The 56,488-nt window shown below is 38.1% G+C and carries 59 protein-coding genes (1 of these 59 cut by a window edge); 22 read left to right on the top strand and 37 right to left on the bottom strand.

The window, feature by feature from the left end:
- From dbpA to ABYK18_RS08545, 3 genes are all read left to right on the top strand, one after another.
- A protein-coding gene (gene dbpA / locus ABYK18_RS08555) for an ATP-dependent RNA helicase DbpA (protein ID WP_373036249.1) crosses the window boundary here: on the top strand, positions 1–1,075 show its 3' portion. 287 nt of this gene lie to the left of the window's left edge; the window shows 1,075 of its 1,362 coding nt (coding positions 288–1,362); its start codon lies off the left edge, out of view; the stop codon is at positions 1,073–1,075.
- Between the two features lie 4 nt (positions 1,076–1,079).
- Positions 1,080–1,592 (top strand): YgjP-like metallopeptidase domain-containing protein, encoded by a 513-nt coding sequence (locus tag ABYK18_RS08550; RefSeq protein WP_373036248.1) that lies wholly within the window; start codon positions 1,080–1,082, stop codon positions 1,590–1,592.
- A gap of 84 nt (positions 1,593–1,676) precedes the next feature.
- Entirely contained in the window at positions 1,677–1,934 is a 258-nt protein-coding gene (locus ABYK18_RS08545; RefSeq protein WP_373036247.1) for a high-potential iron-sulfur protein, read from the top strand.
- On the opposite strand, the gene ABYK18_RS08540 is transcribed toward ABYK18_RS08545, so the two are convergent.
- From ABYK18_RS08540 to ABYK18_RS08510, 7 genes are all read right to left on the bottom strand, one after another.
- Positions 1,931–3,766, bottom strand: coding sequence for an ABC-F family ATP-binding cassette domain-containing protein (locus ABYK18_RS08540; RefSeq protein ID WP_373036246.1), 1,836 nt, complete (start codon positions 3,764–3,766; stop codon positions 1,931–1,933). The two genes, ABYK18_RS08545 and ABYK18_RS08540, sit on opposite strands and share 4 nt — an antisense overlap.
- Positions 3,766–4,074 carry a sulfite:cytochrome C oxidoreductase subunit B gene (locus ABYK18_RS08535; protein ID WP_373036245.1) on the bottom strand — a complete coding sequence of 103 codons (309 nt, stop codon included), beginning with the start codon at positions 4,072–4,074 and terminating at the stop codon, positions 3,766–3,768. Before ABYK18_RS08535 ends, ABYK18_RS08540 begins: the two co-directional genes overlap by 1 nt.
- Positions 4,075–4,083: 9 nt before the next feature.
- Positions 4,084–5,280, bottom strand: a complete 1,197-nt coding sequence (locus ABYK18_RS08530) for a molybdopterin-dependent oxidoreductase (protein ID WP_373036244.1) — start codon at positions 5,278–5,280, stop codon at positions 4,084–4,086.
- 70 nt (positions 5,281–5,350) lie between these two features.
- Complete coding sequence (locus ABYK18_RS08525; RefSeq protein WP_373036243.1) at positions 5,351–7,453, bottom strand: helix-hairpin-helix domain-containing protein; 2,103 nt, start codon at positions 7,451–7,453, stop codon at positions 5,351–5,353.
- Between the two features lie 53 nt (positions 7,454–7,506).
- Positions 7,507–7,875 (bottom strand): nitrous oxide-stimulated promoter family protein, encoded by a 369-nt coding sequence (locus ABYK18_RS08520; protein WP_373036242.1) that lies wholly within the window; start codon positions 7,873–7,875, stop codon positions 7,507–7,509.
- Positions 7,876–7,941: 66 nt separating this feature from the next.
- On the bottom strand, positions 7,942–8,790 hold the full coding sequence (locus tag ABYK18_RS08515; protein WP_373036241.1) for a prephenate dehydratase: 849 nt from the start codon (positions 8,788–8,790) through the stop codon (positions 7,942–7,944).
- Between the two features lie 4 nt (positions 8,791–8,794).
- On the bottom strand, positions 8,795–9,709 hold the full coding sequence (locus tag ABYK18_RS08510; protein ID WP_373036240.1) for a DUF234 domain-containing protein: 915 nt from the start codon (positions 9,707–9,709) through the stop codon (positions 8,795–8,797).
- Between the two features lie 117 nt (positions 9,710–9,826).
- Between ABYK18_RS08510 and ABYK18_RS08505 the strand changes: the two genes are divergently transcribed.
- Together ABYK18_RS08505 and ABYK18_RS08500 are read left to right on the top strand one after the other, a co-directional pair.
- Positions 9,827–10,258, top strand: coding sequence for a DUF1566 domain-containing protein (locus ABYK18_RS08505; RefSeq protein ID WP_373036239.1), 432 nt, complete (start codon positions 9,827–9,829; stop codon positions 10,256–10,258).
- Positions 10,259–10,270: 12 nt separating this feature from the next.
- The gene (locus ABYK18_RS08500; RefSeq protein WP_373036238.1) at positions 10,271–10,495 is read left to right on the top strand and encodes a ribbon-helix-helix domain-containing protein; all 225 of its coding nucleotides are present in this window, start codon (positions 10,271–10,273) and stop codon (positions 10,493–10,495) included.
- Between the two features lie 4 nt (positions 10,496–10,499).
- Here the strand turns inward: ABYK18_RS08500 and ABYK18_RS08495 are convergent, their stop codons facing one another.
- Genes ABYK18_RS08495 through ABYK18_RS08475 form a run of 5 tightly spaced genes read right to left on the bottom strand, consistent with a single transcriptional unit; the run spans position 10,500 to position 13,117 of the window.
- A complete protein-coding gene (locus tag ABYK18_RS08495) occupies positions 10,500–11,483 on the bottom strand; it encodes a hypothetical protein (protein WP_373036237.1) in 984 nt (327 codons plus the stop codon).
- Between the two features lie 54 nt (positions 11,484–11,537).
- Positions 11,538–12,092, bottom strand: a complete 555-nt coding sequence (locus ABYK18_RS08490; RefSeq protein WP_373036236.1) for a GNAT family N-acetyltransferase — start codon at positions 12,090–12,092, stop codon at positions 11,538–11,540.
- Positions 12,085–12,309 (bottom strand): hypothetical protein, encoded by a 225-nt coding sequence (locus ABYK18_RS08485; RefSeq protein ID WP_373036235.1) that lies wholly within the window; start codon positions 12,307–12,309, stop codon positions 12,085–12,087. Before ABYK18_RS08485 ends, ABYK18_RS08490 begins: the two co-directional genes overlap by 8 nt.
- A 46-nt stretch (positions 12,310–12,355) precedes the next feature.
- Positions 12,356–12,556, bottom strand: coding sequence for a hypothetical protein (locus tag ABYK18_RS08480; RefSeq protein WP_373036234.1), 201 nt, complete (start codon positions 12,554–12,556; stop codon positions 12,356–12,358).
- Positions 12,557–12,580: 24 nt separating this feature from the next.
- A complete protein-coding gene (locus tag ABYK18_RS08475; RefSeq protein WP_373036233.1) occupies positions 12,581–13,117 on the bottom strand; it encodes an RBBP9/YdeN family alpha/beta hydrolase in 537 nt (178 codons plus the stop codon).
- Positions 13,118–13,263: 146 nt separating this feature from the next.
- Here ABYK18_RS08475 and ABYK18_RS08470 point away from each other — a divergent pair, with 146 nt between their 5' ends.
- Positions 13,264–15,288 carry an EAL domain-containing protein gene (locus tag ABYK18_RS08470; protein WP_373036232.1) on the top strand — a complete coding sequence of 675 codons (2,025 nt, stop codon included), beginning with the start codon at positions 13,264–13,266 and terminating at the stop codon, positions 15,286–15,288.
- A gap of 95 nt (positions 15,289–15,383) precedes the next feature.
- A complete protein-coding gene (locus tag ABYK18_RS08465) occupies positions 15,384–15,740 on the top strand; it encodes a hypothetical protein (RefSeq protein WP_373036231.1) in 357 nt (118 codons plus the stop codon).
- Between the two features lie 51 nt (positions 15,741–15,791).
- On the opposite strand, the gene nrtS is transcribed toward ABYK18_RS08465, so the two are convergent.
- Positions 15,792–16,151: a nitrate/nitrite transporter NrtS gene (nrtS, locus tag ABYK18_RS08460; protein WP_373036230.1), complete on the bottom strand. Its 360-nt coding sequence runs from the start codon at positions 16,149–16,151 to the stop codon at positions 15,792–15,794.
- Positions 16,152–16,284: 133 nt separating this feature from the next.
- Between nrtS and ABYK18_RS08455 the strand changes: the two genes are divergently transcribed.
- From ABYK18_RS08455 to ABYK18_RS08445, 3 genes are all read left to right on the top strand, one after another.
- Entirely contained in the window at positions 16,285–16,725 is a 441-nt protein-coding gene (locus ABYK18_RS08455) for a DoxX family protein (protein ID WP_373036229.1), read from the top strand.
- Positions 16,726–16,821: 96 nt separating this feature from the next.
- Positions 16,822–17,859, top strand: coding sequence for a hypothetical protein (locus tag ABYK18_RS08450; RefSeq protein WP_373036228.1), 1,038 nt, complete (start codon positions 16,822–16,824; stop codon positions 17,857–17,859).
- A 99-nt stretch (positions 17,860–17,958) separates the two neighbouring features.
- The gene (locus tag ABYK18_RS08445) at positions 17,959–19,377 is read left to right on the top strand and encodes an HD-GYP domain-containing protein (protein ID WP_373036227.1); all 1,419 of its coding nucleotides are present in this window, start codon (positions 17,959–17,961) and stop codon (positions 19,375–19,377) included.
- On the opposite strand, the gene ABYK18_RS08440 is transcribed toward ABYK18_RS08445, so the two are convergent.
- From ABYK18_RS08440 to ABYK18_RS08395, 10 genes are all read right to left on the bottom strand, one after another.
- Positions 19,374–19,946 carry a transglutaminase family protein gene (locus ABYK18_RS08440; RefSeq protein ID WP_373036226.1) on the bottom strand — a complete coding sequence of 191 codons (573 nt, stop codon included), beginning with the start codon at positions 19,944–19,946 and terminating at the stop codon, positions 19,374–19,376. The two genes, ABYK18_RS08445 and ABYK18_RS08440, sit on opposite strands and share 4 nt — an antisense overlap.
- Positions 19,946–20,476: a hypothetical protein gene (locus tag ABYK18_RS08435; protein ID WP_373036225.1), complete on the bottom strand. Its 531-nt coding sequence runs from the start codon at positions 20,474–20,476 to the stop codon at positions 19,946–19,948. The genes ABYK18_RS08440 and ABYK18_RS08435 overlap by 1 nt, the downstream gene beginning before the upstream one ends.
- Before the next feature lie 13 nt (positions 20,477–20,489).
- Positions 20,490–23,609, bottom strand: coding sequence for an efflux RND transporter permease subunit (locus ABYK18_RS08430; RefSeq protein WP_373036224.1), 3,120 nt, complete (start codon positions 23,607–23,609; stop codon positions 20,490–20,492).
- A 128-nt stretch (positions 23,610–23,737) separates the two neighbouring features.
- Positions 23,738–24,733 carry an efflux RND transporter periplasmic adaptor subunit gene (locus tag ABYK18_RS08425; protein WP_373036223.1) on the bottom strand — a complete coding sequence of 332 codons (996 nt, stop codon included), beginning with the start codon at positions 24,731–24,733 and terminating at the stop codon, positions 23,738–23,740.
- Positions 24,730–25,923: a TolC family protein gene (locus ABYK18_RS08420; protein WP_373036222.1), complete on the bottom strand. Its 1,194-nt coding sequence runs from the start codon at positions 25,921–25,923 to the stop codon at positions 24,730–24,732. Before ABYK18_RS08420 ends, ABYK18_RS08425 begins: the two co-directional genes overlap by 4 nt.
- A gap of 9 nt (positions 25,924–25,932) precedes the next feature.
- The gene (locus ABYK18_RS08415) at positions 25,933–26,313 is read right to left on the bottom strand and encodes a FixH family protein (protein ID WP_373036221.1); all 381 of its coding nucleotides are present in this window, start codon (positions 26,311–26,313) and stop codon (positions 25,933–25,935) included.
- Positions 26,314–26,380: 67 nt separating this feature from the next.
- On the bottom strand, positions 26,381–28,510 hold the full coding sequence (locus ABYK18_RS08410; RefSeq protein WP_373036220.1) for a copper-translocating P-type ATPase: 2,130 nt from the start codon (positions 28,508–28,510) through the stop codon (positions 26,381–26,383).
- Positions 28,511–28,580: 70 nt separating this feature from the next.
- Complete coding sequence (locus ABYK18_RS08405) at positions 28,581–28,766, bottom strand: SHOCT domain-containing protein (protein WP_373036219.1); 186 nt, start codon at positions 28,764–28,766, stop codon at positions 28,581–28,583.
- A gap of 29 nt (positions 28,767–28,795) precedes the next feature.
- On the bottom strand, positions 28,796–29,479 hold the full coding sequence (locus ABYK18_RS08400) for a copper resistance protein B (protein WP_373036218.1): 684 nt from the start codon (positions 29,477–29,479) through the stop codon (positions 28,796–28,798).
- Between the two features lie 13 nt (positions 29,480–29,492).
- On the bottom strand, positions 29,493–31,259 hold the full coding sequence (locus tag ABYK18_RS08395; RefSeq protein WP_373036217.1) for a copper resistance system multicopper oxidase: 1,767 nt from the start codon (positions 31,257–31,259) through the stop codon (positions 29,493–29,495).
- A gap of 97 nt (positions 31,260–31,356) precedes the next feature.
- Between ABYK18_RS08395 and ABYK18_RS08390 the strand changes: the two genes are divergently transcribed.
- Together ABYK18_RS08390 and ABYK18_RS08385 are read left to right on the top strand one after the other, a co-directional pair.
- Positions 31,357–32,004, top strand: coding sequence for a response regulator transcription factor (locus ABYK18_RS08390; protein ID WP_373036216.1), 648 nt, complete (start codon positions 31,357–31,359; stop codon positions 32,002–32,004).
- Positions 31,997–33,112, top strand: a complete 1,116-nt coding sequence (locus tag ABYK18_RS08385) for a sensor histidine kinase (RefSeq protein WP_373036215.1) — start codon at positions 31,997–31,999, stop codon at positions 33,110–33,112. Before ABYK18_RS08390 ends, ABYK18_RS08385 begins: the two co-directional genes overlap by 8 nt.
- A 26-nt stretch (positions 33,113–33,138) precedes the next feature.
- On the opposite strand, the gene ABYK18_RS08380 is transcribed toward ABYK18_RS08385, so the two are convergent.
- The 11 genes from ABYK18_RS08380 to gltX form a co-directional block, all read right to left on the bottom strand.
- Positions 33,139–33,702 carry an Hsp20/alpha crystallin family protein gene (locus ABYK18_RS08380; RefSeq protein ID WP_373036214.1) on the bottom strand — a complete coding sequence of 188 codons (564 nt, stop codon included), beginning with the start codon at positions 33,700–33,702 and terminating at the stop codon, positions 33,139–33,141.
- 9 nt (positions 33,703–33,711) lie between these two features.
- Complete coding sequence (locus ABYK18_RS08375; protein WP_373036213.1) at positions 33,712–34,155, bottom strand: Hsp20/alpha crystallin family protein; 444 nt, start codon at positions 34,153–34,155, stop codon at positions 33,712–33,714.
- Positions 34,156–34,286: 131 nt separating this feature from the next.
- Entirely contained in the window at positions 34,287–34,589 is a 303-nt protein-coding gene (locus tag ABYK18_RS08370; protein ID WP_373036212.1) for a monooxygenase, read from the bottom strand.
- 70 nt (positions 34,590–34,659) lie between these two features.
- Positions 34,660–37,713 (bottom strand): efflux RND transporter permease subunit, encoded by a 3,054-nt coding sequence (locus ABYK18_RS08365; RefSeq protein WP_373036211.1) that lies wholly within the window; start codon positions 37,711–37,713, stop codon positions 34,660–34,662.
- A 9-nt stretch (positions 37,714–37,722) separates the two neighbouring features.
- Entirely contained in the window at positions 37,723–38,805 is a 1,083-nt protein-coding gene (locus ABYK18_RS08360) for an efflux RND transporter periplasmic adaptor subunit (protein ID WP_373036210.1), read from the bottom strand.
- Entirely contained in the window at positions 38,795–39,967 is a 1,173-nt protein-coding gene (locus ABYK18_RS08355) for a TolC family protein (RefSeq protein ID WP_373036209.1), read from the bottom strand. Before ABYK18_RS08355 ends, ABYK18_RS08360 begins: the two co-directional genes overlap by 11 nt.
- A gap of 48 nt (positions 39,968–40,015) precedes the next feature.
- Complete coding sequence (locus ABYK18_RS08350; protein ID WP_373036208.1) at positions 40,016–40,321, bottom strand: hypothetical protein; 306 nt, start codon at positions 40,319–40,321, stop codon at positions 40,016–40,018.
- A gap of 36 nt (positions 40,322–40,357) precedes the next feature.
- On the bottom strand, positions 40,358–41,005 hold the full coding sequence (locus ABYK18_RS08345) for an HAD family hydrolase (RefSeq protein ID WP_373036207.1): 648 nt from the start codon (positions 41,003–41,005) through the stop codon (positions 40,358–40,360).
- Positions 41,005–42,774: an ABC transporter ATP-binding protein gene (locus tag ABYK18_RS08340; protein WP_373036206.1), complete on the bottom strand. Its 1,770-nt coding sequence runs from the start codon at positions 42,772–42,774 to the stop codon at positions 41,005–41,007. Before ABYK18_RS08340 ends, ABYK18_RS08345 begins: the two co-directional genes overlap by 1 nt.
- Position 42,775: 1 nt before the next feature.
- Entirely contained in the window at positions 42,776–43,813 is a 1,038-nt protein-coding gene (locus ABYK18_RS08335) for an SO_0444 family Cu/Zn efflux transporter (RefSeq protein WP_373036205.1), read from the bottom strand.
- 79 nt (positions 43,814–43,892) lie between these two features.
- Complete coding sequence (gene gltX / locus ABYK18_RS08330) at positions 43,893–45,284, bottom strand: glutamate--tRNA ligase (protein WP_373036204.1); 1,392 nt, start codon at positions 45,282–45,284, stop codon at positions 43,893–43,895.
- Between the two features lie 90 nt (positions 45,285–45,374).
- On the opposite strand from gltX, the gene ABYK18_RS08325 reads away from it, so the two are divergent.
- Genes ABYK18_RS08325 through ABYK18_RS08315 form a run of 3 tightly spaced genes read left to right on the top strand, consistent with a single transcriptional unit; the run spans position 45,375 to position 47,214 of the window.
- Positions 45,375–46,211 carry a peptidyl-prolyl cis-trans isomerase gene (locus ABYK18_RS08325; protein WP_373036203.1) on the top strand — a complete coding sequence of 279 codons (837 nt, stop codon included), beginning with the start codon at positions 45,375–45,377 and terminating at the stop codon, positions 46,209–46,211.
- Positions 46,201–46,644: a cytidine/deoxycytidylate deaminase family protein gene (locus ABYK18_RS08320; RefSeq protein WP_373036202.1), complete on the top strand. Its 444-nt coding sequence runs from the start codon at positions 46,201–46,203 to the stop codon at positions 46,642–46,644. Before ABYK18_RS08325 ends, ABYK18_RS08320 begins: the two co-directional genes overlap by 11 nt.
- A gap of 9 nt (positions 46,645–46,653) precedes the next feature.
- On the top strand, positions 46,654–47,214 hold the full coding sequence (locus ABYK18_RS08315) for an iron-sulfur cluster assembly scaffold protein (protein WP_373036201.1): 561 nt from the start codon (positions 46,654–46,656) through the stop codon (positions 47,212–47,214).
- Positions 47,215–47,218: 4 nt separating this feature from the next.
- On the opposite strand, the gene arsC is transcribed toward ABYK18_RS08315, so the two are convergent.
- Positions 47,219–47,572 carry an arsenate reductase (glutaredoxin) gene (arsC, locus tag ABYK18_RS08310; protein WP_373036200.1) on the bottom strand — a complete coding sequence of 118 codons (354 nt, stop codon included), beginning with the start codon at positions 47,570–47,572 and terminating at the stop codon, positions 47,219–47,221.
- A 62-nt stretch (positions 47,573–47,634) separates the two neighbouring features.
- Between arsC and ABYK18_RS08305 the strand changes: the two genes are divergently transcribed.
- The 7 genes from ABYK18_RS08305 to ABYK18_RS08275 all read left to right on the top strand — a co-directional run bounded on the left by ABYK18_RS08305 (position 47,635) and on the right by ABYK18_RS08275 (position 53,116).
- Positions 47,635–48,156 carry a GAF domain-containing protein gene (locus ABYK18_RS08305; protein ID WP_373036199.1) on the top strand — a complete coding sequence of 174 codons (522 nt, stop codon included), beginning with the start codon at positions 47,635–47,637 and terminating at the stop codon, positions 48,154–48,156.
- A complete protein-coding gene (locus tag ABYK18_RS08300; RefSeq protein WP_373036198.1) occupies positions 48,156–48,644 on the top strand; it encodes a GAF domain-containing protein in 489 nt (162 codons plus the stop codon). Before ABYK18_RS08305 ends, ABYK18_RS08300 begins: the two co-directional genes overlap by 1 nt.
- Positions 48,645–48,694: 50 nt before the next feature.
- Positions 48,695–49,285, top strand: coding sequence for a hypothetical protein (locus tag ABYK18_RS08295; RefSeq protein WP_373036197.1), 591 nt, complete (start codon positions 48,695–48,697; stop codon positions 49,283–49,285).
- Positions 49,286–49,326: 41 nt separating this feature from the next.
- Positions 49,327–50,352 (top strand): AmmeMemoRadiSam system radical SAM enzyme, encoded by a 1,026-nt coding sequence (amrS, locus tag ABYK18_RS08290; protein WP_373036196.1) that lies wholly within the window; start codon positions 49,327–49,329, stop codon positions 50,350–50,352.
- Complete coding sequence (pcm, locus tag ABYK18_RS08285; protein WP_373036195.1) at positions 50,353–50,964, top strand: protein-L-isoaspartate O-methyltransferase; 612 nt, start codon at positions 50,353–50,355, stop codon at positions 50,962–50,964.
- Between the two features lie 91 nt (positions 50,965–51,055).
- Positions 51,056–52,351, top strand: a complete 1,296-nt coding sequence (locus tag ABYK18_RS08280) for a nodulation protein NfeD (protein WP_373036194.1) — start codon at positions 51,056–51,058, stop codon at positions 52,349–52,351.
- A 3-nt stretch (positions 52,352–52,354) separates the two neighbouring features.
- Complete coding sequence (locus ABYK18_RS08275) at positions 52,355–53,116, top strand: slipin family protein (protein WP_373036193.1); 762 nt, start codon at positions 52,355–52,357, stop codon at positions 53,114–53,116.
- Positions 53,117–53,123: 7 nt separating this feature from the next.
- Here the strand turns inward: ABYK18_RS08275 and ABYK18_RS08270 are convergent, their stop codons facing one another.
- Together ABYK18_RS08270 and ABYK18_RS08265 are read right to left on the bottom strand one after the other, a co-directional pair.
- Positions 53,124–55,520 carry a Lon protease family protein gene (locus tag ABYK18_RS08270; protein WP_373036192.1) on the bottom strand — a complete coding sequence of 799 codons (2,397 nt, stop codon included), beginning with the start codon at positions 55,518–55,520 and terminating at the stop codon, positions 53,124–53,126.
- Positions 55,521–55,650: 130 nt separating this feature from the next.
- Positions 55,651–56,488: HD domain-containing phosphohydrolase (locus ABYK18_RS08265; protein ID WP_373036191.1), on the bottom strand; the 838-nt coding region annotated here is incomplete at its 5' end.

The raw sequence follows: 56,488 nt of genomic DNA, 5'->3' as shown, positions 1-56,488 counted from the left end.
GCACAATGTTAAAATCCTTACTCTCTGTGGAGGCGCTGCTTTTGGTCCACAGCTGGGTTCTCTTCGTCATGGTGCGCATATTATAGTCGGGACACCCGGGCGTATTTTAAAGCATCTAAAAAAAGAGACGCTCTCTTTGGAAGACTTGGAGATTCTGGTTCTTGATGAAGCGGACAGAATGCTCGATATGGGATTTAGCGAAGAGATAAACGAGGTCTTGTCATACACTAAAAAAAGAAAGCAGACACTCCTTTTCTCAGCTACATATACGGACGAGATAATTGATATCAGTAAGTCTATTCAGCACGAAGCTGTCAATGTAAAGACTATCTCCACTGAAGTCGCAAACAACATAACCGAGAGATTTTACGAAGTAAACGAACACCAAAAACTCGATACCATAGTAAATATCTTAAGTAATTTCAAGCCTGAAAACGTGATCATCTTTACAAATACAAAGATAGATGCAAAAGAGTTGGCAGAGAACCTGCAAAAGAAAAAAATAGATGCACTGGCTATTCACGGTGATTTAGAACAGTATGAGAGAAACGATGTCTTGGTTCAGTTTGCAAACAAAAGCTGTCCTGTTCTTATAGCTACAGATGTCGCAGCTAGGGGACTTGACATAAAAGAGATGTCTATGGTTATAAACTATGACCTTCCTCACGGTGAAGAGACCTACACGCATCGAATAGGGCGAACGGGTCGTGCAGGTTCTGACGGTTTGGCATTTACTCTTTTTAGCACTTATGAAGCAGACAAAGCTTATGAATACAAAAACGGCACCAGACTTTTTGAGAGTGCAGGTGAGCTTAAAGCTGTAAACGGTTTTGAGATGAAACCCCGGTATATAACGCTTGTAATAGAAGGCGGGAAAAAAGATAAAGTCCGTGCGGGAGATATACTTGGAGCTCTTACAGGAGATGCGGGACTTCAAGGCAATTCAATCGGTAAGATAGATATTTATGAGCGTCAAAGTTATGTTGCAATAGAGGCTAAACTTATCGATGAGGCACATAAGCAGCTAAAAAATGGCAAGATAAAAGGTAAGAAGTTTTCTGTCTGGGTTTTATAACTAAATGAAAGAACTAAAGTATCTAAATAACTACCCTGCTACGGTAAAAGAGCAGGTTCATCAACTTATAAAAGCAGACAAGCTCTCTACGCATCTCTTAAAAAAATACCCGTTTGGACATGACAAGAAGAGTGACAAAACACTTTTTGCCTATGTAAATGACTTAAAGAACGAACACCTTAAAAAAGCTGCTCCGCTTAGTAAAGTCGTTTATGACGGAAAAATAAATGTAATCCATAATGCTCTTGGAACTCATCACTTTGTCTCAAGAGTGCAGGGAGGAAAGTTAAAAGCTAAAAACGAGATACGTGTTGCATCTATGTTTAAAAGTGTTCCCGAGGAGTTCTTGGAGATGATAGTGGTACATGAACTCTCCCACTTTAAAGAGAAAGAACATAACAAAGCTTTTTACAAACTATGTGAATATATGCAGCCTTCATATCACCAAATAGAGTTTGACTTGAGGCTCTATCTTACGCACATGGACATTAAAGGCAAGCTTGAAGAGTGGTGTTAATTGATTTTAGTTAATTTATATTAATAAAGTTGTTTTACAATATAGGATATTGGTTTTATGTAAATTTCTATTTAGGAGATTATTATGAATGATTTATCAAGAAGAGTTTTCTTAAGATATATGGCCGTATTGGGTTTAGCTACATTTAGTTCAGTTGATTTGTACGCTAAAGGCACGAAGGCAAAGTACAAGTATCAAGATACTCCAAAAGACGGTAAAGTATGTCGTGATTGTATGCATTTTATTGCAGATAAGAACGAATGCAGAATGGTAGAGGGGACTATCAATCCTAACGGTTGGTGTGCAGCTTACTACAAACTTCCCAAAAAGAAAGCGGCTTAGTTATCTAACTCAGCCATCTTTTGTTCATACTCTTCATTAATAGCATCTAGTTCGGTATGTGCAATATCAAGCTCTTCAAAAAGCTTTTCTACGGATGCTTCTTCATCAGAGACAAGCTTTGAGAGTTCTATCAAAGTAGCACTGTCTCCGGAGTTTGAGACCTCTATAAGCTCTTTATGATGAACCTCTAAAAGTTCTTCCAGTTCCATTATCTTGCTTTCTATTTTCTCAACTTTCTTCTTTAGAGGTGAAGTTATCTTATTTCTTTCTCTAACCATCTCGGCTTTAAGTTTTTTGTTCTCTTTTTGATTGCCCTTTGGAGCAGTCTTTACTTTCTCAACTTCTTCCTCATTTTCCCAACCGATTTTCTCCAAGAACTCATCATAACCGCCGTCAAAATACTCAGCACCGTCTTTTGCAAAGATGATAAGTCTATCACAGACTCTGCGAAGAAGTTCTTCTGAGTGGGTTACGATGATTACCGAGCCTTTAAAGTTTTGTATGGCAACAGTCAGTGCTTCTATGCTGTCCATATCCAGGTGATTGGTAGGCTCATCGAGAAAAAGGAGGTTTACATTTCGCGCTATGATCTGTCCGAGCATCACACGGCTTTTTTCTCCACCGGAAAGTAGAGATATCTTTTTCTTCGCAGCATCTCCGCTAAACATCATACCTCCGCAGATGCTTCTTACACTAGCCTCGCTAAGACCCGGATTTCCTACATATATCTCATCCATAACCGTGTTTTTATCACTTAAGTGGGCTATGTTTGTCTGACCAAAATGAGCAAAAGAGGTTGAAGTGTGAAAAGCTACTTCACCGCTTAATTGTTTCAACTCACCGGCAATGGTATTTAAAAGAGTAGATTTACCTTTACCGTTTTTACCGATAATCCCAAGACACTCGCCTTTTTCCAACGTAAACGATATCTTGTCAAAGAGAATATTATCAGGTGTATAACCAAACTTCAAATCTTTAACATCAAGCAAAACTTTTGCAGGTGTCTCTTTGTAATTGAAGTTAAACTCTAAGTTCGAATCAAAGTCTAAATCTTCAAGCAGTTCCATTTTCTCAAGCTGTTTTACTTTTGACTGGGCAAGAGCCGCCGTAGATGCACGTGCCTTATTTTTGGCGATGAACTCTTCAAGTTCTTTTACTTTTTTGTCTTGAGAGATTTTTTGTTTTGCGTGAAGCTCTTCATTTGCTTTTAACTGCTCATAAAACTTGTGGGTATCACCTGGAATTATCTCTATTTTTTTACGGACAAGCCCCATTGTATGTGTTGTGACACTGTCCATAAAGTCTCTGTTGTGAGTGATGAGAATAACTTCGCCTTCAAATGAACGAAGAAAGCTCTTTAACCATCTAAGAGATACGATATCCAGATAGTTAGTAGGCTCATCCAAAAGAAGCAGGTTCGGTTCAGTCACCAAAAGTTTTGCGAGGTTGATGCGGATTTGATAACCGCCGGAGAATGAGAGAGGGTCTTTATCCAAGTCCTCTTGGGTAAAACCAAGACCAAAAAGAATCTTCTCGACTCTGTACACATCGTACTTCATCTCTTCTTCAAGAGCAAGTGCGGCTTCTTCTCTGAGAGTTGATTCACTAAATGTAAGATGCTGTTTCAGTGCACCTATCTTGTAGCCTTTTGGGATGACAATCTCACCGCTGTCGGGAGACTCTTCGCCGAGTATAAGTTTAAAAAGAGTAGATTTTCCACTGCCGTTTCGACCAACTAGTCCGACACGGTTCCCCGGGTTTAGTTTGAAGTTGAGGTTTGAGAAAAGCTCCTGTGATGCGAAGCTTTTGTAGATGTTTGTCAGTTGAATCATTATTGAAGTTTGCCGTTTCCATAGTGTTTAAATAAGTAATTTGTAATTGTTATCTCATCTTTTACAGAGATAGGGGCTTTGTAAACCTCTCTCATCTTGACAACGGATTTGTTCCAAAACTCTTTAGATTGTTTTCCCTGATTTAGGATGTAGCCGTAAGAGTGGCACCATTGACAGTTTCTCTGCATCGCTTTGAAGTTATCATCTTCAGCCATTTTAAATGTGATGCTTGGCATCTTTACTTTTTGTGTGTACTCAGCCGATAGAGTAGATGTTAAAAGTAGAGTAATAAACAGTAATATGCGCATTATAACTCCTTAAACCACAGTGATAGTAACACTATCAATGCCGTTATATTTGTATCCGCCGTGGTTCCATTGTATCTGTTGTGCAAAAGGCTGTTCTTCACCGAGATTGTTCACCGCTTTTGCCATTAGTGTTAGTCTGCCTTTGTCCTTAGGCATAAAAGCAAACTTGAAACTCCTAAAAGCATGTGGAGATATCTCTTTTCCAAGCTCGGCAGCAGACCAGTTCTTTCCGCCATCAACAGAGATTAGAACTTCTTTTATACCGTGACCGCTGTCAAAAGCGACACCTTTAGCTATAACGTTTGTGTTTACATTGATTTTGGTGTTAGTGGTAGGATAGCCTATAACAGACTTGATATTCATAGTCGTAATCGGCTTAGTCTTTTCATATAGGTTGTCAGGTGTCTCACACTCACACTCATTGTCTGGAATGCGGTAAGCCGTGTCCATGTAGTAAAGCTTTTTATACTCTTTCATAACAGTGATATTACTTAGCATTTTGACCCAGCTGTCTGAAAACCATCCTGGAATAACAAGGCGAACAGGGTAACCGTTTAGATGCGGTAAATCTTCACCGTTCATCTCATAAGCGATAATAACATCATCTCTTATCTCGTGAATCTCAAGTTCTCTCATAAAGTTTTCGGTTTTATGAAAAGCCGCTTTGTCATCACCGTTGAGTCCTATCCATTTGGCATCTTTTTCCAAGTCGGCTTTTTTTAGAATGTCTTTTAGTCTGACACCTTTCCACGTTGCACAGCCCATTGCCCCGTTGCCCCACTGGATGCCGCTTGTTGTAGGCACAAATGCTGAACGGGAGTTTCCGCCGCATTGCATAACGGCGGTTAGTTCTACTTGCTCAAAGTCATTTTTTAGCTCGGCTAAAGAGATATAAAGAGGATTCTTTACCGCACCGCCGACTTTGATTCTATATGTGTCTATGCTTACATGAGTAGGGATGTTGGGCATGTGCCATCTGACAAAAAACTCATCATTTGGAGTTATGGGTTTTGTAAAGACTTCTATGGGAGTCTCTAAGATAGGAGGTCTATCCGAGTAAGTGATTAGCGGTCTTTTCTCCGGAAACGAGACTTTTGAGATTTCCTGAGAATCTATAGGCTCTATTGTAGAGCTCGCAGATGCAGATGATGTAAGTGCAACGGCAGAAGCTGCAAGCGATAGTTTAAAAAAATCTCTTCTTTGCATATAAATCCTAAATCATTTTTGTAATTCTAACACAAACCAAAAGAAAAAATTATAGTTGATATCAAGATTTTCAGGAGTTTACTAAACTAAGAGAGACTTTTCCTTTTTCTTTGTCTACGGAAATTACTTCAATCTGCGGTAAAAACTGGTTGAGTGAAAGAACTTCCAAAGGATGGGAGATGCGTTTTTCACTCATCTTTGAGATGTGTATCATCCCGTCATTTTTCAGCCCGATATCCACAAACGCGCCAAAGTCTGCAATGTTACGAACTACACCCGATACAAAACTGCCTTCTTTAAGCATCTTAATATCCGTTACGTCTTCTTTAAAAGGAACTTTAGGTAAATCCTCCCTTGGGTCAAATCCAGGTTTTTGAAGCTCTTTGATAATGTCTTTTAGAGTCTCACAGCCTACTCCAAGCTCTTTTGCTTTTGCATCTGCATCTACCTTGCTGAGGTCTAAACCGTTTAGCTGTTTTGCTACGGTGTAACTCTCAGGGTGGATGCCGGAGTTGTCAAAGATATTTTTACCGTTTTTTATGCGGATAAATCCGGCTGCCTGCTCGTAAGCTTTTTTGCCTAGACCTTTTACTTTTAGAAGTTGCTCTTTTGTAGTAAAGTTACCGTTTTCTTTTCTGTGAGAGATGATGTTTTGGGCAATTTTAGCACCGATGCCTGCAACATGTGAGAGCAGAGAAGCAGATGCAGAGTTGATGTCTACGCCTACATGGTTTACAAGGTCACAAGTTACATCGTCTAGTCTTTTCGCTAAAAGCTTTTGGTCTACATCGTGTTGATACTGACCGATGCCAAGAGACTTTGCATCTATCTTTACCAATGTTGCCATCGGATCACGCAGTCTCTGAGCTATGGATATGGCACCGCGAATAGTCACATCCAGATCAGGATACTCATCTTGTGCGAGCTTAGATGCAGAGTAGACAGATGCACCTGCTTCAGATACTACCGTGTAGTTGAGGTTTGTACCTTCTTCACGGTTAAGTCTTGCAAAGAACTCTTGTGTCTCACGCGAGCCTGTTCCGTTGCCTATGGCTACACCAGTAATGTTATATTTGTTTGTTAGTGTTAGCACTTTTTTACGAGAGCCTTCATAGTCGTTCTTTGGCTGTGTAGGGTAGATTACTGCGGATTCCAAGAAGTTGGAGTTGTCGTCTATAACAGCTAGTTTACACCCGCTAACATATGCAGGGTCTACTCCTAAAATAATCATCTTTGTAACAGGCGGAGTCATAAGAAGCTGGTTTAGGTTTTTGCCAAAAACGTTGATGGCAGATGCATCTGCTTTTTCTTTTAACTCAGAGTGAACTTCTCTCTCAAGAGATGGAAGCAAAAGTCTTTTCAGTCCGTCTTTGTACGCTTCAAATAAAAACTCACTAGAGCTGGATGCATGACGAGGAATCTTGTACTGTTTTATGTTTTCTTCTATGCGCTGTGTGTCGATAGTGATTTTAACTGAGAGTTCTTTTTCTTTTACTCCGCGCATAATGGCAAGATAGCGATGCGAGGGGATATACGCAATTTTTTCAGACTTTCCTGCAAAGTTTTTAAAAGTCCCGTTTTCATCAAAATGTTTTGTCTTTTTAGTCTCCAACTCTCCATAGCGCAGCATTGTGTTACGGATGGCTTCACGCTCACGAGGCAGGTCCGCATATCTCTCAGCCAAAATATCCTGAGCACCTTTTATGGCATCTTCTACAGATGCTACATTTCCTTTTACAAACTTCTTCGCTTCTTGATTGAACTCAGATGCAGAAAATTTTGCACTTTGCAGAGTGTTTGCTAAAGGTGTCAGACCATTTTCCATGGCAGTTGTAGCACGAGAACTCTTTTTTTCTTTATAAGGTCTGTAAATATCCTCTAAAGCTCTCATAGTCTGTGCATCTGCAATGCTCTGTTTTATTGTCTCTGTCAAAGTAGCTCTCTCGCCGATAAGACGGGATACTTCTTCTTTACGCTCCAAAAGATTTTTAGAACTAATGTAGATAGTCTCAAACTCACGAAGAACTTCATCATCAGCACCACCAGTCATCTCTTTACGATAACGAGCGATAAAAGGAATAGTAGAACCTTCATCAAGAAGTTTTAAAATGTTCTGGATATGTTCTTTTTTTAGGTTTGTTTTTTGTGTTAGCAGGGTTATTAAGTTTTGCATAGTTTATGATTCTTTTTTAGGGAATTATACTGTTTAATTAGTTGGTTTTTATCTTAAGCACTCTTCTCAAAACGACCAAAGAGTTTTTTTCTGATTTTGAGGATGCCAAATCTTAAACCGCTGTATCTCATAATCTTTGCTAAAAGTTTCCATTCTCTTTTGTCATAACACGGTCTTGGACATTTTCTGCAGCTTGGTTTTTCGTCGTGCGGGCATTCTTGAAGTTTTACGTATGAGTAGTTAAGAGTCTCTTCGCACTTTTCACACAGCTCGTACTCTATCTTTTCGTTTAGGTCTTTATCGTTGTAGTTTAGATTGATGCAGTCTTTACTTTTTTTGATTTTAAAATGCTCGTTGTCGCAGTAGCATTGTATGAATTTTAAGACTGTTTTACTATCGTGTATAAATTTTTCTTCTGTCATTTTAGTTTCACTTTAAGTAAGTGTACCCAAAATTTTTGTTACCAATCTTGATGCGTGAAGGGTAAATTATGCTCGTAAACTCTCTCTCATAGAGTGAGGTATGTAAGTACCCAGCATCTTTACACTGTTTGCAAAGTACGCCAGCTCTTCAAGTGCAAGTTTTACATTTGTCTCATCCGGATGACCGTCTATGTCGATGTGAAACTGAGAAAGCGTAAGAGTTCCGCTACCGGAGTAACTCTCTATCTTTATGATATTTACACCGTTAGTCGCAAAACCGCCTAGAACTTTGTAAAGAGCTGCAGGTATGTTTCTCACTTCAAAGATGATGGAAGTGATGTAGTTTTGAGCCTCGTCAAATGCGGGGATGATGTGCTCTTTAGAGAGAATAAGAAAACGGGTGGTGTTGTTCTTTAAGTCTTGAAACTCTTCTTGCAAAATCTCCAAGTCGTAAATCTCTGCAGCAAGGCTTGAAGCTATGGCAGAGTGAGTTTTGTCTTGCATCTTTATGAGCTCTTCTGCCGAACCTGCTGTGTCAAACTTGGCTACGGCTTCTAAATGATACTTCTCTATGTTACCTTTACATTGAGCCAAAGCCTGCGGATGTGAGGATACGCTTTTTATATTTTCTATTTTCGAGCCTGGAAGGGCAAGCAGGCAGTGGTTTACAGGTTCAAAATGCTCATCTATAATGTAGAGCTTCATCTTTGGAATGAGTCTGTAAATCTCTTCGACTCTTCCTGCTGTTGAATTTTCCATAGGAATCATAGCAATGTCAGCTTCATCTTCTTCTACAAGATACATAGTATCATCAAATGATTTACATGCGATAGCTTCATACTCCGGATATTGATGATAACAAGCCAAGTGAGAGTAGGCGCCTTTTACTCCCTGATAAGCAACTTTTTTTTTCATGTGTCTAATATTTCTTCCCACTGCATTCTATAAAATCTCGCTCACTCAGGTCTTCTACGAGGCTTCTGAAATTTTTAAGAGCAAATAGTCTAAGCTCTGCACCTTTTAGGTTTTTGAGTTCGTTTGAAAAACCGCTTTTAGAGATGATAACGTTTACGTCGGCAGTTAGTTCTGCCTTGTCACACTGCTCTTTTAGTTTTGTGAGTTCAGTTTTTTTTGCTTTGGAGTTAGAGTTTTTACAGATGCCAGCAACAATCTTGCCTGACTTTGTTTTTGCCAAGATATCTATCTCGGTATTTCTGTCCCAGTAACTTCCAATTTCGGTAATAGGGTCTTCTTTAAAAGCTTTTTTCATAACTTCCTGAGCGAGTTTTAAAAAGATAAGCTCAGAAAATTCTTGTTGGCGATTGGCAAAGCTTTCTTTGCTTTCTTTATAGTCACCGTCTCTGATGCCTTTAAAATATGGAGATACAAACGAGAACCAAAAACGCATAAACGGTGTTGTGAAGTTTAGTTTTTCATCTATGTTGTCTTCTGAGTTAGGCGGAGATTCCAGTGAGTATTCAGCTTCGAGCATACCTCTTTCATAAAGATTTTCCAAAGCGTATTCACCGTCAGACCTTGAGATGCGCGCTTTTTTTAGAGCAGAGTGAGTTCTACGGTCTCCCATAGCGATTCCGCTTAAAAGCAGGTGAGAGTGTCTGTCGCTCTCTGTAATCTTTGTTATGTCGGCGTGAATATATCTGTAGTTGTTTAAAATCTTCTTCTCTATCAGCTCTTCGAGCGGTTTGTCCATGTCAACGCTCCAACTCATACCGCCAAATACACAAAAGTATTTTATAGCCTGTTCCATATCTTTTGGGTTGTTTTGAAAGTAAAAAGAGCGGAATTGTTCTAAAAGAGTTGGATGCTTTGCCATGATGGAAGCCTTTGATTTGTTTTTGAAATTATACATGAATTATAAGAAGATACCGATTTATTTAGCTTATACTAATAATTTTGTACTACAATCATTGATAAAAATCAAAGGATTGTTATGAAAATACTAAACATACTTCTTTTTAGCTCGCTTATGTTCTGTGCAAATGCAGATTATGTCCAAAAATCTCCAAATATTATTCTGGATACAAAGACAAACTTCTTATGGGAAGATACGAAAGAGGTCGCTTCTGTAAAAAGAAGCTTTAAAGATGCGACTTCTTATTGTAAATCTTTGGATATTGATGGCGTAAAAGGCTGGGAACTGCCGAACATGAAAAAACTCTTCACTATCGTAGATACAAAAAAGTACAATCCTACAATTGACAAATCTTTCAAGCACATTGCTCCCGATACTCACTGGACAAGCAGACTCTTTGCCACCGGCGGTACAAGTGATGCATACACAATCAGCTTTCAAACAGGAAGTTTTTTTAGAAGAAACATTGAAGATAAATACTATCTTAGATGTGTAAAAGAAATAAAATAAAAAGAGCGAAAAATGGATAAAAAAGTAAAATCTGTAACATTTGAGATACCGATAGAAATCTTGGAGGAGTTAGATGTCTTATCAAAAGAGATAAACAAAGATAAGACAGTTATGGTCAATGAGGCTCTAAATATGTATCTTGCATATCAAGAGTTGAGCCTGCAGCAAAAACCCATCGAAGATGAAAATAACAAACCACTAACTGCTGATGAGTTTTTTGATGATTTAGACATCTAAAACATTAAGAAGAGAGAAGCTCTTCTAATGGTTTTGCAGGATTGTCTACTTTCATTTTTAAAATAGATTTTATGATAGCATCTGCTGTTCCAGGTTTTTCCTCTTTGCCACTGTCTAAGCTCTCTTGTAGCTCTTCTAGCAACTGTTTTGTATAGTCTTCTATCATTTTTTCTATCTCTTGGACTGCCTGAGGAGAATCACCCATCTGTTCTTCAAGTTTTTTTCTAAACTCATCTATCTTTGCCTGAATTTTTTCCATGTTAAAGTCAGCCAAAAATTTTGCCGCACCTTTTGTGGTCAAATCATTTAAGAACTTTGCTACGGCACTATCTTCTTGAGTCTCTTGAGTTTTTGTTTTATCGCCCGTATATGAAGCTTCAAAAGCTTCCCAAAAAGCACGAATGCTTTCTTTTGTTTTTTCAGATGTAAATGCCGGAGGCTTAGGGTTTAAGATGCTATCGACTCTGGAACTTAGATAGTCATAATCAACTGTTTTTGGTTTGTAAGGTGTTCCTTCAAGTTGTGATTGTAAATGTCCCATATCAAATGTCAGCATCATAGACATCAGTTTGTCTTTATCATCGAGAGAATTCATAGCTTTTATATAAGCATCTCTGACATCAACCGGCATGGTTGTAGGAATTGGCAACATATGTTTAGAAATCCCGACTTCAGCGATGCCGTCATTGTTAAAATCGTACTGTTCGTTGTCATGCATTAAAAGGTTATAAGCACCTTCCGCACTGATTACATCTACATCAATTGCTTGGGCAAGACCAGAATACTTTTGTAGCGTATGAAGTTCTGCAGATGAGAGGTTTTGCAAAAAATCTTTTGCATTTTTGAGGTTTATATCTGCATCTTGAGCTTGATTGTAAATCTCTTCAAACTTATTTGCAAACGGTTCTTGATAATTTTTACGACCTTGTGTAGTCTGATAGTTCTGCATCGAGGAGATGTAACTTTGATAAGACGCTGAAGTTTCCATAGTTATACCTTTTACTCATATTTGTATAAATACGAGCAAAAAATATTCCTCCGTTTAGTCCATCCACCTTCTCGGATCGTATCCGTCTGTCGGTCTGAGTACCTCTTTTTTTTGGAGTTTTTTTAGCATCGTGAAGACATCTTTAGCATCAAGCGGACTTTTACCTTCAGATGCCGGCACTTTTGTAAAACCGAATTTCTCAAAAAGTTTTACGGCGTGAGAATCCTCTAGAAGACTCACACTTATCTGCTCAAAAACCGAACCCGCCTCTTGTAAAAACTGCTCAAGCATCGCAGAAGCTATGCCTTTTTCTCTAAACTCCGGAACAACGGCTATATTCATCACAGGTGTATTTGCATCTACATAAGCCATAGCGCCGTCTTCGGGCTTTAAAAGACGTATCCACACAGCCCCGGCTATCTTGTTGTCTACTAATGCATAAAGACCTAAATCTTTGCTGGACAGACCATAGAATCTTTCATAAATACTCAGTGCAGGGAAATCGGACAGGGATTTGTTCAACTGGTCAAGGCGCATCGAATATCGGAGCATGCCAGTTGTGATTTTTTGCTCAGAAGATCTGAGAAAGTAAAGTGTGGGCTTAGGCATATGTATCTAAAACATTTCCGGAATTCACCGTCGGTTTAACTTCCTGCTTTTGCGTGGTCTGAAAATTTTTAGCATCCGAGAGCGAACTGTTCGTACTTTTTATAAGCTCTGAACCATTGTCTGAAGAACTACTTTCCTGCGTCGAGCTGGGATCAGGTCTACCAACCTGAACCTGGCTAGGATAAGGTGATTGAAATGTATACTGAGTCACATTCATAACAACTCCTTTTTCTGTACATAGGGTGATTATAGCACAAAATTATTTATTCAGTTCTTGTGGTTATATCGATACCTTTTTCTTTTAAGGCGTAACCAATTTCTACGACTCTGTTTTTCCACTTCTCAGATTCTATGAAACCTTCGTAAGCATCCAACTCTTTTTTTAGAACTCTTGCGGCAATGTTATCTATGTTTAGAAAAACTTCTTGCAATTCTGATTCTAATTCTTCTACTGTATCATTCATATTTTAATTTCCTTTTTATCGTAATTATATCAATTTTAATTTATCAAGCATCCAAGGCCATGGACCGTAACCGCTATCGGCATTGATATGTCCTGCATCTTTTAATATTTCCATCTCTACATTTAATGATTTTTGCAGAGATTTTGCTTCATCAAGACTCATATAAGGGTCATTTGTCGAGCAGATAAGTAAGCTGTTTTTTGCATGCAGATCTTTTGGAACTGTTACTGGAAAAAAGTTTTCTAGCTCGTCTATTTTAGAGTTTAGACTAGGAGGTGCAACAAGAAACAGGTTTTCTATTTCATTTATGTCCTCTTCGTTACACAGATGAAACCAAAGAGTGTTTCCCAGTGAGTGGCAGATAACAATATTTGGTTTAAAATCATCCAGTTCTTTTAAAAGTTCTTCCTTCCATTTGTTTTTATTTGGAAAGTCAAAGTCTGATAGTTTTAAGAAACTTACACAGCCGTACTCTTTTGCCAGTTCACCCGCCAACCAACTTTGCCAATGTGGAAAATCACTTCCGCCCCATCCGTGTACAAGCAATACTTTTTGTTTCATTTTCTTGAAATACCTTTTTTAAATCTTGATATCTGTACGGTAAGTTTATCTAAAAAAGGTACATAGTTTATTTAGTTCACAAACTATAGACAATATTAAGTTGTTAAACAATACAATTTAACTTGATAAGAGGAAAACAAAAAAACATGAAAAAGATTTTTGATCTCAAAATACTTACTATGATTGGTTGGACATTGACAGTCTTGTTGTCACTGTTCTTTGCCGCATTTAATCAGTATCAGCAGAGTTTTGAGACAGCACGAAATGTTGCCAGAGCCAATTTCGATAAAGATCAGGCATTCAGGCGATGGGCCACTACCCATGGTGGGGTCTATGTCCCGGTAGATATGAAAAGAACACCTCCGAGTCCTTATTTAAGCCATATGCCGGAAAGAGATATTACAACACCATTAGGAAGAAAACTTACTTTAATGAATCCTGCTTATATGTTGAGACAGATGATGGATGAATATTCAGGGCTTTACGGGGTAAAAGGTCATATAACAGCTCTTGAGATGCTAAATCCAAACAGTGCCCCGGATGCTTGGGAAAGAGATGCTCTTGAAAAATTTAGAAAAGACAGCTCAATAAAAGAAATCCTTGAACTTACAACTATTGGTAACAAAGAACATATGCGCCTTATTCGTCCTATGGAAGTAACACCAGGCTGTCTAGCTTGTCATGCTCATCAGCCTTCATATTCAAAGTATAAAACGGTCGGAGGAGTCAGTGTTACAGTTGCTATGAAAGAAATATATGCTATTTCCATAAACTCTTTTAAGAAAACACTTCTTATACATTTTATTTTTTGGTCTGTAGGAATGTTGTTGTTTCGCTTTGTGTATAAAAAAGAACAAAAAGCTAAAGATGAACTAAATTATTTTGCCAATCATGATAGTTTAACGGGCTTGCCGAATCGCCATGCGTATACAAAAAAAATCACTGAACTAGTAAATAGTGAAGATAAAGAAAGTAGTTTTGCTTTGGTCTTTATGGATCTTGATAATTTTAAAACTGTTAACGATTCACTCGGACATACCTTAGGGGATATGTTGCTAAAGTACGTAACACAACGCCTTAAAGATGAACTTCCTGAGTATGAAGAATTTTACCGTTTTGGCGGAGATGAATTTGTTTTATTGTTTTCAGTTACACAAGGTAAAAAAGTTGTTGAAGATGCAGTGCTGAAAATTCATGAAGTTTTGAAAAAACCATTCATGCTAAAAAATTACGAAGTATATACTACAGCTTCTATCGGTATTTCTATATATCCAGATGATGCGAAAGATGCAGAAAACCTTCTTCGTAATGCAGATGTAGCAATGTATGATGCAAAACAATCAGGAAGAAGTAATTACTCTTTTTACTCTTCAGTTATGCTAAAAGTGTCTACAAACCGTCTCGTTTTAGAAAGTGAACTATATAAGGCATTAGAGAACAAAGAGCTCCTTTTGTTGTTTCAACCCCAGATACTTCTTGATACAGAAAAAATGCTTGGAGTTGAAGCCCTTATCCGCTGGAATCATCCTGTAAACGGATTGATATCTCCTCTTGAATTTATACCAATAGCAGAAAAGAATGGGTTGATAATACCTATAGGGGAATGGATTATAGATCAAGCGTGTAATCAATTGGCTTTATGGAAAGATACAAATATGAGAGATATGAGCATCTCAATTAATATCTCTGCAAAGCAACTTTTACATCAAGATTTATACACTTATATTGAAGCAGCTATAGATAAGATGAATATTGATGGAAGACTTTTGGAATTAGAAGTTACAGAGAGTGTTGTTATGGAAAATATAAATCAAACTGTAAAAATATTGTCAAAACTTAAAAAGCTCGGTGTTTCTATCTCTATTGATGATTTTGGTACAGGTTATTCATCATTGAGTTATTTGAAGAAACTGCCTATAGATAAGTTGAAAATAGACAGAGAATTCATAAAAGGTATACCAACTGACAAAGATGATGTAGCTATTACCAATGCAATTATAAGCATGTCAAAATCGCTTTCTCTTAAAATAGTTGCAGAAGGACCTGAAACAAAAGAACATATAGATTTTTTACAAAACGCTAAATGTGATATCGCTCAAGGATTTTATTACTCAAAACCGATTACAATAACTGAAGTAGAAGAGCTAGTATTGAGTATGGAATATAAATAAAATAATACTTAAATTTTCTTCTTATATAACTAAATTTACATTAATATTATTTATATTTGTGATACAATGGTTTAAATTAATTTAAAGGCGTAAAGATGAAAAAGTTAAACGTAATGGCACTTCTTTTTGGTGCAGCATTGTTCTTAGGTCTAGGTGCTACAACTGTTAGCGCAGACATGAAATGTGGAGCTGGAAAATGTGGAAGCTCTATGCAAAAGCCTGTAAAAAAATGTGGCGGTGAAAAAGAAAGGACTATGAGAAGTAATTCTGATAAGTGTGGTGCCGGAAAAAAAGGCATGATGATGGACGATGATTCGGACAACAGACGTATGAAGCGTGATTCAGACAAGTGTGGTTCAGGAAAGAGAGGCATGATGATGGACGATGATTCAGACAACAGACGTATGATGCGCGAGGATGAAAGAAAATCTGGAAAGTGCGGTTCTAGATAACTTACTTGGAGATAAAGACTTTTTTAGAGTTTTTATCTCACTTTTCTTGCTCTAAGCCAGTTTCCAGTGTGTGTTTATTCCGCACGTGTGAGACTCAGGAATAATCTCGTTTTCTTTAATATGTATTTTCTCTTTACAACCTCTACAAACAAGGTCAGCTTCCACAATAGATTTACTTCCTATGTGAAATTCAAGTTTTAACGCCATCGCCGTGTATGTGGTAACACTGTATGGCACCAAAAAGGTAAGAAAAAACTTTGTGAAGTTAAGGTTTGCAAGCTCCAGATTTATAAGAACTTCTCCCTGATTTATAAGATTTAGGACAATCCCTACGATTAGCGTGACTTTTAGAGCTCTTTTCATTACACCTGAGGAAGTGGCTATTTTATAGTATAAGCTTAAATATTTCATGTCCGTCTTTAACTTGTTTTATGGATAATTATAGGGCATGAGTATACCACAAAGACTTAAATTAATTTTATTTATATAAAAAACTCTTATTTTAATATGTTACAATTTATTCATTACAAAAAAGGAGTCTATTATGAGCATCAAAAAAATGTATTTAGAGTTTACACGTTTGAGCGAGTATCTAAAGTCAGTATCGTTACTTTTGGCAAGATTATTGATTGCATATGGTTTTTACCAACCGGCTATGAATAAGTGGTCAGATATAGGCTCCGTAGCCGAATGGTTTGGTTCCATGGGCATACCTTTTCCTCTCTTGAATGCGTATATGGCAGCAAGTACAGAGATAACGGGTGTTGTTTTACTGACTCTTGGGTTATTGACTCGTTTAATCTCTATACCGCTTATAGTAGTCATGATAGTCGCAATTGTTACTGTGCATCTACCTCATGGTTTTTCAGCGGGTGATAACGGTTTTGAAATACCGCTTTATTACATGATTTTTCTTCTGATATTTGTTGCGAACGGAGCAGGCAAGTTTTCTCTCGATAGACTTATATTCGGCGAAAAAAATTAGGTACCGTATTTGCTATTATATTTAAACGGGTGAAGGAGATTCCCTAAACTTAGGCAATCAAGGACGGTCATAAGGCCTAGCACAAAAGGCTAAGCTATGAAAATAGAATCACACGAGATTGCTATGCAATCACGACACACTCTAAAAAGAGTAGAGTTAGAAGCCATGATGAGCTTTTCTACTTTTTTTACAGGTGCTCCGGTTGGCAAGGAAGCTACTGCGAAGCTGCAAAATATGCATGATGTAAAACCTCAAAACGATACAGATACATATTTCTTCAGTCATGCAAAATTATTAAATGGGATTATCCAAAATCTCATAAATATGCTCAGAGAAAGAACCAAACCTGCTGAGGAAGAGCTACCGCAAGAAGAGGTTTTCGGTTATACACATCTCTCATTCATGCAACGGTATGAAGAACATGAACAACTTGACTTCTCGACTCTGGGACACATAAAAACAGACAAAGGCGACTTGGATATCAATCTTAACTTTTCTATGAGCAGAAGCTTTGCTATAGAGAATAATATTGATATATACAGTAAGTTTGATCCGCTTGTCCTTAATCTTGATGGCGATATCCCAAATCTGAGTACAAATACTTTTTCTTTTGATTTGGATAATGATGGAAAGAGCGATCAGATATCTACTCTGGGAAGTGGAAGCGGTTTTTTAGCTCTGGATAAAAACTTAGACGGAGTTGTAAATCAGGGAAGTGAGCTGTTTGGAACACTTAGCGGAAATGGTTTTGGTGAGTTAAGCGAGTATGACAAAGACGGCAATCACTGGATAGATGAAAATGACACCATCTTTGATAAGCTTCGCATCTGGCTCAAAAATGAAGACAGTAATGAAGAAGAGTTGGTTGGACTTGGAGAAGTCGGTATCGGTGCTATCTTTTTAGACTCTGCATCCAGTGATTTTACCTATAAAACCAGCACTAACCAGACTCTTGGTGAGATGAAGAGCTGCGGAATGTTTTTAAATGAAGACGGCAGTTGTGGAAATATTTCGCAAATCGATTTTGCAACAAGAGCTAAAAATCAGGAACAGGAAAAAAGAAAAGAGGAGTTTGAGATTGCAGAAAAAAATGCAGTCGCAAAAGAGCCTCTGGCTATACTTCTGCAAGCATAAAAACGGGAGTGCTCTATATAAGCACTCTCTATGATTTCAGCTTATATTTTATTAAATGTTTTTATAATACATAAAATACCATTTATATTATGAGTCTGAATGAAAAAAAAGTATATAAAAGAGATAGTTTTAACTCACTTGTTAAAAGTTTTTTTTATTTCCATGTTTATTATAGCTGCAGTTGTCGCATTTAGTTACAGAAGTTTTTTTGAGTTTGTTAGTGAAAATAAAATCATCACAACATCAGAAATCATCAAAGCCGGTTTAACATCACATATGAAAGCCGGTATTATGGATAAGCGAGAGTATTTCTTAAACGAAATATCTTCAGTTCATGATATCGACTCTATAAAGATCATTAGAACCGATTTTGTTACTAAACAGTTTGGTGCATCATCTTCACATGAAGAAAAACTTTCAGATATAGACCTCAAAACTATTTTAGACAAAAAAGAGTTGTATATTAAGTGGGATGATATTAACGGTCAAATAACAGCTATTGTACCTTATATCGCAAATTCAAAGGGAACGTTAAATTGTTTGAAGTGCCATAATGCGAAAGACGGAGATGTCTTAGGTGCTGTCAATATCACTATGGACATAAACTCATATCAAAGCTTTGTCTTGAAAAATGGATATATAATAGCCGGTATATTGCTGATAATCGCTTTTATAATTATAGACAATATGTTTAGAGTTGTTGAAAAGTATATTAGAAAACCGTTGTTAAATGTAATAAAAGACGGAGAGTTGGCATATAACTCCAAACAAATTATAGATGCTGCGAAGTATGAAAGCAGAGAGTTTGATGAGGTAGTAGCAAACGTTAATAAGTTTAACTACAACATCTTGGAAAAAGAAGCAGAACTTCTTCGCAAAAACATAGAACTTCAGAATCTAAATGAAGAGATTGAATCAACACTAAAAGAGACTATGCTTGCTGTGGGGTGCATCGAAGAGATTCGTTCTATAGAGACAAAACTCCATACAAAACGTGTATCAATTATAAGTACGCTCATAGCTAAAGAGTACGGATTAAACGATGAAGAAGTAAAACTGATAGAACTCGCATCTCCACTGCATGATATTGGAAAAGTCGGAATAAGCGATTCCATTTTAAATAAACCGGCAGTTCTGACTGATGAGGAATATGAAATTATGAAATCACATGCTGCATTGGGACACTATATTTTAAATCATTCAGATCGTAAGCTCTTGCAAACGGCATCCACCATCGCATATGAGCATCATGAAAAATTCGACGGTACTGGTTATCCTCAAGGATTGAAGGGTACTGAAATCTCTATATATGGACGAATAGTAGCTATTGTCGATGTCTTTGACGCTCTGCTTTCTAAGCGTGTATATAAAGATAAATGGCAAAAAGAAGATGTTGTGGTGTTGTTAAAAAAAGAGAGCGGTAAACATTTTGACCCAAAATTAGTAAAAATAGTTTTGAAAAATATAGACGAATATGTAGAGATAATAAAAACTCTTTCAAAAAATGAGCAAATTTAGTTTTTAATATCTGGAAAGTTATGTATCATCTCATCATAGGTTCTGTTTTTCTTTAGTGCATCTATGACTTCGGGAAGTGGATTTTCTAAAATCTCACTCAAGTCAAACTCATGCTCTTGTAACTTAAATGCAAGTTTTTCTATAGGCGGAGTAAACTGAGCTTCTATTCCCTCTTTATTTCCTCTGGCATCAACTTTGTACCATCCAAACTCTTTTAAATATATGGCATTTAAACCGTGAAGACAATATACATCTTTTACATACTCAGAACAAGAGAGTCTTTGATAACAAAACCCGGCAGGAATGTTGTTAGCACGCAAAAGTGCCGCAAGTAAGATACTTTTAGCATAACACCAGCCCGTTTTGTATATTAAAACATCACTTGCTTTTATGGTTGTAATGTTATCTTTAAAGTCCCCAGTATGCCGTACTTCATCCCTAACAAATATAAAACAGTTTTTAGCAGTTTGTGCATCTGTTAGAGTACCTTTTGTTAGCTCAGATGCAAGCTTTTCAATCTCCGGATGTGAAAAGTTTACAAGCTCTGTCTCTTTTAAAAATCTTTGCATTATAAATTCTTTAGATTTGGAGGTACCTTGTTTTTCTCTTTATAGTCCTGAAGTTTGTTGTTTTTGTCCATCTTGACAACCCACTCTTTAAGAGAGTATCTCTCTTCTTTGTACTCCATAATCGGAACAGACTGACCGCAACTAGACTCAACAGCGTAGATGTGAAACTCAAAGAAATCTCTAACAAGATTTTCTTTTTCATTAAAAAGTTTTAGATACTCATAAAATTTCTCACTCTTAGCTTCTACAACAGTCGCTCTGCAAAAGAGTCTGAGTATCTTGGCATTTCCTTCAAAAGCGTTAAACACAAGAGTAAACTCCCCATTATTTTTAGCATCTGTATATGTACGGTTTCCGCTTCCAGGGTAATTCATAAAGAGTATGTTAGAATTGTCTAGTACGCGGATAGAGTCATAACCTTTAGGCGAAAGATTTACCTCTTTGCCGGATGAACTAGCAAGATAAAATAGTCTTTGAGCTTTTATAAACTCTATATCTGCTTCTTTTAAACTTTTGTATTGTGAACCCATATTTTGCCTTAAATTATTTTGTTTGCTTTTTTAATTCCCACTTAGAGTAAATCTCAAAAAGTATAGGGATGATGACAAGGCTCAGAACTGCTGAACTGACAACGCCCCCTATCATCGGTGCGGCGATGCGCTGCATCACTTCGCTTCCGACTCCATTTACGTACATAATAGGCAAAAGCCCAGCTAAGATAGCAAAAACCGTCATGAGTTTTGGTCTTACTCTTTGTACGGCACCTTCGTAGATGGCATCTCTGAGTTCTTGGTATCCGTAATTTTCTTTGAACTTCTCTTTTGCATCATCTACCGCTTCTTGCAAGTAGACAATCATAACTATGGCAGTCTCGGCGGCGACTCCAAGAAGTGCCAAGAATCCGACGACTACTGCTATGCTCATGTTGAAGTTAAGTATGTCTACATAAAGCAATCCTCCCAAAAGTGCAAACGGCAGAGTAAAAAATACTATAAGTGTCGGAACAACTTCTTTAAGTGCGAAGTAGATTAGTATGAGTATGACTATGAGTACAGTAGGGACTATCCAGACTATTTTTTGCATAGCTGAGTCTAGATATTCACTTTGACCTGCCCACTCTATGTAGTAGCCAGCCGGAAGTTTTATGGATTCTAGAAGTTCTTTAGCCTCTTTTTTGTACTCAGTCGCGCTTATGCCTACTTGCGGAGTGATGTAGATGAAGGTCACAGGAGATGCCATTTCACTTTTTATGACGGAAGCGCTTTCACGGTAAGCCACTTTGGCAAAGTTGCCTAGCGGTACAAATCCAAGCGGAGTTTTTACCTGTAACTCCCTGATGCTCTCTATGCTTCTTCTCTCTTTTTCTTCAAATCTCAGTGCAATCGGATAACGCTCGATGCCTTTGTACATGGTGGAGACTTTCATTCCTCCGATACCTGAAGCAACGTACTCAAGCAGGTAGTTTTTTGTTATCTTGTATCTTGCCAACTCTTTTTCATCTATATCTATGTCAAGGTAGTAACCTGCACTTGCCTGGTCGGCAAATACCGAAAGAGTTTTGCCGTAGTTTCTTAGAGTTTTTTCAATCTCAAGTGCATATTTTTGTAAGCCTTCTGCATTTTTACCGTAGAGTTTTATGCCAAGAGGAGTGCGAATCCCGCTTAAAAGCATATCTATACGACCGCGAATAGGGTAGGTCCAGGAGTTTATAAGCCCCGGAACCTGAAGGGCATTTTCGAGTTCGCGCATGAGTTTATCATGCGTCATGCCTTCTCGCCATTCACTTTGGGGCTTGAAAGTGATGATAGTCTCTATCATACCAAGTGGAGCAGGATCAGTTGCAGAGTTTGCACGTCCGCCTTTACCAAAGACCGTATCCACTTCCGGAAATGCTTTTATGATGGCATCTGTCTTTTGAGTGAGAGCTTTGCTTTGATCGACACTGATTCCGTAGGGAGTAACAGGCATATACATAACGCTTTGCTCATTTAGCGGAGGCATGAACTCCCATTTAAGGCCGTTGTATATTGGAACCATAGAGTTGAGTGCTAAAAATACAACGACAAGAATCACATACTTTATTTTCAATCCGTAAACTATGATTGGGTTATATAACCAGATAAAGAAACGGTTTAGCGGGTTTTTATCTTCGCTGAGAATCTTGCCTTTGACAAAGAAGAGCATAAGAACAGGAACCAGAGTAATGGAGAGAATCGCCCCTGCCGTCATGGCAAAAGTCTTTGTAAATGCCAAAGGAGTAAAGAGAAGACCTTCCTGCCCTGAGAGTGCAAAGATAGGTAAAAATGAGACCACAACTAAAGAGAGTGCAAAGAAAATAGGACGGCCTACGACTTTTGATGAACTCATTATGGCATCAAATCTCTCTTGTCTTGTGAGTTCTTCTCCTTTTTTTTCTTCTTGTTTTACAATGGTCTTATGAGCGTTTTCTATCATGACTATAGTTGCATCTACCATCGCACCGATGGCAATGGCAATACCGCCGAGACTCATGATGTTTGAGCCGATGCCAAACATTTTCATGAGTAAAAATGTTGCGCCTATGGTCAGCGGAAGGACGATGAGGACAATAACGGAAGAACGCAGATGCATCAAAAACAGAGCTATGATGAGAATGACGATAATACTCTCTTCAACAAGCGTAGTTTTAAGTGTTCCTACCGCTTTTTCTATGAGGTTTGAGCGGTTGTAAGTCTCGATTACTTCAACATCGTCTATTTGAAGCTCACTCATCTTTTTCTCTATGCGTTTGATGGTAGAGTAAACATCTTCGCCGTAGCGAACCATAACGATTCCGCCTACAACTTCGCCTTTTCCATCCAAATCAGCCATACCGCGACGTGCTGCAGGTACTAACTCCACCCTGCCGATATCTCCGATGGTTACGGGAGTATTCGCTTTTGTTGTAACTACCAAAGAGCGGATATCGTCCAAATCTTTGAGGTAACCTTTGGCTTGAACCATCCACTCGTAACCGTTTTGAATGACGATTCTACCGCCTGTGTCGTTGTTATTGGCTTTTATGGTTTTTGCTATGTCTTGAATGCTCAGGTTGTATCTAACAAGCGTATCGTTGCTTACGCTTACTTGGTAAGTAGGGACAAATCCGCCTATAGATGCAACTTCACTGACGCCATCCACACCCAAAAGGGCGTATTTGTAATAGTAGTCTTGCAAAGTCCTGAGTTGGCTGAGGTTTTTACTCTTTGAAGTAAGTGCATATTCGTAAACCCAGCCGACACCGCTGGCATCCGGGCCTAAATTTACTTCCATGGAAACAGGAAGCTGAGACTGTACAGATGCCAACTGCTCAAGCACTCTGGTTCTAGCCCAGTAAAGATCAGTTCCCTCTTTAAAGATGATGTAGATAAGAGCGTTTTCGTAAGTTGAAAAACCTCTGACTGTTTCTATGTTTGCAATAGCCAAAAATTGTGAGACAAGCGGGTAAGTACCTTGGTCTTCTATGATTTCGGGAGATTGTCCCGCCCAGTTTATTTTTACTATTACCTGAGGAGGAGACAAGTCCGGGATGGCATCAAGAGGCGTATTCTTCATAGCCCAAAACGAGCCGAAAGTCAGAAATATGGTTGCCATCAGGATAAGAAACTTATTTCTGATGCTAAAAGAGATTATAGCTTCAATCACAATTTGTCCTTTTTTCTACTCCAAAGGAGTTAGCTTTTACAAAAATCATTTAGTGATTTTTTGCATTATGCTTTAGCACTTAAGTGCCTCAGCGGCTAGCGTCAGATATATGGGCTTTGCTCATATATCTAGTATAACCCATTTACTTGAGCATCACTGTCCATCATAAATAGCGCATTGTTTACTACTTCATCGCCTTCATTAAGAGAGCTTTTTACTATGTATGTATCAGGGTTTAAAACTTCTACATCTATCTCCATAGGCTCATATTCTCCTTCATATTCACCTACGACAAAAACATAGAACTTGCCGTTTTTTCTCATAACGGCAGTTGAAGGAAGAGTAAGATAACTAGCTGTAAGTGCGTTCATATTTACCGTTACGTACATTCCCGGTTTTAATGCATGGTTCCTGTTATCAAGAGAGAGTCTAAGTGTGAAGCTCTCCTCTTTTTGGTCAAGTTCAGGGTAAAGATGTTCTCTTGTAGCTATGAAAGTATGTTTAATAGATGGAGTAGTCAGTGTGAAATCTTTTATATTCTTGAGTGCTTCGAGTTGGTTTTGATGTATTTTTAGTTCAACCCATACTTTGTCTAGATTCACTACTTCAAACAATACTCCTTTTGCATTAAATGCTGAGTTGTTATTAAGAGATTTTTTAAATATATAACCGTCTGCAGGAGAAAGTATAGTCGTAAAGGCAGATGTTTTTTTGCTCTTATGTATCTCCAGTATCTCACCATCGGGAATGTTTAAAAGTGAGAGCTTGGTCTTTGCACTTTCAAGCATTGTTTTGTTAGGTCTTTCTTTTGTGTAGTTGATAGTGTTAAGATAGTCATCTTTAGCTTTTAGAACTTCCGGTGAGTATACTTTTGCGAGTTTTTCACCATTGCTTACTTTTTTGTATGTCTTATCTGCGTATAAAATCTCAACAAAACCGCCAAATCTAGGACTGACATCATAGACTCTTGATTCATCGACCTTTACAAAACCAAAGCTCTTGATGCTTTTGGCATCTGAGACAAGTTTTACTTTTGTCGTTTGTACATTAAAGAGTTGTTGTACTGTTTTGTCTTTTGCATCTACTAAAGATAAAAAGAGAAGTATTGTTATTAAGAGTTTCATTGTTGTGCTCCTATGAGTGCATCTAAAGAAGCGGTAGCTCTATAGTAAGATGCGACAGCTTTTATGCTCTGCTCATCGAGTAAGAGTTTTTTTGCTAAAAGATCTATATACATAAAAAGATCAGAACCGCTTTTGATAGAAGTGTTTGTCAAATCAAACATATGCTCTATTTGAGGCATACTCTCTTTTGCTATGATAGTATAGACTCTGTATGAGTCTTGAAGTGCTGCATAGTACTCACTTATTTGAGAATCAAGTGAGTTTTTAAAGTCTGCCGCCTCGCTTTTTGTCGCAAGGAAGAGTTTTCTTGAAGCCTCTTCTTTTGAATCTTGAGTTCCATATATCGGAAGAGCAAAACCTACATTCAGATTCACGTAATCTTCAAAAGATTCACGGTAAAAGTAACCTACCTGAATAAAGGGGTCTACATTTTTTGCCAGCTCTTTTACTTTTACGTCGGCATCTGCTTCTTTTACCATTGCGACTTTGGCTTTATAAGCACTGCTCTCATCTGTTGCTTCGAGGTAGTAGGCTAAGTCATCGGGCTGTCTCATCTCCATGGAGAGCTCAACTGACTTTACATCCATAGCACTTAGGTAACCTAACTTTTTGTAAAGACCGGTCAGCTGACTTTGAAGTTTAGAGTGCTTGATCTTTAGTTGGGAGAGGGAGAGTTCGGCTGACATGATTCCCATGTGTGCCTTTGTATCACTTGTGCTGTAGGCAGTGTAGAGTTCAATGTTTTGACGGGTTAGTTTTATGTAATCATCTGTGATTTTTAGCTGTTGCTCTATTTGCCAGATGCTATAGGCTGTGAGTTTTACGGATTTTACGAGTTGCACTTTTGCATCTTCAAGCGTAAGAGAGATCTTTTGTTTTTTTGCATCTACTTTTTTTGAAGCTGCATCTCTTTTTCCAAAGTATGGAATCTTTTGTTTTAAGTTAAGTGCAGTGTACTGCATCGGCTCAATCGAGCGGTTTGAGGCATCACGCAGCTGAATGTCGCTCACACTTAGAGAAAGCTCCGGATCTGCAAAGTTTCTGCTTACTTCGTATTCGTTATCAACCGCACTCAGTCTTTTTTCGATGGCATCGAGTGAAGTGTGATTTGCTTTGGCACTCTCTATCAGGGTCGATAGAGAAGTAGCACTCAGTAGAAGAGGCAGAAACAGCAAGATGAATGCTTTCATTACTTGTCCTTAGATGTTTAGTGAAGACTTAGCTCTAATTTTTTTGCCTGTTTTTGGTGTGATGAAGATATGAACCTGCCATGTTCCGCCCATTGAGAGGTTTACATTTGCTTCATATTTTCCGCCGCCAAGGTTTTTGGCATCTGCTTCACTTTCCATGTAAGGCATACCAGGCATAGCCGGCATAAAAACTTTTACACTTACTTTAGCATCTGCAAACTTAGAATCTGCAACTGTTATGTTAAGAGTGTTGTTTCCGGTAGTAAGAGGTTTCTCTGAACTTATCACCACTTTAGTCGCTTTTGATTTTGCTACCGTCTCAAACGCCGCTGCTTGTAATAGACTGACTCCAAGAAGAGCTGCTAAAAATATCTTTGCTATTGTTTTCATGATGTATCCTTTTTTCTTTGTTTGAATAATTGTATCTGTAGTTTGTGAGGACTTTGTGAATTATTTGTTAGATCTTAATGTTTTTAAGACGCAAAGCATTCACAATTACGGAAACAGAACTGAAGCTCATGGCTGCTGCCGCAATTACCGGTGATAGGAGTATCCCAAAAAGAGGATAAAATAATCCGGCGGCAATAGGAATGCCGGCGCTGTTATAAATAAAAGCAAAAAACAGGTTTTGTCTAATGTTTTTCATAGTCTCGAGACTAAGCCTTCTTGCTTTTACTATGCCTAATAAATCACCTTTGATCAGTGTTATGCCGGCACTCTCAATGGCGACATCCGTACCTGTTCCCATAGCTATACCTACATCCGCCTGTGCCAATGCAGGGGCATCGTTTATTCCATCACCGGCCATTGCCACAACAGCACCCTCGTCTTGGAGTTTTTTGATTATGTCGGCTTTTTCATTTGGCATCACGTTTGCGTAGACTTCATCTATGCCCATTTTGGCAGCTACTTTGTTTGCGGTTATCTTATTGTCTCCGCTTAGCAGTACTATTTTTAGACCTGATTGTTTAAGAGCGTTTATTGCATTTAATGAAGTTGGTTTGATAGGGTCTTCTATTGCAAATACAGCGCAAAGGTTAAAGTCTATAGTCATCAATATAACACCTTTTCCTTCTTGACGCAGAGATTTTATCTGTCTTGAGATGTTTTTGTCAAAGAAGCATAGACTTTTTATGAATTCTTCTGAGCCCAGCACTATCTTTTTATCATCAACATCGCCTATGATACCTCTTCCGGTAATAGCTTTAAAGTTGTCAACATGTGATAAAGTCACATTTGCTTCTTTTGCATGGTGCACTATTGCTTGGGCCAAGGGATGCTCACTAACACTTTGCAGGCTTGCCGCATATTTTAGAACTTCTGATTCATCAAAACCTTCCGAGACTATGAAATCCGTTACTACGGGTTTACCCTCAGTGAGTGTTCCTGTTTTATCAACGACTAATGTCGATACTTTTTCCATGGTCTCCAAGCTCTGTGCATCTTTTATTAAAACACCCATAAGAGCTGCACGACCGGTTCCCACCATAATAGAAATAGGAGTTGCTAATCCCAAGGCACAAGGACAGGCAATGATTAAAACTGCCACGGCAGATACAACGGCATAGGCAAGTTTAGGTTCAGGACCAATTACCCACCAAGCTATAAAGGTTAAAATAGATGAAATTACAACGGCGGGCACAAAGTAGCTTGAGACTTTGTCGGCTAAGTGTTGGATTGGTGCGCGTGAGCGTTGAGCCTTTGCCACCATGTTAATAATCCCTGCAAGCATGGTGTCATTTCCGACACGTTGAGCACGCATTAGAAGTGTCCCGTTTGTGTTAAGTGTTGCTCCTATAAGAAATTCGTTGACGGATTTTTTTACAGGTATAGCTTCTCCCGTAATCATTGATTCATCAACATTGCTCTCCCCATCGGTAACCACTCCGTCGACGGGAATTTTTTCACCCGGTTTAATTCTTAAGATATCATCTATATGTATATGCTCAAGAGAGACCTCCTCTTCATTTCCGTATGTGTCTATTCTGTGAGCATGTGCAGGAGCTAGATTTAGAAGTGTTTTAATTGCATCGTTTGTTTTGTCTCTGGCTTGAAGTTCTAGCATCTGTCCCAAGAGTACCAAAGTCGTTATGACTGCGGAAGCTTCAAAATAGACGTGAACCAAACCCTCTTTTGTCTGCATAAGGGGAGGAAATATCTCAGGTACAAAAAAAGCGAATAAACTGTAAATATAAGAAGCTGCGACACCTATGGAGATAAGTGTGAACATATTCAGATTCATTGTCTGTATAGAGCGGTATCCTCTTACAAAAAAAGGCCACCCGCCCCATAGAACTACAGGAGATGAAAAGACAAAAAGAAAGAGCTGTATATTTTTAGCAGATAAAGTATCGGCCAGATATTGCGGTGCCAAATCGTTTGTCATAGATACTAAAAACAGAGGAAGCGAGATAGCAAAACTTATCCAAAATCGTTTAGTCATATCAAGCAGTTCACGGTTTTCTTCACTAATTTTGACTTCCATCGGCTCTAGTGCCATACCGCACTTCGGACAGCTACCCTGTTCTTTTTCTTTTATTTCTGGATGCATTGGGCAAGTGTATATGGTGTCTTTCTCGATACTCATGACGCACCTCCGACTCAGTTTATAGAGTAAGTTTACCAATATAGTGTGAGTCTAGTGTGAAGACATCAGATTAGAGTCCTAACTCATCTTTCATAGTTTTGTACTCATGCTCGTTTATCTCACCGTTGGCATATCTTTTATCCAGTATATCTTTAGTAGTTGTTTCGTGTTTGTTGCCTTTGGTTATCAAGTAGACAAAAGCCACTACGAAAAATAGCAGTATCAACCAAATGAAACCCATTCCAAAAGTGTGCATAACATACTCCTTTTAAATTTTTATATTTACTAGAACCATACTCTGAGTCCGGCTGTTACATATGTTTCATCAAGGTGATGAAAATCATCTGTATTTCCAAAGTTTTTGCTCCACTCAAAACCAATATACGGTGCAAATTCCCTAACAAACTCATATCTCAGTCTCGCTCCAAATGTTATGTTTGACAAACCTTTTCCTATCTCCATATCGGCTGCATCTTTTGTATAAAGTGCCGTGGATAAACTTGGTGATAAGATAAGCCTTTGGGTTAAAAGAGCCTCATACTCAGCATCAAATCTAAAACCGATATTTCCGTCATCTGAGAGTAAAAGCACAGCCCTTGTCTCAAAGAAGTACGGAGCCAGACCCTGCATGGCAATCACACCCCATGTCTTGTCTGATTCAGGTGTCTTATCATAATCTACACCAAATTGAATATCCCAGTAAGGAGCAATTGCACGACTGTAAACCAGCTGGTTTTCACTCTCTGCATTGCCATCTTCTGGTTTTTCACCTTCACTGTAGATATAAATTTTATCTAAATCATATCCTACGTAGGCATTTACATCCCAGCTTGTCTCTTTGCCGTCATTAAATCGGTATTCAAACTCATCAGCCACAAAAGTAGCCCTTAGGGGATTGTCGTTCATATCTCCAAGCAGAGATAGTGACAAGATGCCGCTTAGCAGGAACGCTCTTAATAAATTTTTCATAATACGCCTCCTTCTAAGCCACTACGACTTTTCTAAACATTCCAGCCATATGATAAATCAAATGGCAGTGATAAGCCCAAGAACCCTTCGCATCTACCGTTACACGAAAACTTATTTTTGAACCGGGTTGCACTATAATGGTATGTTTTCTTAACAGATGATTTTCATCACCCGTCTCCAAATCACTCCACATACCGTGCAGATGCATTGGATGATTCATCATAGTGTCGTTTATATAGGTTATTCTGAGTCTCTCACCGTAGTGAAATTCCAAGGGTTTTGAATCGGCATAGTTGATTCCGTTGATTGACCACATATAACGTTCCATATTCCCTGTCAAGTGAAGTATTATCTCTCTATCTGGGTATTTATCGTCCTTAGAAGAGCGTAATGATTTTAAATCTGCATAAGTGAGCACTTTTCTGCCGTTATCTCTAAGTCCTGCTCCTGGATCGTTGAGCCTGTACTGAGGGTCCTCTGCCCTCATTGTCGTATGAACACCCCATTTGACTTCCATAGGAGTAATTGGAATCTTCTTTTTCAACTTTGGAACTTCCATCGGCATCACCATTCCTCCGCCACATTTCATAGCGGTGCTTTTTTTCATGCTCGGCATCTCATCTTTCATATCAGAGTGATTCATGCTACCCATATTCATACCCATATCGCTGTGGCTTAGAATAGGAAGCGGATCCATTTGAGGGATAACAGCTTCAATGTTTTTGTCATAAGTGAGTGAGCCCACAGCGTAACCTGATCTGTCAAAGCTTTGAGCAAAGATGCTATACGCCTTGTCATCTTCCGGCTCGACTATTACATCGTAAGTCTCAGCCACTCCTATTCTAAACTCATCAACATCAACTGGCATGACATTATTCCCATCAGCTGCGACGACTTTCATCTTCAGTCCAGGTATCTGAACGTCAAAAAATGTCATAGCCGAACTGTTTATAAAACGAAGTCTGATTTTTTCACCTTTTTTAAAGAGTGCTTTGAAGTTTGATGCAGGATTGTATCCGTTCATCAAGTATGTGTATGTGTATCCCGTAACGTCAGATAAGTCACGGTCGGTCATTGCCATTTCATTCCACATCTTACGTTCATTAAAAGCGTTAAAAAAACCTTTCTCTTTTACTTCTGAAAAAAAATCACCGACGGTTCTTTGTTTGAAGTTATAGTAATCACCCATAATTTTTAGTTTTCTGTATATATTGCTTGGTTTCTCATCCGACCAGTCAGATAGTCCAACTACATAATCCCGATCAAATTCGTAGGGATCCGGCTCAATCGGGTCGATGACTATTGCTCCGTAGACTCCCGTTTGTTCCTGAAAACCAGAATGGCTGTGATACCAATATGTTCCGCTTTGCTGAATTTTAAATTTGTATGTAAAAGTCTCTCCAGGTTTTATGCCATCAAAACTTATATTTGGAACACCATCCATATGAGTCGGTAAAATAATACCGTGCCAATGGATGGAAGAGTCTTCTTTTAGATGGTTTGTAACGTGAATGGTCACATCCTGACCCTCTTTAAACCTTAGAGTCGGACCGGAGAGTTGTCCGTTTACGGTCGTTGCCATAGCAGGTTTTCCGGTGATGTTTACCGGGGTAGAAGCAATATTCAGGAAAAATTCATCACCGCTTAAAACACGTGATTTGTCAAAATCTTGAGGTGTCTCTTTAGCGGACAAATCCACAATACCAGAAGCGGCTACAGATGCCAAGGCTACACCTTTTACAAATTGGCGTCTGTTGAAATTTGAAGCATGTTCAGTCATTACGTACTCCTTAGAGTCATATTGCAAGAGTATAATCAATGTTTGTGAGAAGAATGTGAAGAGTATTTAAAAATTATCTTGTGTGATATAATACTTCATGAAAATTTTACTACTTGAAGATGATACGGTTTTAGCAGATATCCTGGTCGATTTTTTACAAGAAGAGTACAGTGTGACGCACACATACAGTATGAAAAAAGCTCTTGCTCTTAGCGAAAAGATATCTTACGACTTGTATATATTTGACATAAATGTGCCAGATGGCGACGGCATATCGCTTTTAAAAGAACTTAGAGGTTTCAGTGATGAGACGCCTACTATATTTATAACCGCTTTTCATGATACCAAGTACTTAAAGAGTGCCTTTGAATCTGGTGCAAATGATTTCATAAAAAAACCATTTGACCTGGAAGAACTGGCTCAGCGCATAGAAAATATCAAAAGGCACTTCGGACTAAAAGAGTTTGTGCAAATAAGTCCTGAGATAGAGTTTGATACTCAAAAACATATGCTTAAGACTAAAGAAAAAACACAGCATCTAAGCAATAAAGAGAGTGCAGTTTTGCATTATCTGTATAAAAACCGTCATCGTGTGGTAAGTGCGGATGAGATGCTCCAAAACCTTTGGGAGTATGATGAGATGCCATCGTCCGATACGATAAGAACACTAATAAAAGAACTCAGAAAACATCTTGGCAAAGAGCATATTGTGAATGTAAGAGGCGAAGGATACCGATTTGAATAGTTTGGAAAAAAAATCTTTTTACTCATTTTTAGCTCTTTACCTGGGTTCATCTCTTTTCTTTGTGGCTCTGTCTGGATACTGGTATTTTTATGCGCAAAAAAACTCACTTGAGAATACGACTTATTATAAGCTTCAACACTTGGCAGACAGTATTTCAAGCCTTGTGATAAATGCGCATATGACTTCGAGCGCTTTGATCCTTCCAAAGACGGAAAAAGGGTATGACTATTTACTTGTTCCGACTAAAGAGCACAAAGTCTATGAAAAGAATTATTTTGAAAAAGACGGTTTTAAAGTGCTTGTCTCATCAGCTCCACAGGAACACCTTGCTATAGAGTATGTGGTAGTAAAAACAGATGAGTATCATAAAAAATTAAAAGCACTCAAAGAGAAAGTTTTTATTACTCTGACTTTTGTCTTTGCAGTCATCGTAATTATATCTTGGATACTTTCACGTCTTTTTATGAAACCTATTCATCAAAAAGTCACAGAGATAGAATCATTTATACAAGATATATCTCATGAACTCAACACACCCATAACGGCTCTTGGGATGAGTACGAAAAGAGCAATGCAAAAAAAGGTGTATGACGAGAAGATACTGAGAAATATTTCCATATCTACAAAGCAGCTCTACAGCATCTATCAGTCGCTTGCCTACTTGAACTTCAGTGAAGCCAAGCAAGAGTACAAGTTAGTGAGCCTGAAACCGATTTTAGTCGCAAGTATCGAGTACTATTCAGAACTAAGTCATGCAAAAAACATAAAGATAGAAGCGGATATGCAAGATGCAACTTTGATAAGCGTAGATGCAAGAGTAGAACTGCTTTTCTCGAACCTTATCTCAAATGCCATAAAATACTCTATGCCCGATACAACAATAAAAATAAAACTAAAAAACAACTTCTTTAGCATTGAAGATGAAGGTATAGGAATGGAGAAAGAAAAGCTTGATGAGATATTTGAACTATATAAAAGAGGTTCCAATATTGCAGGCGGTTTTGGAGTGGGGCTAAACATCGTAAAACAGATATGCGACGAGTTTAAGATAGAGATTCTTGTAAGTTCTGAGCCTGGCATCGGAAGCAGGTTCGAGCTTACTTGGTAGATTTCATGCGGTGAAAAACCGCATGATTATTTTTTTGGGATGGTAATAGTCAAGACTCCGTCTTTATAGTCAGTTCTCATCTTCGAGGTATCCGCATCCATTGGAAGAGTGATACTTCTTTGAAATTTGTTTATGTATCTCTCTTTTCTCATAAACGAGCTTGAGTTATCCTCTGTCATCTTGTCAACTTGAGCTTTGACTGTAAGCATATTGTCCTCAATAATTGTCTTTATGCTACTGTTGTTAACTCCTGGAACGTCCATTTTAATAATATATTCTTTACTCGTTTGTGTCATATCCACCAAGGGTCTATGAAAAAAATCATCACCAAAGGCATCTTTAAAATGTTCATCATCAAAAAATCTGGAGTTGAATTTACTGAAGATTCTCTCAAACTCCATCTGCATTTCTTGAAACTCTTTAAAATGGTCATGATAATGAGAGTGTAGTCGTCTTTCTTTTGTTTTAGAAAGATTCTCATCATCAGAGTTTTTAAGACCAAAAGTCATATGCGCCTGAGTTGCTATAGCAAAGATAGCAACTATCAAAACGGCTATAAATATTTTTATAGATTTGATTGAAGAATTCATAATAAACTCCTACTTAATCTCTATGCTTTTAACCTTTTTCTCTTTTTCCTTGATTTTTGGTAGAACAATCTCTAAAACCCCGTCAGCCGATGAAGCATCTATGTTTTCAACATCTACATTATCAGGGATAGTGAAGTTTCTTTGAAACTTCCCAAAAGATGTTTCCACTTTATAATAATCTTCTTCTTTGACTTCATTTTTGAAATTTCTCTCACCGGATATTTTTAGTGTATTCTCTTCTATATCTATCTTTATGTCTTCTTTTGAGACTCCGGGTAAATCAATATCAATATGGTATGCAAACTCACCCTCACGAGTATTAACCTCAGGTGTAAAACCAGATATAGATGACTCACGGTCTACATCAACACTTGGGAACGAATGACTTAAATTATAAAACCTTCTATTTAGTTCTCTTAAGTCTTTAAACGGGTCAAATCTAGTAATTAACATAAGGAATCTCCTAAATATAAAATTAGTAGTACTTGATAGTCTTAATAGACATAACCTTGACAGTCCTGCTATCAAGTTCTACATATAAAATTTTAAATCAAAAAAAATAAAAAAATGTTTAAAAAGTAGAATTAAATTGTGGCTTTTGAGAGAGTGCTAAGCTCTTCATTGATAGTGAAAACTTTTCCTCTTATGTCTGTATAACCGAAAGCTTCAAGTCTTTTTGTATGCATGTCCAAGTATCTCAAAGCATCGTCTTTATTGTCAAACACATAGATGCCGCCGGCTTCTTTTGTTTCTTCGTTTTCTGTCCATAGTTTATAAACCAGACCTTTTTCTTTTGCGATATCTTTGGCCAAATCACTCATCATCTGAGTAAGTTCATCACCAAAAGGTCCTTGGTGCGGAAAGTCTACTTGTAAAAGAAATTTCATATTTTTGCTCCAATATATTTTTTAAAAAGTATATATCATCCATGCTTAGAGCATGGGTGTAAAAAAGAGATTAATCTTTTTTTCTATACATTAAATAATAACCTGCAGGCAGAACAAGAAGCGTTAATATTGTTGAGCTGATGATTCCGCCTGTTATGACAACTGATAGCGGGTACTGTATCTCACTTCCTACACCGCTGGCATAAAGAAGCGGCAGTATCCCAAAGAGTGTTGTAAATGCCGTCATAAGAACAGGTCTAAGACGAAGCAGGGCTGCATCTTTTAAAAGCAGTTTTAAATCAACATCGGGAAACTTGATGCGAAGCTGGTCAATAAAGCTGACTAAAACGATACCGTTTAAAATAGCTATGGCAAAAATGGCTAAAAAGCCGATGATTGCCGAGACTGAGAGATAGATGCCACTCACTACCAGAGCGATAATCCCTCCTATGAAACCAAAAGGTACGTTTATAAGAATCAACATCGCTTTTGAGATAGAGTTAAAAGCAGTATATAACAGAAGGATAACTAAAAGAATAGTTATCGGTATGATGACCATCAATTTGTCCGTGGCTTCTTGCATATTTTTAAAGTCACCCGCCCAACCGATGTAGTAACCTGTGGGCATCTCTATTTTTTCTTGGATAAGTTTGTTTGCTTCTTTTACAAACGAGGCAACATCACGTCCGTCCACTTCCATAGAGAGAACCATGTAACGGCTTAGATTTTCACGCTTGATAAATGAAGCACCGTGTTTGATGCTGATATCACAAATCTGCCCCAGTGTAACCAGTGAGCCGTTATGTGAGCGAAGAGTCACATCTTTTAGTGTCTGGATATCTTTTTTTGCATCTTTTATCTTTGCAACGATTGGGAACCTTCGGATTCCTTCTATCTTCTGCGTGACTTCTTCTTCTCCGATACCGTTACGGATAACCTGCATCACTTCGTCTACACTAATGCCGTAACGAGAAAGAGCTAAGTAGTCAGGCTCTATCTTTATCTGAGCTTGTCCGAGTTGAGTCTCGACTTCCATCCTATCAAGCCCCTTAACATCACCTATGGCATCTTGAATAGCTTTAGAGATGCTCTCTAGTTTTTTTTGATCGTCACCGTATATCTTTATAGCAAGTTCGGCTTTTACACCTTCTAAAAGTTCTTCTATCCTCATAGCGATAGGTTGTGTAGGGACAAACGCAACATGCTCGAACGAGTGTTGTAAATCTTCATTCATCTTGTGAGTCAGTGCAGGCAGATCTTTGACGCCATCTTTTAGAGTCAGCAGAACTTCCATGTAGTTGGCTTGTGCTGTCTCGCCTTTTTCACTTCTTCCTATCATAGACAAAACTGAGCTGACTTCGTTTGGATAGTTTTTGAGTATATGCTTTTCTATCTCAGATGCACTCTCAAGAGATTGGGAGAGTGCCGTTCCCGGTATGGAGATGACTCTGTACATAATTGACTCTTCATTCAACTCAGGCATAAACTCACGACCCTGCTGAGATAGAACAATCACAAGAGCTAAAAATAAAATAGTTACAGATGCTAAAAGCTTTTTAGCATTTGAGAGGGAAAATATGAGTAACGGTGCGTAAGTCTTTTTAATTCCGTTCATAAGTGCGTTATTGGCATTTTTTGTGGGTTTTAGCATGAAAAATGATAAAACAGGAACTAAAACAAGAGCTACAAAAAGTGAGCCAAGCATTACAAAGACAATATTAAGTGCCATCGGAGAGTATAATTTCCCGGCAAGCCCGTCAAGTGAAAGAAGCGGGATAAATACTCCAACAATTATTAAAACCGCAAAAGTAATAGGTTTGGCAACTTCTTTTGCAGAGTCTGCAATAATCTTTAGTTTAGAGTCACCCTCTTCATCGTGTAATTTTCTAAAAGTGTTTTCAACTACCACTATTGTGCCGTCTACTATCATTCCCACGGCTATTGCGAGTCCGCTTAGACTCATCAGATTTGCTGAAAGGTTGTAGTAGTCCATAAGTAAAAAAGCTATGAGCAGAGATATCGGTAGAGATAGGATTACTATAAATGCAGAACGCAGTTCAAATAAAAACAGAAACAGTACAAATGCAACTAAGACTACACCGCTTAAAAGTGCCGATGTCATAGTACTTACTGCTTTGTGAGTTATCTCAGTCCTGTCATAAATTGCCTCAACACTAACACCTTTTGGAAGTGCAGAGTTAACTGTAGGGAGTTTTTCTTTTATGTGCTGAACGACTTTTGCGGCATTGGTCGCAGTTCGTTGAAGAACCATTCCCATTACCGCTTCACCTCCGTCTATGCTTACAGCTCCAAAACGTGGCATCGAGCCAGTCTCAACTGTTGCTACATCACCGATGGTCACCGCTTGACCTTCACCTGACTTTATAACAGAGTTTCTGATATCATCAAGAGATTTGTAAAGACCTGCTCCACGGATGAGATACTGTTCTCTGTTAAACTCTAGGTATTGTCCTCCGGCGGCTTGATTGCTCTTAGCAAGTGCGGTGATTATATCTTCGTAAGTGATGCCGATGTTTTGGAGTTTTTTAGTGTCGATAAGTACATTGTACTGTTTTTCTTCTCCTCCCCAGCCGATAACTTCTTCAACTCCGCTGACACTCTTTAGAAGTGGTGTTACTATGTAGTCTTGCATCTCCCGCAGTTCTTTTAAAGAGAGTTTTCCCGTAGTATCTTTGAGCCTATACCAAAAGACTTGTCCCAAGCCTGTAGTGTTTGGACCAAGCTCCGGTTTTCCCCAGCCGTTTGGAATGTTTACAGTGCCAAGTCTCTCACTGACAAGCTGACGAAGAAAGTATATGTCCATGTCGTCTTCAAAGAAAACAGAGACATATGATAAGCCAAAGATTGAGTTTGACATTATCATCTTTACTCCCGCCATTCCTGAGAGTGCCGACTCTATGGGGTAAGTTATGAGTTTTTCTATATCTTGGGCAGAGTTTCCTTTGCTCTCGGTATAGACAACGACCTGTTTAGGGGTAATGTCGGGAAATGCATCTACGGGTATATTTTGGTAGGCTCTAAAACCAAGGGCACTTATGGCAATGAAGAGTGTGAGTACTAAAAGTTTGTATTTTAAAGAGATATCAATGATTTGATTTAACATAATATCTTCCTAGTGACCGTGTTCGCCGAGAGATGATTTAAGCAGTTGTGATTTCACATAGTAACTTTTGCCACTAACGTATTGCTCATCCAACTCTAAACCTTCAACTGCCGCAAACTTTTCGTCCTGAGCTACTATGTTTACAACACGTGCTTCATATGACGCTTCATGCTCATCATGAGCTTCTTCTTCGTGATGTTCATCCTCTTTTGGAACAAACACAACCCATTCGTTATTGAAAAACGATAGAGCAGATTTCTCTACTGCCACGTATTCTTTAGTTGAGTTAAAGTAGAGTGTAGCACTTGTGTAAGCGTTTAGATAGAGATTGTCCGTAATCTCATCAATACTTGAGAGTAGAACTATTCTTTGGGTCTTTTCATCTACATTTGGAAGTATTTGAGTTACGTTCGTGACGATGCTTTTAGCATTTGTCTCTATGACTATCTTCTGTCCTATCTTAACCTTGGATGCATACTTTAGCGGCAAGAAAGATTTCAGGTAAAATGCTTGGCTTTTTGTAATAGAGATGATGTGAGTATCTTCTTTTATGCTAGAGTGCAGAGGTTGAAGTATCTCTGATACAACACCGTCACTGTGGGCGTAAAGTATGAAGTTTGAAGAGGCGCTTTTTAATCCATCTGTGTCAACTCCCAAAGTATTAAGTTGAGATTTAAGTGATGTCAGTTTTGCCGAGATTTCATCTCTTTTGATGCTTTGGGCATTCAACTCTTGCATCGAAGTCATACCTTTTTCATATAGGCTTTTTGAGGCTTGGTAGTTTTTCTCCTGCGCTTGAAGCTGTTTTTTTTGGGAGATAAAGTTTGCTGTCATATTTGAGAGCATTATTGATTCTATGAGAACGATTTTATCTCCTTTTTTAACACTTTGACCTACTTTTACGTAGTACTCTTCTATGTGACCGCCGACAAGCGACATGATAGATTGCGAAGCATTTGAGAGCTGGACTATCTGTGCATTTAGTTCCACCGACTTTGAAAATGCTCTTTGCTTGGCATGTTTAGTCGGTATCTCCACTGCAAAAAGTGTTAGTGTCAGTATAGTTGTCAGTAATAATATTTTACTTATCATTGTAAGCTCCTGCCTCGTAGTTTGTTGTGATAATGCTTCTATTTAATGCAGTCTCGATTTTTATGAGAGACTCTTTTGTTTTAATAACTTTGTTTTTGATATTTTGAAGTTCAAGCAGGTTTATACTTGCTATTTTGTATCCGTCTTCAAACATTTTTAAAAGTTTTGTCTGAGTCTTTAGCGTCTCTTCATTTTTTGCTTTTAAAAGAAGTAACAGCTCTCTTTGTTTTTTTAGTTTGATATTTTCTATGGATATCTTTGCCTTTTCATTTTCTATGAGAAGTTCTGTTTTATCTGCTTCAAGTTTAGCTATTTGCATCTCTTCATGCGAAGTATTAAACAAAGCAAGAGGAATGGAAGCTCCGACTCTCATGATGTTTTGATCTGGCTCATTTTCAAACTCGGCTGTTATGTCTATCCACTTGACGCTGTTTGAGTTTACCTGCGTATTTGCTTTTGCTTCTTCTTTATAACTTTTGAGATAGTTTATGTTTGGATTTTCGTACGAGAGAGCATCTGAGGCTAGTTTAAACTCATGTCTGAAATCAAGTTCTATCTCATTTGCTATACCCGCAAACTTTAAAAGGTTGAAGTATGTTTCTTGGATGTTAAGATTCAGTGTCTGTGTCTTTATCTCCGCCATCTCGTAATCGACCTGGGCTTGAAGCATTACTCCTTTTGAGATAGTCCCGGCTATGTTTCTTTGGTTTGATATTTCATAGATGTTTTTTGCAATACTAAGCTCTTCACTTCCAAGCTCGAGTTGTTTTTTCTGGTTTGCATACTCAGTATAAAGAAGTGATATGTCACGAATAAATTCCGAGTAAGAGAGCGAGTAGCGAGATGCAGCTTTTTTTAGAGTTGCATCTGCAAAAGCTTTTGCAATTTTACCCATTCCCCACACTCTTAAAGGCTGAGTAAGGGCAGCCCTATAACCGTTGTCGTCTTTGGAGTTGTCCGGTCTGAACTCTGAGTACTCTAACTCAAGAGTAGGATTTTTGTATCTGGTGATGATGGAGCCCTCTTCGCGTGCTTGCGAAATACTTAAGTCTGCTGACTTTAAGTAAGGACTGTTTTTTAGTGCGTTGTCTAAAAAGGTATCAAAATCCTGTGCAAATAGTGATGCCGAGATTAGAACAACTGCAGATAATATTTTTATCATTATTGTTCCTGTAATAATTTTATTGTTTGTATTTAATTGCGTTACAGGTTAGGAAACAGGGGGCTTGTAAAGTTCCAGATGGGTTTTGAAGTTGTATGTCTCTTTATCGGTTTTATTTGCAGTAGATCTAAAGTCTATATCCGGTAGAACCAGGTTTTGAGAGAGCAGAAATGATTGATGATACTCAAAGTGAATATCGCAAAGGTCTTCATGAGATGTCGGGGTGTCAAACTCGCTTACATATTCGTGTACACTTGTATGGTAAGTGTCAAAGGCAGCATAAACATACTCATGTACAATAGAAAAACTGATTACAAAAAGTAGTGTTAAAGTTATTAAGCTTTTAAATCTCATGCGAAGAGTATATCCCAGAAAAGTTAAAATGAACTTTTAGGTGACATTTTTTAGCAGTTTTGGCAGGTCGGAAAACTTCTTTATATGGTAAGTGGCTTTTGAAAAGTCATGCGTAAGTGTAAACTCATTTTCAACTATGGCACACTCTATCTGGGCATTTACGGCAGAGCTTAGACCTCTTTGTGAGTCTTCTATGACCAGACACTCATCTCTTGTGGCACCAAACTTTTTCATACCCGCTAAGTAAGGGTCTGGATGTGGTTTTGCGCGAGGGTATTCTTCTACGCAAAGAGAGAAGTCCATAAACTTTATGATGTCTCTGTCGTTATGAATAAGGTCAAAATCTACTCTTCTTGAAGTAGTGATGATTCCCATCTTGTACTCTTTTTTTAACTCTTCAAGCGTATCTGCAACGCCGTCTATCTCGATGTGTTCACTTCTTATAAACTCTCTGTAGTAGATATCTCTTTTTGCTCTTTGAGCATCTATGATAGACTGAGAAATATCCTGAGCCTTGGCAACTTCCCAAGCAGTTCCGCCTCTTGCCATTATCTCCATATAGACATCAAAAGTCAGTTCTATATCTATCTCTGCCAATGCTTTTACATTCGCTTCGTAGTACCAGTTTTCAGTTTCGACTAAAACGCCATCGTTGTCAAATAGAAGAAATTTTTTACGACTCATTAGAGTAGCTGCTTCTTTACAAATTCCATATAGTGTCCCTCTTCTGCTTCGAGCTCTTCATGAGTTCCGTGTTGAACGATTTTCCCTGCATCTAAGACGTAGATGACATCAGCATTTTTAACAGTGCTAAGCCTGTGTGCGATGGTGATGACGGTTTTGTCTTTTAGAAGCGGTGCTATGGTAGTTTGCAGTTTTGCTTCAGTGTGAACATCAAGAGCTGAGGTGGACTCGTCAAAGATTACTACGCTTGGATCAGCGATAATCATCCTTGCGATGCTAAGACGTTGCCTCTGACCGCCTGAGAGTCTGATGCCGTGACGGCCTACAATGGTGTCAAGACCTTCTTGCATTTGCTCTATCATATCACGTAGTTGAGCTGTTTGTAGAGCTTTATAAATATCATCATCGCTTATACTCTCATCACCCATAGTTATATTAAACCTCAGAGTAGAGTTAAAAAGTATCGGCATCTGAAGCACTAAAAATATCCTCTCTCTCAGTGAGCTTTTGTCTATCTCTTCTATGTCAATTCCGTTGTATCTTAGTGAACCGCTGTTTTTTGCGTAGAAGCCTGAGATGACTTGAGCCAGAGTTGTTTTCCCGCTTCCGCTCGCACCGATAAGTGCTATCTTGCTTCCCGCATCTATGTTTATTGAGATGTCTTGAAGTATAGGTTTTTCGTTTGAGTAGGAAAAATCGAGATTTTCTAAAGAGATATGCAGTTTTTCAGACTCTATCTTTTTGTTTCCGCTCTTCTCAGTTTTTAGAGTAAGGATTTTGTTTATCCTTTTTATGGCGCTCATGGCAGATGCATAGCTGTATTGCATAGACAGAATGTCTTGAACGGGAGTCATGATAAACCAGATATAGCCAAACATCGCAAACATCATACCGATGCTGAGGTCACTGTATGCAACCAGAACAAGTCCGGAAGCACGGATGATTTCAAACATCGTCAAGAAGATGGTGTAAGAGAGTTTTTCGTAAGCGACACTTTTGTATCCGTACTCGTTTGAAGTCGTTTGAACTTTTTTAGCATGAGAGACTGCTTCACTAAAAAAGTAGTCCTCTTTGTTGGATGCTTTTATCTGCCCGTAAAGGTCTAGGGTTTCTCCTATGTTGTCTTGAAACTTCTCTATGGCACTGTTTTCTTCTTTTTTCAGATTGCCGACGATAGATGCCATCTTTTTACTCATAAGCATAATAAGAGGCTGGATAATCAGAATCAAGATGCCTAAAACAGGGTCGATTACAATCATCACAATAGCAACGGCGACAAGAGTTAAAATAGAAGATACAAACTTACTTACGCTTGTGATGATGAAGTTATCAAGTGTGTTTACATCGGTTACAAGGTTTGACGTTATTGCACCTGAGCCAAGTGTCTCATACTCGTTCATAGATGCAATCTTTAGATGCTCGATAAGGCGTTTACGAATCATAAAGGTAACGTGCTTGGATATTTTTGTAAAGATTTTAGTGATAATCACACCAAGAAAGTAGTAGATAAACCGCAGTAAAATAACCACGACAGTCACGATGGCTATGTAGTAAAATGCAGTTGTGCCGCCTATAAAGAAGTTAATAGCATCTACAAAATGAGCAGGCTTGTCTAAAAGAATCTCATCTACCATTATCGGCAGCATTAGCGGAATGGGCACACTTACAAGAATTGCAATCAGAGTAATTATCTGACCGTAAATAAGCGCAGGTTTTTTTTCTAAAATAAGATTATAGATAGTTTTTAAAGTTATCGGTTTGTTATTCATCTCATGCTTTTTTAAAATATGGTTTAAGCGTAAAGTATAACATTAAGCTCCATAAAACCAAACTACTGAGTATCTCTAAAATACCCGCTTCTTCTTCAATGTGAATAAGTGATTTGGCATCTATGGAGTTGATGTCAAATACAAAATCAAGTCCAAGACCAAAGATAACACTTCCTAAAACAATAGTCCCAAGATAGATGTAAAGAGACTTTGTCCCCAGCATCTTCTTCACCACACCTATAGTAACCGTGTTTGTAGCGGGTCCTGCACTTAAAAACACAAAGGCAGCTCCCGCACTGACACCGCTGAGCATAAGACCGGCAGCTATGGGTAGGGATGCAGTTGCACAAACATACATCGGTACGGCAATGGCAATGGCGATTATGTAAGAGAGCCATGTGTACTCTGTAAGAATCTCACTGAGGTTTTGAGGGATGGCGATAGTGATTAAGGCTCCGATGATTAGACCCCAAAAAAGAGCTTTTGCAATATCACCAAGAAGAGTTACAAAGGCATATTCCATAGCTCTTTTGAATGAGAATCTCTGTTTTACCTCACTCTCACTTGAACAAGTGTTAGAACAACAGCAACTCTCACTTTTTTCTTCTACTTCCTCAGGAATGATTTCTTTATCATAAATGTTTGTAAGTATTCCCGCAAGCATGGCTATAACCATAGAAGTCATGACTCTGTAAAGTGTAAAAATCCAGCCAAACATTCCATAAGTAGCAAGAATGGAGTCGATTCCGGTTATGGGAGTGGAGATAAGAAATGAGAGAGTCGCACCTTTACTGGCACCGCTTTTTTTGATGCTCGATGCCAGAGGTATTACGCCGCATGAACATACAGGAAGAGGGATGCCAAAAACGGTAGATTTTATAACCGAGCTTATGCTCTCGCTTCCGAGATGCTTAGTGACAAGCGTCTCAGGTACAAGTTCATGCATAATCCCCGCAAAAGCGAGACCAAATATGATGTAAATTGCCATTGCATTACTAAGCTCATACAAGGCTGAGAAAAATTCTATTATCAGTTCCATAAAGTTATTCTACTTTTTTGTAGCTTGTGCGGTATATGGAAACAGAGATTATTCCCATATCTGAATATGCATTTAAGTTTTAAGAGTTTGCAGTTATGGCGTTTGCAATTCTTAGCATAGTCTCATCTTTGCCGATTACCGCCATAACAACATCTAGTCCGGGACCGCTCATTTTTCCAAGAAGTGCTACGCGAAGCGGTTGACCTATCTTGCCAAAACCTATCTCCATCTCGTTTACAACTTCTTCCATAACATGGTGGTAGTCACTTGGAAGATGAAGTTCATCGTCACAGGCACTCAGTTTTGCTCCAAAAGCATTGATAATTGCTACAGAATCATCTTTGAAAGCTTTTTTAACAGCTTTTTCGTCATAAGAATGAGGAGTTGCAAGTATCTCACGTGTCAGTTCTGCCAACTCTTTTAGAGTTTTTGCACGCTCTTTTAGCGCATCCAGAAGAATTTCTCTTTTATCATGTGAAGTCAATACTAAATCATACTCGGTCAGAAGCTGAGCCAACTCGGTATTTGATGTATTTTTGATATAGTGGGCACTTAGCCAATCAAGCTTTTCAGTGTTGTAGATAGAAGCTGATTTATTTATATCTTTGGGGTTGAAAAGATGAATCATCTCATCCATGCTGAATATCTCTTGGTCTCCGTGACTCCAGCCAAGACGAACTAAAAAGTTAAGCAGAGCCTGAGGAGTGTAGCCCATCTCTTTATATGCCATAACATCAGTCGCACCGTCACGTTTGGAGAGTTTTTTACCTTCAGAGTTGTGTATCATCGGAACATGGTAAAACATAGGAATATCAAATCCAAGAGCTTCATAGATGACTATCTGTTTTGGAGTGTTAGAGAGATGGTCGTCTCCGCGGATAACTTCGTTGATTCCCATTAAGTGATCATCAATCGCCACAACAAAGTTATAAGTCGGTGAACCGTCAGCTCTTGCGATTACAAAATCGTCCAAGATATCTTCGGCTTGAAAAATGACATTGCCTTTTACACCGTCTTTAACTAGGATTTCTCCACTTAGCGGTGCTTTGATGCGTATTACAGGCTCGATGCCTTCCGGAGGTGTGCCGTCAAAATCACGATACTTGCCGTTGTACTTAGTACGTTCTTTATTCGCCATTTGAGTTTCACGAAGCTCAGTGAGCTCGTCTTTTGACATATAGCACTTATAAGCAAGTCCCATGTCTAAAAGTTGTTTGACATACTTAGCATAAATATCATCTCTTTGTGATTGGTAAGTTATCTCGCCGTCATGTTCTAGACCAAGCCATTTGAATGCTTTAAGAATTGCTTCTGCAGCTTCTTGTGAGTTTCTTGCTTTATCCGTATCTTCGATGCGAAGAACAAATTTTCCGCTGTTCTTTTTGGCCCAAAGGTACGAAAAAAGGGCAGTTCTTAAACCACCAATGTGAAGATAGCCGGTAGGACTAGGAGCAAAACGAGTAACAACCATGAAAAAGCCTTTTATTTTAGTAATTGAATTTTAGGCTATTATTTGTTAAAGATGGGTAAAATACTCCTTTTAATTTATATAGGATAATAAATGTACAAAATGTTTTTAACTATTATGCTCGTCGCAACTCTTAATGCTGAAGTAACAGATGGTGTAGCAGTAGTTGTTAAAGGGAGTGCTATAACTCTTTATGACATAAAAAAAGAGATGCAGACTTCAAGAGTAGATGCTAAAACTGCAACAGATGTTTTGATAAGAAAAACTCTGGAAAAGCAAGAGATACAAGAGCGAAAACTCTCAGTCAGCAGCGGTGAAGTATATGATGACATCAAGCAGACGGCAAAAAGAAATAATCTCAGTGTAAATGAGTTCTATGAAGCCGTTAGAAACTCAAGCGGTTTGTCTTCAACAGAACTAAAAGAGAAGATAAAAGAAAAGCTGCTTTCTCAAAAACTTTATTCCTCCATCGCTTACAGCGGATTGTCCGAACCGACAGATGAAGAGATAGAAGCGTACTACAAATCACATAAAGATAGTTTTGCTCATCCTAGTGGATTTAAAGTTATTATTTATCAGTCAAAAAATAAACAAATACTTCAAGAAAAGATTGATAACCCTATGTTTCACTCTTCTGAAATTACAAGCAATGAGCAGGCTCTTCCTTACGACAGAATTTCTCCTGAGTTAGCATCTCTTTTAGAGAGAACTGCTTTAAACACTTTTACAGATGCTGTTCCTGACGGTAAAGGCGGATATATGAGTTTTTATATTAAAGAGGTAGAGTCGGCAAAAGAGACCGGGCTGGAGAGTGTTAGAAATCAGATAATGAATATGATTGCAGCTGAGCAAAGAGAGCAGGTTCTTGGTGATTACTTTGCTAGGCTTCGCCACAATGCTGATATAAAGATGATTAGAAATGTTAAGTGATGAAAATTTTATAAATATTGCTACAGAGTTAGCGACTGCTTCAAAATGTGTATCTAAGCAGGTCGGTGCAGTAATTGTAAAAGACGGAAGAATTTTGAGTACGGGCTATAACGGTACACCGGCAGGATTTACAAACTGTTGTGACCACTGGGAAGATGAATACACTGCCGAGCATCATGAGTGGTCAAAAACTTATGAGATTCATGCAGAGATGAATGCCATCATCTGGGCTGCAAGAAAAGGCATTTCAATTGAGGGTGCTTCAATTTTTGTAACATTGGAGCCTTGCAGTGAGTGTAGTAAAAATCTTATCGCAAGCGGTATAAAAAGAATCGTCTATGCAAAAGAGTATGAGCATACTCACTCAGATACAATTTCAAAATTTATTAAAGACAACGGTGTGAGCATAGAAAAACTCGCTCCACAAAGATAGAGGGAAGAGATGGAAGATATTAAAAACAGAGAACAAGCAGAGTTAGAAGCAGAAATAGGCAGACATATGTTACAGCCTGAAAACTACGGAAAGCTTGAAGATGCAGACGGTATAGGTGTCGGTATAGATCATGCAAAAGAGACTTATGTGGTAATGTATATAAAAAGAGATAGTAGTCATATTACTGATGTGAAGTTTGGCACAAACTCGGCGAGTCAAGATGCTGCAACTCTGGGCTCGCTTCTTACTGAGATGATAAAAGGTGAATCAATAGCAGAAGCACTTCTAACTGTTTTAGGTCTTGAACAAGACCTTCAAGATGCGTATGCAAACATTGCACCGCCAAAAGTAGATACATCCAAACCTGAGGGTGAACAAGTTGAGCATATCTCAACAGACCATCAAGACAGTGCTAATATGGTACTTACTTCTTTTAGAGCTGCCATGCGCCACTACGACCGTAAACAAGAGGGTATAGAAGAGGAATATTTTGAGATGAGTATAGCAAAGACTTGCCCATACTCAAGCGGTGACTGTACTTTTGTAGAAAAAAAGAAAGAGAAAAAGTAGTTCTTTAGCTATTTAAAAAATCAGCGATTATAGAAGTCGGTCTTCCTATAATCGCTCTGCCGTCTTTAAAAATCACAGGTCTCTCTATAAGTATAGGATTTTCTATCATGGCATCTATAAGTTTATCGTAATCATACTCTTCTTTTAAATTTAATTCCGTATAGATATCTTCTTTAGTTCTCATAAGATCTTTAGGATTCAGTCCGAGCATAGTCAGTGCCGTCATAATCTGATCTTTGTTTGGAGTATCATCGAGGTAGTGAACCACTTCTTTTTCACAGCCGTTATCCTCCAAAATGCTTAATGCTTCACGTGATTTTGAACATTTAGGATTATGCCATATAGTTACTAAGTTCATAAAGGTTCCTTTTTTTTCGTATTTTACACTATAATTATTATAAAAAAATAATGGGACATATTATGAGATATGAAAACATTTATAAAAAACTTGCAGATTTTGGAAGAGACCTGCTAAGTGACACTTCGTATGAAAAGGGCTTACCTAGAATAGCCAAATATGCAAAAGAGGTCATTGGAGCGCACAGATGCTCTATCTTTATAAACGATTTAGAAAAAGGTGAACTTTGGACTACATTAGCGGATGATATTGAGAGGATTAAAATCCCTTCAGACAAAGGTCTTGTCGGACATACGATAAAAGAGAAAAAGCCGCTTATAGAAAATGACCCGTACACAAATCCACACTTTCTTCCGGACATAGATAAAGAGAGCGGTTATGTGACAAAAAATATAGTCACTGCACCGATTTTTAATTCCAAAAGAGAAATTATCGGAGTTCTTCAACTTCTTAATAAACCCGAAGGTTTTGATAAAGAGGATATTAAGTTTATGATATTTTTTGCTCATTATGTCAGCGGATATTTGGAGTTAATCGACCTTTGTCTAATGGAAGATTCGAACAACACGGAGAATCAGGATTGATGCAAAAGTACAACCAAATAGCGGAGTTTGGAAAAAAGCTTATGTCTTTAGGCAAGATAGAAAACTCGCTGGAGCTTATTGCAGATGAAGCAAAGAGACTTTTAGATGCGGATAGATGTTCTATCTTTATAGTAGATGTTGAGGACAAGATATTGTGGACTAGACTCAGTGACGGGATAGGCCGTATTGTAATAGCCTTAGATGCAGGAATAGTAGGAGACACTTACCAAAGCGGCAAACCTCAGGTCGTAAATTCACCATATGATGATCCAAGATTTCTTTCTAACATAGATAAAAAAAGCGGTTATATAACTAAAAATATCATTACTGTTCCTATATTTGACTCTAAAAGAGATGTTATCGGTGTTATACAGCTGCTTAATAAATTAAGGGGTGACTATAATGACAATGATCTTGAGGCACTTACATTTTTTGCTAATTATGTAAGCGGTAGTTTGGAATTAGATTTAATAAACCAAAAGATATAGCTAAATGTTCTTAAATATATTTGGTTATAATAAATTTTAAGGAGTTGCAGATGAAATTAGTATTTTTAATAATCATGTTAACAACTATGCTTTTTTCAAGTGAAAAACAGATTATAGTGGGAAGTTTTTTACAAGAGAAATATGCTTTAAACAGTTTGGTAAGTTTAAATAATCATATACTTAAGGATGATAAACTTTCAACGCTTATAAATAAAAACTCTATAGAAGTGGAGCTTAAGACTATAGGGCAGTATCATGTTATATCTTTATCGCCTTTTACGAGTTATGTACAGCTTCTAAGAACTTTAAAAGCACTTGAGAAATACTATGATGATGCATATGTGTTGGAACATGGACAAAAGATAGAGATGCCGGAAGTGCTGGCTCAAAAAGTTGTTGAAGAAAGATCACTGCCTGTTGAGGTAAAGATTGAAAAACAAAAAAAAGTGCAAATAAAAAAAGATGAGCCTGTTGAAGTTAAGATACATAAGCAGGTTAAAGAAGTAAAACAGGTACAAGAGAAAGATTATACCTTTGAGATTGTTTTAGCTCTCCTCGTCTTACTAATAATAGGGTATATTATTTTTAAAACGCTAAATCGCAAAAAAAAGAGTGTAAAGGTAGATGAAGAAGTAGTTTAGTTTTAAGTTTCCCCCAAAAGTCCTATAAAGAGGAGGATGACATGGCAGCAAAAGCATGGTTGAGTAAAGAACTCAAAAACGGCAAAGTTTTATGTGAAGCATGTTCACAGGCATGTGTGCTCAGTGAGGGTGAATACGGTATATGCGCTGTAAGAATGGTAGAAGACGGCGAGCTTAAGCTGCTTGTATACGGACTTGCAGCAGCCGTAAATGTTGATCCTGTAGAGAAGAAACCGATGTTTCATTTCCTTCCAAAAACCAGAGCATTCTCCGTTGGAACGGTTGGATGCAATTTCTCCTGTAAATTTTGTCAGAACTACGATATATCCCAATATCCAAAAGAGCATAAGCATGAGATTGTAGGACGGGAACTCTCTCCAGAGTATCTGGTTGAACTGGCCATAGGAAACAGATGTGATTCAATAGCGTATACCTATAATGAACCGATTGTCTTCTTTGAATACACTTATGACACTGCAAAGATAGCTCATGAAAAGGGTCTTAAAAATATCTACGTCACGAGTGGTTATGAGACACATAAGGCAATAGACCTCCTCGCACCGTATATAGACGGTATGAACATAGATATCAAAAGTTTTTCAAATGAGTTTTACAAAGAGATTTGCGGTGCAAGATTAAAACCGGTGTTGGATGCAGTCACATATGCTCATGAAAAAGGAATATGGGTTGAGATAACAACTCTGCTCATTCCCGGCAAAAATGATTCCGATGAAGAGATTCGAGGCATCGCAAGGTTTATTGCTGATCTTGACATTTCCATACCTTGGCATCTCTCAGCCTTTCATCCTACATACAAGATGCTAGACACTCCTCGTACACCTGAATCTACACTTCTTCGTGCATATAAGATAGGACAGGAAGAGGGGCTTAAATATCTTTATATAGGCAATGTGGATAATGAAGATTATGAATCTACATACTGTCCAAACTGCAAAAACAGAGTCATAGACAGAAGCGGAAACATAGGTCAGTTTGTAAAAAATGAACTTGATGAGGAAGGAATCTGTCCTTATTGCGGATATGCGATTGAGGGGGTATGGAAGTAGATGAACTCAAACAGTGAATTAATCCGACATCTTATAAACAGGGGTGCTCTTAGTTCCAAGAATATTATAGAGGCTTTTGAAAATATAGATAGGGCCGATTTTGTTTACGATCCAAGTGTATCGGATGTATATGAAGATTATCCCCTGCAAATAGGTTACGGACAGACTATTTCTCAGCCGACTACGGTAGCCATGATGTTAGAGATGCTCTCTCCACGCAAAGGGCAGAAGATACTCGATATTGGAAGCGGTTCCGGCTGGACAACAGCACTCCTTAGTTTTATAGTTGGAGATAAAGGTTCTGTGACCGGACTTGAGAGAGTTGAAGAACTTGTAAAATATGGAAAGATTAATCTTGAAAAATATGGATTATATAATTCCACAATTATTCAAGCCGGAGACGCATTAGGTATTGTGGGTGAAGAATTTGACCGTATTTTAGTCTCTGCCGCAGCAGATAAGTTTCCTACGGAGTTGTTAGAGCAACTTAAAATCGGAGGAAGACTTGTCATTCCGGTGGGAAATTCAATTTATGAAGTTACGAAAAAAGAAAATGGAGAATATGAGAGTATAGAACACTACGGTTTTACGTTTGTTCCGTTAATTTACTAAAACACTTAATCTTGACTTTATTGTTATTTCTTGGGTATTATTACTGATAGTTATGTAGGCTCTTCAGTACTTAGAAAACGAGGTATGCAAGATGAAACGATTACTTTTTTTACTATTTTTAATCACTTTTGAACTTCTTGCTAACACTCCTACAGTTATGAAATTTGAGATAAAAGGGCCTATAGGACCTGCAACCAGCACTTACTTAAAAGAAGGAATGGCAGCCGCGCGTTCATTTGACGTTCAGATGATACTCGTAGAACTGGACACTCCCGGCGGATTATCAACATCGATGAGAGAGATGATTCAAGAAATTGTGAACTCTTCGATTGCTGTCGCTACATATGTTTATCCAAAAGGTTCAAGGGCCGCAAGTGCGGGTACTTATCTTCTTTACGCATCCCACATTGCTGCAATGGCACCCGGAACAAATCTCGGTGCTGCAACTCCCATTAGTATAATGCCCGGACAAGTGTCATCAGATTCAAATACAAGTGCTAAGTCTACCGTAGAGAAAAAAGCCATCAATGATGCAATGGCTTACATAAAAAGTTTGGCACAGTTGAATGACCGTAATGCTTCTTGGGCTTTAGACGCAGTAAAAGAAGCTAAAAGTCTCTCCGCAGAAGATGCTCTTAACGCAGGAATAATCGATTTGATGGCTTACAATATAGAAGAACTTTTAAAAAAGCTTGATGGCAGAGTAGTTAAAGTCTCTGAGGAGCATATTACACTAAACACTCATGAAGCTACAATAATAAATTATGAGCCAAATTACAAGACACGGTTTTTATCTGTAATAACAAACCCAAATATGGCATATATATTCCTGCTTATTGCCATATATGGTATATTTTTTGAGTTGATGAACCCTGGATCGATATTTCCAGGGGTTGTAGGTGCGATTTCAGGAGTAACTGCACTTTATGCGCTTAATATCCTTCCATTTAACTATGCAGGACTGATACTTATAATAATAGGCATCAGTTTTATTATAACGGAAGTTTTTGTTGCAGGTTTTGGAATACTTGGCATCGGCGGTGCAATATCGTTTGCTCTTGGCTCTGTATTGCTTTTTGACGCCCAGACTCTTGGAAGCAGTGTATCAAAGCCTTTAATAGCATCGTTTACTTTCGCGACTCTTGCCTTTTTCATCTTGGTTATCAGACTCTTTATAAGCTCAAAATCTGCAAAAGTAGTATCAGGTTTAGAAGAGATGCTGGGTAGTATTGCTGAGGTGACTGAAATTGGAAATAATATTTACCATGTGCGTTGTCACGGTGAAGCGTGGAAAGCCAAAAGTAAAGAGAAGTTGAGTGTAGGTCAAAAGGTTGAAGTTATAAATCTCTCTGGGCTCACTTTAGAAGTTAAACCAATAAAGGAGTAAATTATGTATTTTGATGTACCTGCTTTTGGAGCATATATCGTTGTATTAGTAATCATTTTTTTAGGAATGGCAATCCGTATATTACGGGAATATGAACGAGGAGTTGTCTTTACACTGGGACGTTTTACAGGAGTTAAAGGACCTGGAATTATTATACTTATTCCCTTTATTCAACAGATGGTCAGAGTTGATTTAAGAACCATAGTTCTTGATGTACCGACTCAGGATGTCATATCTCATGATAATGTGTCTGTTCATGTAAATGCAGTCGTCTATTTTCGTGTGATTGATCCTCAAAAAGCTATTATTCAAGTAGAAGACTTTCATAATGCGACAAGTCAGCTTGCTCAAACTACTCTGCGTTCGGTTCTTGGAGGGCATGAACTTGATGAGATGCTGGCAGAACGCGAGAGATTGAATTATGATATTCAAGAGATACTTGATAAGCAGACAGATGCATGGGGAATCAAGATATCAAATGTTGAGATTAAACATATAGACCTTGATGAGAGTATGGTTCGTGCCATTGCCAAACAGGCAGAGGCAGAGCGTGAGCGTAGAGCAAAAGTCATAAATGCCAAAGGTGAGCTGGAAGCCAGTGAGAATCTTCTAGAAGCGGCAAAAAAACTATCTCAAAATGATTTAGGGATACAGCTTAGATATCTTCAGACAATGAGTGATATCTCAAATGACAAGACTAATACGCTAGTATTTCCGTTTCCAACAGAGCTTGCAAAATTTTTACAAAGTAATTCAAAGGAGTAACCTTATGTTACTCTTTTTTGGAATGGTAAAATTCTTTTACTGTTTTGGAGAGTTCCTCGAGACGGGCTACGATTAAACCGTTCACGGATTTAGCAGGGTATTTGCCTTTTTTATTTTCTGTGCCTGCTTCAACTCCAGTTAGTATTGAAATCCCTTCATCAATAGATTTAACAGCGTAGATAGTGAATTTTTTATTTTTCACGGCTTTAAGCACTTCTTCTTTTAGCATAAGGTGTTTAACATTTGTGTGCGGAATGATAACGCCGTAAGAAGCCTTCTCATCTTTGCGCATACAGATGTCAAAAAAGCCTTCTATTTTTTCGTTTACTCCACCGATTGGCTGAATCTCGCCAAACTGGTTTACTGAACCCGTAACTGCAATGTTTTGTTTAATAGGCAGTTCGGCAATGGAAGATAAGATGGCGTAAAGTTCCGTAGATGAAGCACTGTCACCTTCTATCATTCCGTAAGACTGCTCAAAGACAAGAGATGCGGATAGACTAAGAGGCATATTTTTGGCATATCTTGAACCCAGGTAAGAACTCAAAATCATCACTCCTTTTGAGTGAATAGGACCGCCAAGCTCCACCTTGCGTTCTATATCGATAATATCACCTTTACCAATACGTGTTCTTACCGTTATCCTTGAGGGAATACCAAAATTATGAGCACCGATAGAGATATAGCTGAGTGCATTGATCTGACCGACTAGACTTCCATCAAGGTTTATCATTATGGTACCTTCGTCTATCTGCTCATACAGTTTCATCTGAATGCGGTTCATACGTTCTATCTGAGAGTTCAGTGCTTTTTGGATGTCGTTTTTTTCTATATACTCATGTTCGTTTTGTTTTGAATAGTAGTCTGCTTCTTTTAAAAGGTCAGAGAGTGTTCTAAGATGCGTAGAAAACTTTAGTGAGTGTGAAACATCACGAGAACTCTGCTCTACAACTCTTGCAACAGCCTCAGGCGTCAAAGGACGAAGGGAATTTTGTTTTGAGATAGTACCTATCATGCGTGCATAAAGCTGGATGTTTTCATCACTTCTTGGCATCTCATCTTCAAAATCGGCACTCACCTTAAAGAGCTCTTTAAAGTCAGGATCGTAATGATATAGAAGATAGTAGAGTATTCTCTCACCTATGAGAACAACTTTTAAATTTATGGGAATCGCTTCAGGTTCAAGTGAAGTCGTACTGATCATAGAGTATTGTTGTGCTAATGATTCTATACGTACCTCTTTAGCCTGCAAAGCCCGTTTAAGACCTTCATATGAGAAAGGATTCATAAGTATCTTTCTGGCATCTAAGAGTAAGTATCCACCATTGGCTTTATGCAAAGCACCCGGTTTTATCATACTAAAATCGGTAACTAAAGTACCTACTTGAGATACATGCTCGATTTTTCCGATAAGGTTTTGATGAATCGGATTGTCTTCGTAGATGATAGGAGTATGTGAATCTTTATCGTGAGATATAAAAAGGTTTACTTTGTATCTTGCAAAAGAGGGGGCGTAAAATTCCTGCATAAAAGGCGGTATGCCGAGGTTCTCAGGTTTTGATATAAAATCTTTCGCATGTTTTACCATATCGTCTTGTAGATGATCCAGGTAACTTACTATTTTCTCATTGTCCGCATATTTGCGGCGAACTTCATCTATAATGGATTCTATTGCTTTTTTGGTTGTTTTTTTATCCAAAGCTTTAAGGTCTTTTTGCAGAGTCTTATTGAGTTCGGTTACCTTGTGTAACCTGTCTTTTACGATGCGCTCAAAATCACTCATCTTCTTCGTTATTTCTTCTTTTTTCTTACCTGTTATTGCATTGAACTCTTCGGATGAGAGTATTTTGCCGTCGATGATAGGCACAAAAGTAACACGATCGACATAAGTGGTTTTCATGGAGACGTCATGTTTTTTAGCTTCTTCTTGCAGTTCCATAAAAATATTTGATTGTTTATTAACGTATTTTTGATTTATTGCTTCATTTTCATTTCTATAGCTGTTACTATCAAAAACCGTAGGCAGAATCACTTTTACAAGTTCTACGAGTTCTGCTATATCATCTTTAAACTTTGTACCTACACCTGCTTCAAGTTCTATGGCAATAGGCTTTTGATAATTTTTGAAGTTGTTTACATAACACCAGTCACTCGGTGATTCTTTATCATTTATTTTTGATTGCAAAAAAGAGATAATGGCAGAATGTTTACCGCTTCCAGAAGCTCCCATAGCAAAAAGATTGTAACCGTCTTGCTTGATGTTTACGCCAAAATCTACAGCTTCAAGAGCATTTGACTGACCAATGGGCTGCTCTAGAAGTTCCAGTTCATCTGTTGTCGCAAATGAGAAAAGTTTTGAATCACAGGAATGAAAAAGATCTGATACTTTAAGAGGGTCAATCATTATAGTCCTTTAAACAACAACGGATATGTTCGTTTTTCATAAAAAGTATAAAGCTTGCTATTGTTAAAAATTATACCTTTAGTTTTGAAAATGTAGCTTAAAGTTGAAATACAAAATTTAAATTTTTGGATTACTCGGTAATGTCTTTATACTCATCTCTGATCTTTAGGAACTCTTCAATGTTTTCTAAAAATAACGTTGTTAGATTTGAGTCAAAGTGTTTCCCTTTTTCCTCTTCAAAAAGTTTTAAAATCCTATCAAGCCCCCATCCTTTTTTATAGATTCTATCTGTTCCTAGTGCATCAAAAACATCAGCAATAGCAACTATTCGTGCATAGATATGGATATCTTCACCTATAATTCCATCAGGATAACCGCTTCCGTCATACTTCTCATGATGCTCTTTTGCAATAACCGCTGCGGCATTTAACAGAGGCCTTTGTGAACCACTTAAAACTGTATAGCCTATCATGCTATGCGAGCGCATGATTTCCCACTCTTCATCATCAAGTTTGCCGGGTTTTAAGAGAACTTTATCGGGAATTGCCACTTTTCCTATATCATGCATAGGCGAAGCGCTGGCAACAATATTTGCTTCTTCTTCGCTAAATCCGGCTTTGAGTGCCAAGAGTCTTGAGTATTCCGAAACACGATGGATATGTTTGCCTGTCTCTTTGCTTCTTGATTCGCTTATCTCTCCCATACGGCAGATTACTTCCTGCTGAGTTTTTTCTATCTCGATATGAAGTTCTACCAATTCGGTAACATTACACATAAGGTGCAGATGCTCGACAACGATGCCTTTGCCGTCTACAATCGGTATGACAGTTGCATCCACAAAATAAGAACTTCCGTTTTTTGCAATATTTTCAAACTGCATTCTAAAAATCTCTTTTCGTCCAAGTGCAGCCTTTAGTCTTTCGCAATCTCCGCTGTCTATATGCTTTTTGTCTCTGAGTTCACTGCAG

Origin of the sequence: Sulfurimonas sp. (assembly GCF_041563495.1) — a bacterium.
In the GTDB taxonomy this organism is placed as follows: domain Bacteria; phylum Campylobacterota; class Campylobacteria; order Campylobacterales; family Sulfurimonadaceae; genus Sulfurimonas.
This window is presented reverse-complemented; position numbering and strand designations above follow the sequence as displayed.

Bases quoted from the DNA above. Each gene is read 5' to 3' on its own strand.
- ABYK18_RS08550 (WP_373036248.1), top strand. From the start codon at position 1,080: ATGAAAGAACTAAAGTATCTAAATAACTACCCTGCTACGGTAAAAGAG.
- ABYK18_RS08545 (WP_373036247.1), top strand. From the start codon at position 1,677: ATGAATGATTTATCAAGAAGAGTTTTCTTAAGATATATGGCCGTATTG.
- ABYK18_RS08540 (WP_373036246.1), bottom strand. From the start codon at position 3,766: ATGATTCAACTGACAAACATCTACAAAAGCTTCGCATCACAGGAGCTT.
- ABYK18_RS08535 (WP_373036245.1), bottom strand. From the start codon at position 4,074: ATGCGCATATTACTGTTTATTACTCTACTTTTAACATCTACTCTATCG.
- ABYK18_RS08530 (WP_373036244.1), bottom strand. From the start codon at position 5,280: ATGCAAAGAAGAGATTTTTTTAAACTATCGCTTGCAGCTTCTGCCGTT.
- ABYK18_RS08525 (WP_373036243.1), bottom strand. From the start codon at position 7,453: ATGCAAAACTTAATAACCCTGCTAACACAAAAAACAAACCTAAAAAAA.
- ABYK18_RS08520 (WP_373036242.1), bottom strand. From the start codon at position 7,875: ATGACAGAAGAAAAATTTATACACGATAGTAAAACAGTCTTAAAATTC.
- ABYK18_RS08515 (WP_373036241.1), bottom strand. From the start codon at position 8,790: ATGAAAAAAAAAGTTGCTTATCAGGGAGTAAAAGGCGCCTACTCTCAC.
- ABYK18_RS08510 (WP_373036240.1), bottom strand. From the start codon at position 9,709: ATGGCAAAGCATCCAACTCTTTTAGAACAATTCCGCTCTTTTTACTTT.
- ABYK18_RS08505 (WP_373036239.1), top strand. From the start codon at position 9,827: ATGAAAATACTAAACATACTTCTTTTTAGCTCGCTTATGTTCTGTGCA.
- ABYK18_RS08500 (WP_373036238.1), top strand. From the start codon at position 10,271: ATGGATAAAAAAGTAAAATCTGTAACATTTGAGATACCGATAGAAATC.
- ABYK18_RS08495 (WP_373036237.1), bottom strand. From the start codon at position 11,483: ATGGAAACTTCAGCGTCTTATCAAAGTTACATCTCCTCGATGCAGAAC.
- ABYK18_RS08490 (WP_373036236.1), bottom strand. From the start codon at position 12,092: ATGCCTAAGCCCACACTTTACTTTCTCAGATCTTCTGAGCAAAAAATC.
- ABYK18_RS08485 (WP_373036235.1), bottom strand. From the start codon at position 12,309: ATGAATGTGACTCAGTATACATTTCAATCACCTTATCCTAGCCAGGTT.
- ABYK18_RS08480 (WP_373036234.1), bottom strand. From the start codon at position 12,556: ATGAATGATACAGTAGAAGAATTAGAATCAGAATTGCAAGAAGTTTTT.
- ABYK18_RS08475 (WP_373036233.1), bottom strand. From the start codon at position 13,117: ATGAAACAAAAAGTATTGCTTGTACACGGATGGGGCGGAAGTGATTTT.
- ABYK18_RS08470 (WP_373036232.1), top strand. From the start codon at position 13,264: ATGAAAAAGATTTTTGATCTCAAAATACTTACTATGATTGGTTGGACA.
- ABYK18_RS08465 (WP_373036231.1), top strand. From the start codon at position 15,384: ATGAAAAAGTTAAACGTAATGGCACTTCTTTTTGGTGCAGCATTGTTC.
- nrtS (WP_373036230.1), bottom strand. From the start codon at position 16,151: ATGAAATATTTAAGCTTATACTATAAAATAGCCACTTCCTCAGGTGTA.
- ABYK18_RS08455 (WP_373036229.1), top strand. From the start codon at position 16,285: ATGAGCATCAAAAAAATGTATTTAGAGTTTACACGTTTGAGCGAGTAT.
- ABYK18_RS08450 (WP_373036228.1), top strand. From the start codon at position 16,822: ATGAAAATAGAATCACACGAGATTGCTATGCAATCACGACACACTCTA.
- ABYK18_RS08445 (WP_373036227.1), top strand. From the start codon at position 17,959: ATGAAAAAAAAGTATATAAAAGAGATAGTTTTAACTCACTTGTTAAAA.
- ABYK18_RS08440 (WP_373036226.1), bottom strand. From the start codon at position 19,946: ATGCAAAGATTTTTAAAAGAGACAGAGCTTGTAAACTTTTCACATCCG.
- ABYK18_RS08435 (WP_373036225.1), bottom strand. From the start codon at position 20,476: ATGGGTTCACAATACAAAAGTTTAAAAGAAGCAGATATAGAGTTTATA.
- ABYK18_RS08425 (WP_373036223.1), bottom strand. From the start codon at position 24,733: ATGAAACTCTTAATAACAATACTTCTCTTTTTATCTTTAGTAGATGCA.
- ABYK18_RS08420 (WP_373036222.1), bottom strand. From the start codon at position 25,923: ATGAAAGCATTCATCTTGCTGTTTCTGCCTCTTCTACTGAGTGCTACT.
- ABYK18_RS08415 (WP_373036221.1), bottom strand. From the start codon at position 26,313: ATGAAAACAATAGCAAAGATATTTTTAGCAGCTCTTCTTGGAGTCAGT.
- ABYK18_RS08410 (WP_373036220.1), bottom strand. From the start codon at position 28,510: ATGAGTATCGAGAAAGACACCATATACACTTGCCCAATGCATCCAGAA.
- ABYK18_RS08405 (WP_373036219.1), bottom strand. From the start codon at position 28,766: ATGCACACTTTTGGAATGGGTTTCATTTGGTTGATACTGCTATTTTTC.
- ABYK18_RS08400 (WP_373036218.1), bottom strand. From the start codon at position 29,479: ATGAAAAATTTATTAAGAGCGTTCCTGCTAAGCGGCATCTTGTCACTA.
- ABYK18_RS08395 (WP_373036217.1), bottom strand. From the start codon at position 31,259: ATGACTGAACATGCTTCAAATTTCAACAGACGCCAATTTGTAAAAGGT.
- ABYK18_RS08390 (WP_373036216.1), top strand. From the start codon at position 31,357: ATGAAAATTTTACTACTTGAAGATGATACGGTTTTAGCAGATATCCTG.
- ABYK18_RS08380 (WP_373036214.1), bottom strand. From the start codon at position 33,702: ATGAATTCTTCAATCAAATCTATAAAAATATTTATAGCCGTTTTGATA.
- ABYK18_RS08375 (WP_373036213.1), bottom strand. From the start codon at position 34,155: ATGTTAATTACTAGATTTGACCCGTTTAAAGACTTAAGAGAACTAAAT.
- ABYK18_RS08370 (WP_373036212.1), bottom strand. From the start codon at position 34,589: ATGAAATTTCTTTTACAAGTAGACTTTCCGCACCAAGGACCTTTTGGT.
- ABYK18_RS08365 (WP_373036211.1), bottom strand. From the start codon at position 37,713: ATGTTAAATCAAATCATTGATATCTCTTTAAAATACAAACTTTTAGTA.
- ABYK18_RS08360 (WP_373036210.1), bottom strand. From the start codon at position 38,805: ATGATAAGTAAAATATTATTACTGACAACTATACTGACACTAACACTT.
- ABYK18_RS08355 (WP_373036209.1), bottom strand. From the start codon at position 39,967: ATGATAAAAATATTATCTGCAGTTGTTCTAATCTCGGCATCACTATTT.
- ABYK18_RS08350 (WP_373036208.1), bottom strand. From the start codon at position 40,321: ATGAGATTTAAAAGCTTAATAACTTTAACACTACTTTTTGTAATCAGT.
- ABYK18_RS08345 (WP_373036207.1), bottom strand. From the start codon at position 41,005: ATGAGTCGTAAAAAATTTCTTCTATTTGACAACGATGGCGTTTTAGTC.
- ABYK18_RS08340 (WP_373036206.1), bottom strand. From the start codon at position 42,774: ATGAATAACAAACCGATAACTTTAAAAACTATCTATAATCTTATTTTA.
- ABYK18_RS08335 (WP_373036205.1), bottom strand. From the start codon at position 43,813: ATGGAACTGATAATAGAATTTTTCTCAGCCTTGTATGAGCTTAGTAAT.
- gltX (WP_373036204.1), bottom strand. From the start codon at position 45,284: ATGGTTGTTACTCGTTTTGCTCCTAGTCCTACCGGCTATCTTCACATT.
- ABYK18_RS08325 (WP_373036203.1), top strand. From the start codon at position 45,375: ATGTACAAAATGTTTTTAACTATTATGCTCGTCGCAACTCTTAATGCT.
- ABYK18_RS08320 (WP_373036202.1), top strand. From the start codon at position 46,201: ATGTTAAGTGATGAAAATTTTATAAATATTGCTACAGAGTTAGCGACT.
- ABYK18_RS08315 (WP_373036201.1), top strand. From the start codon at position 46,654: ATGGAAGATATTAAAAACAGAGAACAAGCAGAGTTAGAAGCAGAAATA.
- arsC (WP_373036200.1), bottom strand. From the start codon at position 47,572: ATGAACTTAGTAACTATATGGCATAATCCTAAATGTTCAAAATCACGT.
- ABYK18_RS08305 (WP_373036199.1), top strand. From the start codon at position 47,635: ATGAGATATGAAAACATTTATAAAAAACTTGCAGATTTTGGAAGAGAC.
- ABYK18_RS08300 (WP_373036198.1), top strand. From the start codon at position 48,156: ATGCAAAAGTACAACCAAATAGCGGAGTTTGGAAAAAAGCTTATGTCT.
- ABYK18_RS08295 (WP_373036197.1), top strand. From the start codon at position 48,695: ATGAAATTAGTATTTTTAATAATCATGTTAACAACTATGCTTTTTTCA.
- amrS (WP_373036196.1), top strand. From the start codon at position 49,327: ATGGCAGCAAAAGCATGGTTGAGTAAAGAACTCAAAAACGGCAAAGTT.
- pcm (WP_373036195.1), top strand. From the start codon at position 50,353: ATGAACTCAAACAGTGAATTAATCCGACATCTTATAAACAGGGGTGCT.
- ABYK18_RS08280 (WP_373036194.1), top strand. From the start codon at position 51,056: ATGAAACGATTACTTTTTTTACTATTTTTAATCACTTTTGAACTTCTT.
- ABYK18_RS08275 (WP_373036193.1), top strand. From the start codon at position 52,355: ATGTATTTTGATGTACCTGCTTTTGGAGCATATATCGTTGTATTAGTA.
- ABYK18_RS08270 (WP_373036192.1), bottom strand. From the start codon at position 55,520: ATGATTGACCCTCTTAAAGTATCAGATCTTTTTCATTCCTGTGATTCA.